Origin of the sequence: Martinezella lusitana, from assembly GCF_900094565.1 — a bacterium.
Taxonomy (GTDB): Bacteria; Pseudomonadota; Alphaproteobacteria; order Rhizobiales; family Rhizobiaceae; genus Rhizobium; species Rhizobium lusitanum.
The window spans coordinates 232,164-289,834 of record NZ_FMAF01000006.1 but is presented as its reverse complement, the minus strand read 5'-3'; the positions used below and the strand labels follow the sequence as shown (position 1 = coordinate 289,834).

Genomic DNA, 57,671 nt, shown 5'->3' with positions numbered 1-57,671 from the left:
GCGCCGCCGGCCGATCACTCTTCTATCTTTCAGGCGGTTTAATTATGAGCACTAGCTATACGTTCGACGACCTCAAAAAGGATGTGGCCGAAGGGCGCATCGACACCGTTCTGGCATGCCAGGTGGACATGCAGGGCCGCCTGATGGGGAAGCGCTTCCAGGCCGAATTCTTCGTCGAGAGCGCCTGGAAGGAAACGCATAGCTGCAATTATCTTCAGGCGACCGATATCGAGATGGAGACCGTCTCCGGCTACAAGTCGACGAGCTGGGAGAAGGGCTATGGCGACTATACGATGAAGCCCGATCTGGCGACGTTGCGCCGGATCCCGTGGCTGGAAGGCACCGCGCTCGTCCTCTGCGACGTGCTCGACCATCATACGCATGAGGAAGTGGCTCATTCTCCGCGCGCCATTCTGAAGAAGCAGATCAAGCGCCTCGAGGCGATGGGCATGAAGGCCTACATGGCCTCGGAACTCGAATTCTTCCTGTTCGATCAAACTTACGATAGTGCCCGCGAGTCCGGATATCGCAACCTCAATCTCGTCAGCGGCTACAATGAGGACTACCACATCTTCCAGACCACGAAGGAAGAGGATGTGATGCGGGCGATCCGCAAGGGCCTGCAGGGCGCCGATATCCCGGTCGAAAACTCCAAGGGCGAAGCCTCGGCCGGCCAGGAGGAAATCAACGTCCGCTACGCCGATGCACTTGATATGGCCGACCGTCATGCGATCATCAAGAACGGCTGCAAGGAGATCGCCTGGTCGAAGGGCAAGGCCATCACCTTCCTGGCGAAATGGAACTACAGCGCCGCCGGCAGCTCCTCGCATATTCATCAGTCGCTCTGGAGCACCGACGGCAAGACGCCGCTGTTCTTCGACAAGGAAGAAGAACACGGCATGACGCCGCTGATGAAGCATTATGTCGCCGGTCTTTTGACGCATGCCAGCGAAATTACCTATTTCCTGGCGCCCTATATCAACTCTTACAAGCGCTTCGTCGCCGGCACCTTCGCCCCGACGAAGGCGATCTGGAGCACCGACAACCGCACGGCCGGTTATCGCCTGTGCGGCGCCGAGACCAAGAGCATCCGCATCGAATGCCGCGTCGGCGGCTCCGACCTCAATCCCTATCTCGCCTTTGCTGCGCTCATTGCCGCCGGCATCGACGGCATCGAGAACAAGCTGGAGCTGGAAGCGCCTTTTGTGGGAGACGCCTATGGTGCCCGCGAGGTTCGTGAAATTCCGCGTACCTTGCGCGATGCCGCCGTGGCGCTGACGAATTCGAAGATGTTGCGCGCAGCCTTCGGTGACGATGTGATCGATCACTACACCCGCGCAGCCGAATGGGAGCAGGAAGAGTACGATCGTCGCATCACGGATTGGGAAGTGGCGCGCGGATTCGAAAGGGCGTAAGGCTCTTTCGACCTGACTCCAACCCGATTTTCATTTTATAGTCGGGCAGGGCGCTGGGATGATCTGCGCACCCGCTTCTTCGCCTTTGAGCGATGGTGCGGGAGGCAGGTTGCGGAACATCCGGCAATCAAATTATTGATGATGAAAACAGGAATTCGATCATGACCATGATCACATGCGTCTCTCCGGTGAATGGAGAGGTTTATGCCGAGCGTCCGGCCTTGTCGCTGGATGCCGCCAAGGAAGCAGTGGCCCGCGCCCGCAAGGCGCAGAAGGAATGGGCCCGTCGCCCGCTGGAGGATCGTGTCCAGCTCGTGCTGAAGGGTGCCGCCCGGCTCAATGAGATGGCCGATGTGGTCGTGCCCGAGCTTGCCTGGCAGATGGGCCGACCGATCAAGTATGGTGGTGAGTATCGCGGTTTCAACGAGCGCTCCAACTATGTCGCGTCGATCGCCGCCGATGCGCTTGCGCCGCTGGTGGTCGAGGACAGCGCGAATTTCGCGCGGCGCATCGAACGCGAGCCGCAGGGCGTCGTCTTCGTCATCGCCCCCTGGAACTATCCTTATATGACGGCGATCAATACGATCGCGCCGGCGCTGATGGCTGGCAATACCGTCATTCTGAAGCACGCCAGCCAGACGCTGTTGGTCGGTGAGCGGTTGGTGCAGGCCTTCGTTGAGGCCGGCGTTCCCGCCGATGTTTTCCAAAACGTGTTCCTCGACCATGAAACGACCTCGGCGCTGATTGCCGCCGGCAGCTTCAATTTCGTCAATTTCACCGGCTCCGTCGAAGGCGGACGATCCATCGAACGCGCCGCCGCCGGCACCTTCACCAGCCTTGGCCTTGAGCTTGGCGGCAAGGATCCGGGCTATGTCATGGAGGACGCCGATCTCGACGCCGCCGTGGATACGCTGATGGACGGCGCCACCTACAATTCCGGTCAATGCTGCTGCGGTATCGAGCGCATCTATGTGCATGAATCGCTCTACGACGCCTTTGTCGAAAAGTCGGTTGCCTGGGTTTCGAACTACAAGCTCGGCAATCCCCTCGATCCGGAAACCTCGCTCGGACCGATGGCGCACAAGCGCTTCGCCAAGGTGGTGCGCGAGCAGATCGCCGATGCGGTCGCCAAGGGTGCCAAGGCGCTGGTCGATCCCAAGCTGTTCCCGGCCGATGACGGTGGCGCCTATCTCGCGCCGCAGATCCTCGTCAATGTCGATCATTCGATGGCCTTCATGCGCGAAGAGACCTTCGGTCCGGCCGTCGGCATCATGAAGGTGAAGAGCGATGCCGAGGCGCTGGAGTTGATGAACGACAGCCCCTATGGCCTGACCGCCTCGCTCTGGACCAAGGATGTCGAGCGCGCATCGCGCATCGGCCACGATATCGAGACCGGCACCGTCTTCATGAATCGCGCCGACTATCTCGATCCGGCACTTTGCTGGACCGGAGTGAAGGAAACCGGCCGCGGCGGCTCGCTGTCGATCATCGGCTTCCACAATCTGACGCGTCCTAAATCCTATCACCTGAAGAAAGTAACAGCATGAGCACTATCTCAGCCAATTGGAGCTATCCGAACGCCTTCAAGCTCGGCCGCGGCCGGATCAAGGAGCTGGCGGACGCCTGCAAGAGCCTGGGCATGAAGAAGCCGCTCCTGGTCACCGATCGAGGACTTGCTTCCATGGCGATCACCAAGACGGCGCTGGACATCATGGAAGACGCGGGTCTCGGCCGCGCGATTTTCTCCGATGTCGATCCGAACCCGAACGAGAAGAATCTCGAAGCCGGCGTGAAGGCATTCAAGGATGGCGGTCATGACGGCGTCGTCGCCTTCGGCGGCGGTTCCGGTCTCGACCTCGGCAAGTGCGTCGCCTTCATGGCCGGTCAGACGCGGCCGGTATGGGATTTCGAAGATATCGGCGACTGGTGGACCCGCGCCAGCCTCGAGGGCATTGCCCCGATCGTGGCTGTACCGACCACGGCAGGCACGGGTTCGGAAGTCGGCCGCGCCAGCGTCATCACCAACTCCGCGACGCATGTGAAGAAGATCATCTTCCATCCGAAATTCCTGCCGGGCGTCGTCATCGCCGATCCGGAATTGACTGTGGGCATGCCGAAAGTCATCACCGCCGGCACCGGCATGGATGCGTTTGCTCATTGCCTGGAAGCCTATTCCTCGCCTTTCTATCACCCGATGTCGGCCGGCATCGCGCTGGAAGGCATGCGGCTGGTCAAGGAATTCCTGCCGCGCGCCTACAGGGAGGGAACAGACCTCGAAGCTCGCGCCAATATGATGAGCGCCGCCGCGATGGGCGCTGTCGCCTTCCAGAAGGGGCTCGGCGCCATTCATGCGCTGTCGCATCCCATCGGTGCCGTCTACAACACGCATCACGGCATGACCAATGCCGTCGTTATGCCGGCGGTCCTGCGCTTCAACCGGAAAACCATTGAAGACAAGATTGCGCGTGCCGCGGCCTACCTCGGCATTTCCGGTGGTTTTGACGGCTTCTACGACTACGTGCTGCAATTGCGCGCCGAACTTGGCGTCCCCGAAAGCCTTTCGGCTATGGGCATCGCGCCGGATCGGATCGATGAACTCTCGGCAATGGCGATTGAAGATCCAAGCGCCGGCGGCAATCCGGTGCCGATGACGCTGGAAAACACCAAGGCACTTTTCCGCGATTGCTTCTAGAACACCATCGACGCGCCGGAAGGGATCGCGACGCGTCGACCATTTTGTAGCTATAAAAAAGGCCGCCGGAAGATCGCCCGGCGGCCTTTTTGTTTGTTCTACCTGCGATCAATCGACGAATTCGACAACCACGCCGGGCTTGACCATCTTGGCGAGCTCGGTTGCGTCCCAATTGGTGAGACGAACGCAGCCGTGGCTCTGCGACTTGCCAATCTTCGAGGGTTCAGGCGTGCCATGGATGCCGTAGGTTGGCTTCGACAGGGCCATCCAGACGGTGCCGACCGGGCCGTTCGGACCAGGCGGAATGTCGAGGATCTTGTCGTTCGCGCCCTGCTTGAAGTTGATCTTCGGGTTGTATGTATAGCCGGGATTGAAGGCGACGCGCTCGACTGTGACCGTGCCGGAGGGCGATGGTGTGTCGGTCGAGCCGATGCTGGCCGGATAGGCCGCGATCAGCGTTCCGTTGGCATCATAGGCGAAAACCTGCTTGCGGCCCTTATCCGCAAGGATTTTTGCGACCGTACCGGTCTTGGCGGGGCCGGTATTGACGACCTTGATCGTGTTGCCCGGAACGGTGAAATCGACGCCTGGATTGAGCTCTTTCAGATAGCCTTCATCCATATGAAAGCGTTCCGCCAGCATTTCCGTCGTCGATGTATAGCCAAGCGACGGCATTTGAGCCTTTGCGGCATAGTCCTCGGGGATGGACGCGACATAGGGGCCAGCCGCGTCGGCAGCGGTAATCGTGTAGTTGATAATCGGCATGCCGCCGGACATGCGCAGCTGCTCTAGTATCCCGTCGGTGTTGTTCGGATCCAGCGTCTGGCCGGTCATCTGTTGATAGGCATAAACAGCCTTGGTGACGTTCGCGCCCATGCGGCCGTCGATCGCGCCCGGCGAGATGCCCTGGCGTGCGAGAAAGACCTCGAGCGCCGTGATCTCCGCCTTCGATTTGCCCTTGAGGGTAATGACCGGATCGGCCGGAGGCTTGCGGACGATATCCGGTGTCCCCTGCTGCGGGTCTATCGCTGCGTAGTCGTTGTCGCTCGGGTTGGTCTGACCTTGCTGGGTCTGCGCCTTCGTGCCCGGCAGCGGTTGGTTGTCGAGCGGCTCGCGCTGGATGTCGCCGTCGCGCGGAATGCCGCCGGTCACGACGTTGCGGTCCTGCTGATCAGAGCCATTGTAATTTCCGTAGCCATCGCTGCGATATTGACGATAGTCGCGATAGCCATCACCGTTGGAAGAAAGTTGCGTGTCGCCGTAACGGTTGCCGGCGCCATATCCGTTATCGCCATAGGCGTCACGAGCCGGCGCGCGCGGATAATAGGTGCTGGCCCGCATCTCCGTGGCAACCACGTTGCCATAGCTGTCGATGAGAACCCGCCTGCCGCGTCCATCGCGCGCCATGACGTAGCCGCCTGCGCCTTGATCTGGGTACTGATCCAGAATCCGGCCATCCGGGGTCACGAGAACGGTATTGTTGTTTCCGCTGCGATAGTATTGTGCCTGCGCGTCGGTGAGCGCAAGCATGGACACCGTGGCAGTCATTGCCAGGGAAAGGCTGAATTTCACGAACCCGTTCACGTCTGTCGAATCCTCGGATGTAGTTCGGCTGACACACACATGGCAATTTTGACGCCAGTATGGAGATTTAGTTTATCATGCTGAATAAAATATAAAAAATTGCGTGATCAAGGCTTCAAGTTAACATTCGGTAAGACAACTCACCGCTTATTCTCGCTGCGCTCCATCATGGGACGATGCTTGCGGGAGCGCCGATCAGGGAGGATTTTAGAAAATGATGGATTTTTCCGCGGCCAAGGGGCCAAAACTGACGTTGGACGAAAGCTCCGTGCTGGATATCGGCGCCTGCATCGTGGAGGGCAACAATCTTGCGCCCGGACGCGCCATTCCCGATGACGGCGATCCGCGCATCGATCATTCCCTGGAGGGCTTCCTCTTCACCTGCGGGCCGGATCACATTCGCCATCCAGAGTTGATGCCTGATAGTTTTGAGGGAAGACGTTATCCGCTGCATGGTTCGCTCTCTTCTCATCCGGCCAGGATTCTCTCGACCAAATTCGAGAACGGCAATGCCGAATGCCGCGCGGACATCGACGTCGTCACCGCTGAAGGCCGCACGGCAAGGCTGGAACGTCATTGGCGGATCGACGGTGCCACCGGCGAGGTTTCGCTTGCCGATCGTCTCGTCAATACGAGTACCGAGGCGATGCCCGTCTTCCTCATGTATCATATGAACATCGGTGGCAAATGGTTCGACGCCGGCACGCGCCTGTCGGGCCAGATGCTGGAGAATGGTGGCTTTCCTTGGACATTCGGCGAAGAACCCGGCGACATTTTCTGTGTGCCGGCGCTGGAGAAAGGCGAGGACTGGGCGGAGATCAGCCTCGGTCCGATCGCGGCGATCGGCGGCAAGACATTGAGGGTGCGCTTTGGCACCGACACGCTGCCTTTCCTGCAGGTTTGGCGCAATCAGCGTGCGCCGGCGCATGTTCTCGGCATCGAGCCGGTTTCGCATCGCTGGGTCTCGCGCGCGGAGCTGGAAGAGGCTGGTGAATTCAATATTCTTGAGCCCGACGAAGCCCGCAATTTCATGCTCAACTTTGCCTTTGTTTGAGGGTGTCGAGCGGTTGACGCTCGCCGTGGGGCGGCGTAGATCAAAGCCCTCGGTTTTAGAGAGGACATGAACCATGGATATCCGCCCGATCGATGATGAATACTCGGTGTCCGGCCAGATCACCGTAGAGGATCTCGACCAGATCAAGGCCATGGGTTTCAAGTCGATCGTCTGCCATCGCCCGGACGATGAAAGCCCGGACCAGACGCCGTTCTCAGCCATTGAAGCTCGCGCCAAGGAACTTGGCCTCGAGATCACCCATGTGCCTGTCGGCCCCATGGGCGTTACCGAAGAAGCCGTGCAGGGTATGGTCGATGCGCTGGACGAGTTTCCGCGGCCAATGCTCGGCTATTGCCGTTCCGGCGCGCGCTCGACGGCGATCTATCAGAAGACGCATCATATTCGCGGCTGAACGGGCGCATTCCCAATCTTGAGATTAAAGGGCAGGCCACCGGCCGTGCCTTTCCGTTACCTGTCGAAGAACAACATCAGGAGAAAACCATGAGCATCAAGCGTATCGACGTTGGCACCCGCATGAGCGGCGCTGTCATCCACGGCAACACCGTCTACCTCGCCGGCCAGGTTGGTGAAGGCGAAAGCGTCACCGATCAGTGCAAGTCGGCGTTGGCCGAAGTCGACCGCCTGCTCGCAGCAGCCGGCTCCAGCAAGTCGAAGATTCTGCAGACGCTCATCTACCTCTCCGATATTTCCTATTTCGCAGAAATGAATGCCGCCTGGGAAGCCTGGGTCGATCCGGCCAACACGCCGGCTCGCGCGACCAGCGAAGCCAAGCTCGCTGCACCGAAGTACAAGGTCGAATTCATCGTGACGGCCGCGCTCTAAGTCGACGCGGCGTGGTTTGGAAGGCCGGTGGGCTCGCGCTCACCGGCCTTTCGTTTGAGCGATTTCCGTCAGGGTGCGCGAGGGCGTGATCGCTTCCGGATCGAGCGCAATCTCGATGATCGCCGGTTTGCCGCTGGCACGGGCCCGCTCGAATGCCGGGCCGAATTCCTCCGTCGTCATCACCGTCTCGCCGTGGCCGCCATAGGCGCGGGCGAGGGCGGCAAAATCAGGGTTATTCAGTGCTGTGGCGCTGACACGGCCGGGATATTCCCGCTCCTGATGCATGCGGATGGTGCCGTACATGCCATTGTTGATGACCAGCGCGATCAGCGGCAAATCATATTGAACGGCAGTCGCGAATTCCTGGCCGTGCATCATGAAACAGCCGTCGCCGGCAAAGCAGATCACCTCGCGGTTCGGAAACAGCTGCTTGGCGGCGACCGCTGCCGGCAAGCCGTAGCCCATTGATCCCGAGGTGGGGGCCGCCTGGGTGTTGAAACGGCGGAAGCGATGGAAGCGATGCAGCCAGGTCGCATAGTTGCCAGCGCCGTTGGTGAAGATCGCATCATCAGCGGTATTGGCTTCGATCCAGTCCATGATGCGGCCCATGTGAACCGCACCGGGGCTTCTCTCCGGCGTCTTCGACCAGGCAAGATAAGCGGCATGCATGCGTTCGGTGCGTTCGCCCCAAGGTGTTTCGCTCGGTGCATCCAGATCGGCCAGCGCCGCGACGAAATCAGTGGGACTCGCACAGATCGCCAGATCTGGGCGGTAGACGCGGCCAAGCTCTGACGGGTCGGGATGGACGTGGACCAACTGCTGGCGCGGGTAGGGGATATCCACCAGCGTATAGCCGGAGGACGGCATCTCGGAGAGGCGCCCACCCAGAAGAATGAGCAGATCCGCCTCCTTGATTTCTTTGGCGAGCGCCGGATTGATGCCGATCCCAACATCGCCGACATAGTTCGGATGCAGATGATCGAACAGCATCTGGCGACGGAAGGAACAGCCGACCGGCAGGCTGAAACGCTCCGCGAATTGCCGGATGCCGGCAACCGCCTCCTCATTCCAACGTGTGCCGCCGAGAATGACCATCGGGCGTTCCGCCGCTATGAGGCGCCGATGAAGATCGGCGAGCTGACTGCGGGCGGGATATGCGGCGACAGGCATATATGGCTTGGCTTCCGGCGCTTCGACCTCGTCGCGGAGCATGTCCTCGGGCAGGGTCAGTACGACGGGGCCGGGACGCCCCGACGTCGCGACCGCGAAGGCACGGGTGACGAATTCCGGGATGCGGGCAGCATCGTCGATCTCGCCGACCCATTTCGCGAATTCGGTGAAGGCGCGGCGGAATTCCACTTCCTGGAAGGCCTCGCGCTCGCGGGCGTCGCGCTGAACCTGACCGATGAAGAGGATCATCGGGATCGAATCCTGCCGGGCGATATGCAGGCCTGCGGAGGCATTGGTTGCGCCAGGGCCGCGGGTGACCATGCAGATGCCCGGCTCTCCCGTCAGCCGGCCCCAGGCATCCGCCATCATCGCCGCACCACCCTCCTGACGGCAGACAAGCACCTTGATGTCGCTGTCATGCAGCGCATCAAGCACGGCAAGAAAGCTCTCGCCCGGCACGCAGGAAATACGCTCTACGCCATTGGCCTTCAAAGCTTCGACAATGAGTTGGCCGCCCGTTCGCTTCATATCTTCGCCTTTCCCTCCAGTTCGGCCAATTCGGCCAGAACCTCCTCCTGATGTTCGCCGAGGCGCGGGCTCGGCCGTGTATAGGTCAAGGGCGTCTCCGACAGAACGATCGGCGTCCGCACGCTTGGGATCATGGTGCCGACGCTGTCCTCGAGATCGATCCGCAAACCGCGCGACTTGATCTGCGGATCGGCGAACATGTCCTCGATCGTATTGATGGCGCCGGCCGGTACGGCATTGTCCTCGCAGGCCTTCAGCAGATCCGCCTTGTTCCAGGTCAGCGTCCTCACCGATATAAATGCCCGGACTTCGTTGCGGTGGGCGACGCGGGCCTTGTTGGTCGCATAGCGCTCGTCGTCGGCGTGGGCATCGATGCCGAGAATTGCGCACAGGCGGCGGAACTGCCCATCATTGCCCACAGCCAGAATGAGATAGCCGTCGGCGGTGGGAACGACCTCATAGGGCGAGATATTGGGATGGGCATTGCCGAGGCGCACGGGCGGTTTGCCCGATATCAGATAGTTCATGTTCTGATTGGCGAGCACGGCCGACTGCACGTCGAGAAGCGCCATATCGACGAGCTGGCCTTCACCGGTCTTGAGCGCATGGATCAGGGCGGCCTCGATTGCCGAGACCGCATAGATACCGGTGAAGATATCGGCAATCGCAACGCCTGCCTTCATCGGTTGGCCGTCGGGCTCGCCGGTGATCGACATGAAGCCGGATATGCCCTGGACGATGTAGTCATAGCCTGCCAGGCCGGCATAAGGCCCTGTCTGTCCGAAGCCCGTGATAGAGCAATAGACGATCCTCGGATTGATCCTTTTCAGGCTTTCGTAGTCCAGGCCGTATTTGACCAGGCCGCCGAGCTTGAAATTCTCGATCACGACGTCGGCCGTCTTCACCAGCCGGCGCACGAGCTCCTGACCCTCTGCGTTCTTGAGGTCGGCGACGATGGAACGCTTGCCGCGATTGGCCGAATGATAATAGGCGGCCGAGAGATTTTCGCCATCCTTGCCCTCGACAAAGGGCGGGCCCCATTGGCGCGTGTCGTCGCCGCCGTCGGGATTTTCCACCTTGATGACGTCGGCGCCGAGATCGGCCAGCATCTGCCCCGCCCAGGGGCCGGCGAGCACACGAGCAAGCTCGATGACTCGAATACCGGACAGCGGAGGTTTCTTGGTTTTCTGGTCTGTCATGTCGACCCGCTCTCTCGCTTAAGGCGTGAATGCTGTTGCAGATGTATCGGATACCGGCTTGGAAGCAAAGCGCCGCTCGCGCCAGAGAATGTAGAGCCCGGAGCCGATGATGATGAATATTCCGAGCCACTTGATCGCATCCGGAAAGTTGCCGAAGACCAGCCAGCCGAAGATCGTCGCCGAGACGATCTCGAAATATTGCAGGGGCGCAAGCGTCGAGGCTGGCACGGCACGATAGGCGTGTACGGTGAGGATGCCGGCGGCGGCGGCGCTGGCGCCGACGCCGAGCAGATAAAGCATGGCAATCAGGTCCGGCAGGACGGGGTCGAGGATGGCAGAACCAGTCGCACGGCCAATCGCAAGCAGGATCAGGCTGAAGCCGACGCCCCATATGCCCGTTTGAAACTGCATCGACCATGCATCCTCGCTATGGGAGACGACGCGCGTGATCATCACGTAGACGGCGATGCAGAGCGCGGTGACGACGGGCAAAAGCGCCACGAAACCGACCTCTTCGAAGCTCGGCTGGATGATCAGCATCGCGCCGAAAAAACCGACGGCGCAGGCCGTGTAGCGCCGCCAGCCGATGGTTTCCTTGAGGAAAATGCTGCTGAGAATGGTCAGCATCATCGGCTCGACGAAAAAGATGGCGATGGCATCGGCGACTTCCATGACCTGCAGCGTCGTCACGAACGAAACCATGGACAGCGTGAGCACGCCGGCGCGGATGGCATGCACGCCGCTGCGACGCCATGTCCATACGCCCCATTGTCCAAGCATGGCCATCATCGGCAGCGCAAAGAGCGATTGGAGGATGAAACGCGCGGCGGTGACTTCAGCCGGCGGAATGGTGGCTGCCGCGAGCTTGGAGAATATGTCGATGATCGGCGAGAGGACGACGGAGAGGAACATCATCAACAGGCCGAAGGTCAGCTCCGACTGCGGCAATCGAAGCGAGGTGCCGCTGCTGGCATTCATTGTAGAATTCCTTTGAGAATCAGTTCCTTGCCGTCACCTTCTCACACCAGTCGGCAAAGTCGGAAATGGCTTGGGCGGCGCCGATTTCGTTCAGCGTCTCGTGCCGCATGTCCGGATGGATCGCGGTTGTAATATGAGAGAAGCCGGCATTTTTCAAATGGTTTGACAGCCAGGAAATCGCTTTTCCGTTGTCGGTCGCGGGATCCTTGCCGCCTCCCGTCAGATGAATCGGCATGTCACGCCGCAGCCGGTCGAGATAGGTTTTCTGCGGGGCGCGAAAGCTGAGCTCGAATATGTCAAGCCAGAGCGAGACAGATGCATTGAAGCCGCAGAGCGGATCGGCGATGTACTTGTCCACCTGCTCGGGAACGCGCGAAAGCCAGTCGAACTCGGTGCGGCGGTTCGGGATGGATTTGCCCCAGGTAGCGAAGGTCAGTTTCGGCAACGGCCCGCTGGGGACGTCCGATCCTTTGAACATGCGCTCCGTCTTCAGGATGAGCTGGGCGGCGCGGCCGGCGAGGCCGGGATTGAAGTTGGAGTTCCAGACCGCGACGGCATCGAATTTGTCCGGATGCGTGACGACCGTGTTGAGGCTGATCAATCCTCCCATGGAGTGACCGAAGAGAATGATGGGCAGGCCGGGATGGGCCGTCGCGGCAAGCTCGCGCATGGCCAGCACATCAGAGATGACCTGCCCGACGCCGTTTCTTCGCGCGAAACGGCCGATTGGAGCGTCGGCAGCAATAGTCTCGCCATGGCCGCGATGATCATGGGCATAGACATGAAAGCCGCGCGCGGCCATGGCTTCAGCAAAAGCTGCGTAGCGGCGTGAATGTTCGGCAAGGCCATGAGATATCAGGAGGATGCCGCGTGCATCGCCTTTAGCCGGCGAATGATGATAGGCAATCGTCGCGCCCGTCGGGCTTTCCAGGCGTTGCGTCTCGGCGAACATGCATGGTTCCTCCCCATTTGGACGAAAGGTCATCATTCGGTTGATTGCAACGGATAACGATCGAAGCCCACAGAAATAAATCTTCGCAAACCATGTGATTCAGGGTTGCATCTACTCAATCAAACTGCTTATTTGTTCCTATAATGTTCTAATTGGAGGCATGAAATGAAGCATTTGCTTCGGATATTTGCGGTTGTGCTCCTTTCGGCCGGAACGATCGCCAGCGCGGCGGCGCAGGAGCAGAGCAGAGGGCGGACGCGCTTTATACTGGCGGCGAGCTGGGAGCCGGCGTTTTGTGCGACGAACCAGAAGAAGGCGGAATGCCGGAACCAATCGTCGAACAACTATGACGCCACAAATTTCTCGCTGCACGGCCTCTGGCCGATGCGGCAGGAATATTGCGACGTTTCGGACGATTTGAAACAGGCCGACCGCAGCAGCGATTGGAAGGATCTACCGGCGGTTCAGCTGTCGCAGGAAGTCAAGGCAAAGCTCGACAAGGTCATGCCGGGCACCCAGTCCGGCCTCGAACGCCATGAATGGATCAAGCACGGCACATGCACGAAGCTCAGCGCCGATCAGTTTTTCTCGACCGCTGCCGGTTTGATCGCCGAACTCAATGCATCGGCCGTGCGCGATCTTTTCGCTGAGAATATCGGCAAGGAGCTGGATGCCGAAACCATCAAGGCCGCCTTCGACCAGAGCTTCGGCGAGGGTGCCAATGCGCGCATCAAGATGAGCTGCCGCCGGGTCGGCAATACCAGGATGATTTCGGAATTGACGATCGGCCTCTCCGAAGATGCGATCGATCCGCAGCAGGGTGGCGAGCCACGGCTTGGCAAACTGATCCAGGGTGCCGGCAGCACGTCGTTCGGGTGCGATCGCGGCGTGGTGGATGCGGCCGGTTTCTGAGGAAATACGGGCTTTATGACTCGGATAATGCCCTCGGACAAGGTTTCGCCGTTGCCCGAGGGCGGGGTTTCGCCTACATAGCGGCACAATTCACAATGTTGTTCGCCCGTGGAGTAACCCAAGCTATGGCACGTCAGTTCATTTATCATATGGCCGGTCTGAATAAGGCCTATGGCGCCAAGAAAATTCTCGAGAATATCCATCTCTCCTTCTACCCCGATGCCAAGATCGGTATTCTCGGTCCGAACGGTGCAGGTAAGTCGACTGTGCTGCGGATCATGGCCGGTCTCGATAAGGAGTATACCGGCGAGGCCTGGCTGGCCGAGGGTGCCACCATCGGCTATTTGGCGCAGGAGCCGCAGCTCGATCCGGCGAAGACGGCGCTCGAAAACGTCATGGAAGGCGTTGCGGCGAAGACTGACGTCCTCAATCGTTACAACGAACTGATGATGAACTATTCCGACGAGACGGCGGAAGAGGGCGCTAAGCTCCAGGACATCATCGACAGCCAGAATCTCTGGGACCTGGAAAGCCAGGTTGAGATGGCAATGGATGCGTTGCGCTGCCCGCCTGGCGATGCCGACGTCACCAAACTCTCCGGCGGCGAACGCCGTCGTGTGGCGTTGTGCAAGCTGCTGCTGTCGCAGCCGGACGTGCTGCTGCTCGACGAACCGACTAACCATCTCGACGCCGAAACCATCGCCTGGTTGGAAAAGCATCTGCGTGCCTATCCGGGCGCCGTGCTGATGATTACCCACGATCGCTACTTCCTGGATAACGTCACCGGCTGGATCCTCGAACTCGACCGCGGTCGCGGCATTCCCTACGAAGGCAACTACTCCTCCTACTTGCTGGCGAAGGCGAAGCGCATGCAGCAGGAAGGTCGCGAAGAGGCCGGTCGCCAGAAGGCGATCGCTCGCGAACAGGAGTGGATCGCTTCCAGCCCGAAAGCCCGCCAGTCGAAGTCCAAGGCCCGTATCCGCGCTTATGACGAGTTGGTCGATGCCGCCGAGAACCAGCGTCCCGGCGATGCGCAGATCATCATTCCGGTCGGTGAGCGTCTCGGACAGGTGGTCATCGAGATGGAAGGCATCAACAAGGGTTATGGCGACCGGATGTTGATCGAAGGTCTGTCGCTGAAGCTGCCGCCGGGCGGTATCGTCGGCGTTATCGGTCCGAACGGCGCCGGCAAGACGACGCTTTTCCGCATGATCACCGGCCAGGAAAAGCCGGATAGCGGCAGCATCCGCATCGGCGACAGCGTTCATCTCGGCTATGTCGACCAGAGCCGTGACGCACTCGATGGCGGCAAGACCGTCTGGGAAGAGATCTCCGGCGGCGCCGAAGTCATCAAGCTCGGCAAGTATGAAATGAATTCGCGCGCTTATTGCGCGACCTTCAATTTCAAGGGCGGCGACCAGCAACAGAAGGTCGGCAACCTCTCGGGCGGCCAGCGCAACCGCGTGCATCTTGCCAAGATGCTGAAGGCCGGCGGCAACGTTCTGCTGCTCGACGAACCGACCAACGACCTTGATACGGAAACGCTTGGCGCTCTCGAGATCGCGCTTGAAAACTTTGCCGGTTGCGCCGTCATCATCAGCCACGATCGCATGTTCCTTGATCGTCTGGCCACGCATATCCTCGCTTTCGAAGGCGATAGCCATGTCGAATGGTTCGAAGGTAACTTCGAGGATTACGAACAGGACAAGATGCGCCGTCTCGGCGTTGACAGCATCAATCCGAGCCGCGTCACCTATAAGCGCCTGACGCGATAAGCTTCTGCTTTTGCTCTTCGAAAACCCCGGCTTGACCGGGGTTTTTGTTTATCTCGCGCCGGCATTCGGTGTTCCGTTTTCGGCAGAAACTAACAGATTTCCGACGTCAAACCGCGTCGGCGATCGTTTGGCTCTTGCAGAACGCGCCCAAATCACATAAAGATATCTTTATATCTTGATTGGGTGTGGAATGACTGATGTTGTGAAGCTCGGCTTGGATGAGGTTGTGGACGTGCTGAAAGCCGTCGGCGAGCCCACGCGGCTGCGGCTGCTGGCACTCCTTGCCGCCGGCGATCTGACAGTCACCGATCTTACCGAAATTCTCGGCCAATCACAGCCCCGCATTTCGCGGCATCTGAAACTGCTTGGAGAAGCGGGCCTGATCGACCGCTATCAGGAGGGCGCCTGGGCCTATTTCCGCCTGAAGCAGGACGGCAAGGCGGTGATGATGGCACGAACGCTTCTGCGCCATACGGCGGAGAAGGATTCCGTGCTGTTGCGCGACGGGGAGCGACTTGCTTCCGTGAAGCGCATTCGCGCCGAGCGCGCGCAAGCCTATTTCAGCCGGAATGCTGCCGAGTGGGATGAGCTGCGCCGTCTGCATGTCGCCGATGAGGATGTCGACAAGGCGCTGATCGAATTGATAGGCCCGCAGCCGATCGATTCCTTTCTCGATCTCGGTACCGGCACGGGCCGGATGTTGCAGCTGTTGGCAGGTCACTATCGCCGCGCCATCGGCATCGATGCCAGCCGCGACATGCTGGCCGTAGCCCGCGCCAATCTCGACCGTTCCAACATCATGGCCGCGTCGGTGCGTCAGGGCGATATTTTCAACCTGCCGCTCGAGCAGCAGGATTTCGATCTGATCACCATTCACCAGGTACTGCATTTCCTTGATCAGCCGCAGATCGCGGTTGCGGAAGCGGCGCGAATGCTGCGGCCCGGCGGTCGGCTTGCCATCATCGATCTCGCGCCGCACGGGCTGGAATATCTGCGCGATGAGCATGCGCATCTGCGTCTCGGTTTCTCGCATCAGACCATATCCGATTGGCTGAAATTGGCCGGGCTCGATGTCGAGCAGGTACAGGACCTTCATTCGGGGAGGGAAAGCGGTCAGGCGTTGACAGTCACGATCTGGCTGGCGCGCGACCCGCGGTTGCTGATGGCAGCCGAGCAGGACCGCCAATCGTCCCCCATTCTTGCCGGGAGAGTTTGACATGTCTTCTAAATCCGAAAATGGCCAGGGCGGTATCCGCATTTCCTTCGAGTTCTTCCCGCCAAAGTCGGAAGAAGCCGAGCAGCAGCTATGGAATACGGTTTCGGAATTGAGCGAATGGGAGCCGGAATTCGTTTCTGTGACATATGGAGCGGGCGGATCGACCAAGGCGCCGACGCTCTCGGCCGTTCGAAAGATGATCCATGAGACGCCGTTCACGACTGCTTCGCATCTGACTTGCGTCGGTGCGACGCGCGAGGATACGCATCGGGTGATCGACGAATTTCTCGCCACCGGCGTCCGCCGTTTCGTCGCCCTGCGCGGCGACCCGCCGGGCGGTGTCGGTTCCGCCTACCAGCCGCATCCGGGCGGCTATGCCAATGCCGCCGAACTGGTGACCGCGCTGCGTGAGCGGGGGGATTTCGATATTTCCGTATCGGCCTATCCGGAAAAGCATCCGGAGAGCCGCGATACCGTAGCCGACATCGATATGCTGAAGCGCAAGGCTGACAACGGCGCAGACCGCGCCCTGACGCAGTTCTTCTTCGATAATGATGCCTTCGAGCGCTATCATGATCGCGTTCGCGCAACCGGCATCAAGATCCCGGTCGTGCCGGGCATCATGCCGATCCAGAACCTGACGCAACTGAAGCGCTTTGCCGGTGCCTGCGGTACCAGCATTCCGTCCTGGCTCGATGAACGTTTCGATGGTCTCGACGAAAATACCGATGAGCGCGCCAAGGTCGCGGCCGATGTCGCCGCCGAACAGATCCAGGATCTGATGCGTCGCGGCATTCACGAGTTTCATCTCTATACGATGAACCGCTCGCCTCTCGTTTCTGCCGTCCTCGAGCGGCTGGGCCTCCAGCGCAAGGTGGATGCTCGGGCGGGCGCTGCCGCCTAAGGTTGCCACACAACACATGAAAAAGCGCATGTCCCTCCCGGGCATGCGCTTTTTTAATGGAATAGTCGTTTTGTTAGCTTTTCGGAGTTCGGTCGCCTGCGGTGATCGTCATGCCGTTAGATGAAAAGCATCGTTACGACGAAAATGAAGGCCGCACCAACCACTAGGACGTTGATGGATCGCGTCAATCCCATGTCTTCCTCCTCAGTCAGCCGTTAAATTTTATGTCGATAATGTGTCGCTTGGAAAGAGAATTCGATGCTGCGGCGCGGTATCCGGTTGGCGTTTTGATTCATGGTTTCGCCTTAGCGAATTGATTTCATTAAATAAATCTCCCTTGTTTGCCGCCTGGCCCGCTGTGAATAAGTGTTAACGCATACCTATTCCCAACGCCGTGTATGACTTATTTCGGGTGGAGGGGTGCGGATTATGCCGCGCCGGCGCGCATGCCATGCCTTATCCATGCGTAGGTGCGGCCATCAAGGATGAGCAAGCCCAGCGCGATGAGCATCATGCCGGCGATCTCGGTGAAGCCGAGCCGTTCACCCAGGAAAAGAAAGCCGAGCAGCATAGCGCTTGGCGGCACCAGGAGGGTGACAAGCGAGGCGTTCGTCGCGCCGGCAAGCGCCATGATGCGAAAATAGAGGATGTAGGCGAAAGCGGTCGATAGCAGGGCTAGCCCTAGAATGGCTGCTATCGCGGCGGCCGGCGGTGTCGCCAGCGTCCAAGGCTGGTCTATGACCAGGGCGACCGGCAACATGATGAGCGAGGAGCCGGTCAGCTGGCCCGCCGCGACGACGGTCGGCGCGATGCCTTTGAAGCGCTTGGCGTAAATCGCCGCAAAGCCATAGGAAATTGCCGCGATGATCGGCAGCAGCAGCGCCCAGAAGGGCACAGAAGCGCTGTTGGTCACGCTTGGCGCGAGCAGGATGACCGTGCCGACGAGCCCGGCGAGGCAGCCGGCCAGCTTGGCCGATGTCAGCCGCTCGTCCGTCGTCAACTGATTGCCGATCAGGACCGTCCAGATCGGTGTGGTTGCGTTGAGGATAGAGGCAAGTCCCGCTCCCATCTCTGTCTGGCCGAAGAAGATCAATGTGTGCGGTACCGCATTGTTGATGAGGCCGAGCATCAAGAATTGCCGCCAATGGCTCCGCAGCGCCTGATAGATCCCGAAACGGCCAGCGAGATAGACATGCAATGCCGCCGCTGCCAGCGACAATCGCAGAAGGACGAGTGTGAAGGGTGGGACATGGTGAACGGCAATACGGGCAAAGAAGAACGACCCGCCCCAGATCAGCCCGAGCAATAGCAGCAGGCCCCAGGTGAGTGCACTCATTCGGTTTTCGCTGTCCATCGCCGTTCCTCCCATTTCGGCTCATGTAAACCGGGAGAGAGCGGGGTCCCACCCGTTTCCTGCGACACCGGGCAGAATGGGTTTCTCTGAGCGTTCGGGGAGAGAGGAGCTCAATTAAAAAGGCGGCTTGCGGCCGCCTTTTTGATAGGGAAGCAGGAAAACTCAGAGTGCGCCGAGAAGCGCCGAAGTCGCCCAGCCATCGGCCGGCATGCCGAGGCGGAACTGTTCCTTCTGAATGGCGATGCGCGTGCCGGAGCCGAGAATGCCGTCGATCTTGCCGACATCGTAGCCGCGCGCCACAAGCTTGGTCTGAAGCGTTTTCATATCGACATCGTTCAGGCCCGGTTCCGGCGTGCCCTTGTTATAAGGCGGAGCACCGGCGAAACGGGTGGCGAAATAGGCGGCGGAGGTCGTGTAGATGAACGACTGGTTCCATCCGAGATAGGCGTTGTAGTTCGGATAGGTCAGGAAAGCCGGACCCTTGCGGCCCTGCGGCAGGATGAGGGCGGCCGGCAGCGAGCCGAAACTTGTGTTGCCGTCGCGCGGCTTGACGCCGAGCTGGAACCAGTCGGCGGCGGTGAGCGTGCCGCCGATGCCGGATTTCTCCCAGGGCAGATTATCCGGCACGGTTACTTCCTGCAGCCAGGGCTGACCGCGCTGGAAGCCGAGATGCTGGAGGAATCTTGCCGTCGTTAGAATGACGTCGGGCGCGCTTGTCTTCAAGTTGACGTGGCCATCGCCATCGCCATCGGTGCCGTACGCGATGATATCAGGCGGCAGCATCTGCGTCTGGCCGATTTCGCCGGCCCATGCACCTGTCGTGGTCTCCGGGTCGACATCGCCGCGCTGCACCAATTCGATCAGCGCGATCAGACGCGGACGGAAGAAGTCCGGCCGACGGCAGTCATGCGCGAGGGTGACAAGCGCGTTGCGGGTGTTGAAGTTGCCCTGAACGGCGCCGAAGTCGGTTTCCATCGCCCAGAAGGCTGTGATGACGCCGGGGGCGACGCCGTAGTCTTTTTCAGCCTTTGCAAAGACGTCGGCATACTGCTTCATCTTCTGGCGACCGATATCCAGGCGCCCCTGGCTGACGGTGCGCTGCGAGAATTCGAGGAAGGTCTGGCGGAATACGCCCTGACCACGGTCCATGGAGAGAACCTTGGGATCGATTTGCGCGCCAGCCAAGGTCCTGTCGGCCGCCGCGGCATCGGCGCCAGCCGCAATTGCTTCAGCCTTCACACCAGCCAGGAAGGGTGCAAGATCACCGCCGCAAGCCACCTTGGGAGCGCTGACGCCATCCGTGCTCGGTGCGGCGGCTGGGGCCGCGCTCTGAGCCATCGCCGCGCCGGTTATGGCTGAGGCGAAGATCAACGCGAGTGCGTTGCGTCGAATGGTGTAACGGTCCATGGGCGATCCTCTCTAGTGATAGAATAGGGTCGCTTTCACAGAAGATTGTGACATAAGCAAGAGAGAAATAGCGTCAAACTCAAGAATTTCCTTGCTTCTGTACTGCCGCCACCCAGCTGTGCCAATTTTGCTCGGAACCGGCGAAGACATTGATATCCATCGGCCCTTTGATACCGGGGATAAGGCCGGTGGATGTATACTGCCAGAAGGCCCAGTCACGATTCGCGTAAATCTCCTTGGGATGCTTCGCGACCGAGCGGACCCAGAAGTGGTAATCCTTGAAATAACCAGCGAGATTTTCGCGGTGGAAGTCGACCGAGGTGTAGATGATCGGGCGCTTGCCGTAATAGGCTTCGAGGCGATCCATGAAGCGCTTCATTTCCGTCCGCACCGTTTCAGGGGCCGGTCTCGTGCGGCAGGTCGGCGAGCTGGGGTTCCATTCGACGTCGATGACCGGCGGAAGCATTGTGGCGTCCTTCGGTACGTTGCGGATGAACCAGTCCGCCTGATCGTCGGCAGTCGAGCAGAAATAATAGAAATGATAGGCTGTGTGAAGAAGTCCCGCAGCGGCAGCTTCGCGCCAATATTCGGTAAAGCGCGGATCGATGCGGTCCTTGCCTTCCGTCGCCTTGATAAAGGCAAAGGCCACGCCGGAAGACTTGACGGCCTGCCAATCGATATCGCCCTGGTACTTGGAAATATCGATGCCGTGGATGGGATGGCGGTCAGGATGGTCGCGGCCGAAATCCTGCGGCTTTGTATCGCTGAACCTGGTCTTGGGAAGCGACGCCGTCGAAAAAGCGTCGTAGCCCATCGTGCAGCCATTCAAAAAAAGGGCAAGCGGCATTAAGCACAACAGAAGCCGGCGCATGAGTATCCCGTTATGACGCGAGTGATCTGGCTGCCCCAAGACTTGGCTTCCGTATTGTGGTCCCCGAAAATCCAAAAGAGCGGCAGGCCAAGCTGCTGTCAGCCGGCCTTGCCACTTTATTCACCATATCAACGTAAAAAATGCGTTATCTTCAAGCAAATTCTTATGCTTGAAGCACGATGGCACCGTATTTCTCGCCGAATTCCGCCGCCGCTTATGCGGCTTGCTTGGCGACGACGGCTCTCCAGGCGTAGCCACGACCGATCTTTTCGGTCTTGAGCGTCATGCCGCGCGCCTTTGCCTTCTCTTCCAGTACCGTCAGAAGATCGGCGCGGGGGGTGACGTGGAATTTCTTCAACCATCCTTTAAGAAGGGTCCGGAACCAGCCCGGCAGACCTTCTTGCTGGCCAAAATCGACGACGTGCAGTTCGCCACCGGGGGCGACGGCACCAAGCGATGCATCGATTGCGCTCGTCCAATCCGGGATCATCGACAACGCGTAGGAAACCATCACGCGGTCGAATCCATCAGTGCCGAAATCGGTGGGTGAAAACGTGGTGGCGTCTGCAACGCGAAAATCCGGCATCTGCTTCAGGCCGCGAAAATTGTTGCGCGCCGAAATCAGCATCTCCTGCGAGATATCAAGGCCATAAAGCTTCGCGGAAGGGAAATGCCGGTAGGCCAGCAGCATGTTACGGCCCGTACCGCAGCCCACTTCCAGCAATGAGCCACCCGGGGGCACGTTAAGCTGCTCAATCGTGCGGTCGCGTCCGAAGAGGTAGTATTTGCGGGTCAGATCGTAGATATGCCGCTGATAACGGTACATGCCGTCCATCAGCTTTGCATGATTGTTCGAGCCGGTTTCCGTGCCCGTATCCGCCTGGCTCACGCTTTTTTCCCGTAAATGTGGAAGCCGCCATAGATCGCCGAACGATCCTGGGCATTGAGCTCCTGCGAACGCTCCTCGAAATAGACCCACTGGTCGCGGATGGCCGGTGACAGGCGGCCCTCGATGATGCTCTTTTCCGCAGCCGTGCGGAAAATGACGCGAGCGCCTTCGCGCGCCGTGCGGGTGATTTCCGCCCAAAGGCCGTTGAGCTGCTCATCGGTCATCCAATCCTGCGCGTCGAGCAAGACGTAACGATCGCGGGAGGCTGCCGGCTTGGAGGCCAGGAGTTCGGTGAAGTTGGCGTGATGGACATCGACGCGGTCGGCATTGGCGCGGATTGCGGCATAATGCTCCGGCTTAAGGTAGGTGGGCAGGGGACCCTGATGCTGGCCGGCGTAGCGGCGCGCGAAGGCTTGCCACGCAAAATAGTTATCCCGCATCGGGAAGTGGCATGCCAGCTTTTCCAATCGATGCTTCAATACGGCAGAAATCGAATCATCGCCGGCAAGGCTTGCAAGCTCATCATATTGCTGTGGCGGAATGCCGAGACCGAAGAGCGAGCTCTTGCGACCGAGCAACCAGCGAACCGCCGGCCTGTCGAAGATCGGGGCGATCTCGTTTTCGAAGAACTGGCGCTGCTCGCGGAGAGTGCGGGCTTCCGTCATCCCGGCGAGGCGCACGCCGTGCAGGCGCGCCAGCACATGCGCGGCACCGATGAAGCGGCCGAGGAGACCGGTCTTGTAAATGTTACGATTGAAGACCGTGACGCGGCGACGACCATACATGTCGCGGCCACCCCAATAGGAAGCGGTAGCTTCGTCCAGCCGCGGCGCGATAAACTGGTCGTAGGCCTGGCTGTTGGCGGCAACGCCTGGCGTGCCGAAGAAACGCACCAGATCCGCATGGCCGGGCAGCAGCCGGAAAGCTGCCAGCTTCAGCTTGTTCAAAGCAATGTGGTGGCGGTTGAGATCGACCACATCGATCGAGGAAGGGTTCTGCGAAAGGTAGGCGAGCATATTGCAGCCGCCAGAGCCGATGGTAACGATGCGGTGATGTGGCTGGAGTTCCATCGCCTCCATGTCGACATCAGGATCCTCCCAGATTTGCGGATAGACAAGACCGGAAAACAGCATGCCGAAGAGGCGCTCCGAAAGGCCGGCCTTGGACAGCGCCTTATGTTGCAGCAGAGCGTCCTTGAGTTTCCGGTTCTTTTGGAGACCGGCGTCTGGGGCGAATTCCGTCATCTGAGTCTTGTCACCAATTTGTCAGGGTTCAGCGCGTTTAACCCGGCAATGCTACAGTCTGATGACGCGGGCTGTTGGCAGATTCGGTCGAGATATGGCCCTGCACATATTTGAGTGGCGGCAGCGACGATAGCTCTTTCATCTTGCTGCGTTTCCTGCTTGTCTCCGCCTACCTTTTGGAGGGTATGTGACATGCGTTTGATATCGAGAGTGATCGGAGCATTTGTTGTTTTGCTGCTGGTCATTGTCGCAGGCGGAGCCGTCTGGCTCTCTGTTTACCCGCCGGAATTGCTCAGGGTCGGCGATGGCTATGCCGCCAAGATGGTGTGTTCCAACACGTTTGTCGCCAAACGGGACCCGGATCAGGTGCTGGCGGATGACGTGCAGGCACCGGGCAATCCGGCGTTGAAGCTTATCCATGTTTCGGTCGATCGCGACGAAGGCGTCGTCAGAGCGCGCTTCCTTGGAATGTTTGCGCCTAATTATGCGCTCTATCGCGGTGCGCTCGGCTGCACGACGGTGCCCGATGGCGATCTCCAGGCAGCACGCGGCGCGGTCTTCCTGAACAAGCTGAAGACGCCGAAGAGCGATGCGTTCTGGCCTGATGGCAATACGGTCACGCTCGGTTCGGGTGAGCAAGACGCCAAGTTTGCTAAGCTGGTGGCAAACCCGGATCTTGCCGGGCCAGCGATGCGCGCCGTTGTCGTCGTCAAAGACGGGCATATCGTAGCCGAGGCCTATGGCGACGGTTTCAACGAGGGAACGCCCCTGATTGGCTGGTCTATGACAAAGACAGTCAACGCCGCCATCATCGGCCGCCTCATGTTGGCCGGCCGCATGTCTTTCGACGACCAAAATCTCCTGCCGCAATGGAGTGGCGATGCGCGCAAGAATATCAAGCTCAGCGACCTTCTCGCCATGGAAAGCGGTCTTGCCTTCAACGAGGCCTATGGCGACGTATCGGACGTGACCCGCATGCTTTATCTCGAGCCGGACACGACCAGCATCGTGGCCAATGCGCGCCAGGTGGCCGCGCCTGGAGAACGCTTCAACTATTCCAGCGGTACGGCAACGCTACTCTCAAGGCTCTGGATGAACCGGCTGCCGAACCTGAGTGCGGCCATATCCTATCCGCGCGAGGCGCTTTTCGGGCCGCTTGGCATGCACAGTGCGGTGCTCGAGGCAGATGAGCGCGGCACCTATGTCGGCAGTTCCTATCTCTACGCCACCGCTCGCGATTGGGCGCGTTTCGGGCAATTCCTGCTCCAGGATGGCGTCTGGAAAGGACAGCGCTTGTTGCCGGAGGGCTTTGTGGGGGCCATGCGCACGCCGACGACGGCTTCGGAAGGGGTGTATTCGCAAGTTCAGGCCTGGCTCGCCGGTCCCGGCGGTTCGAACGCGCAATTCGGCTTGCCCCCTGATACTTTCTGGATGAGTGGTCACGATGGCCAGACTGTTGCCATCGTTCCTTCGGCCAATCTTGTTGTGGTGCGGATGGGATTGACGCCGGCCTGGGCGGATTACAGGCCGCAAATTCTGCTCAAGCGGATCCTGGATGCAACAAAGCCGGCCACAAACTAGGCCGGCTTTCCAAAGCTTCCTTGAGAAATCAATAGTCGCCGTTGGCGACGCTGGACAGGCCCTTGCGCTTGGCATCGTAGTAATAGCCGCGGGCATAGAGCTGCACGGCATTCGTTTCTTTGTTTTCGGCCTTGCTGTCTGCTGTCATCCACGCACCACGCAGATATTTGGCGGCGTATTTGATATTGGTCTCGGCATCGAGCAGGCCTGAGGGAGGGCCTTCATAGCCCATCGACTTGGCCGTGTTGTATTTGATCTGCATGAGACCGAAATATCCGGCCCGATTATAGGCTTTCGGATTGTAACGGCTCTCGCGGTGGACAACGCGATGGATCAGCGATTCCGGGATCTCGTAGATCTTGGCGTACTTCTGAATGAGCCTCGAAACGTAGCTTTTTTCAGCGGCGGGAACATCGGAATCATAACTCGGGCTGGTCAAGACAGCCGTAACGACCGTGGGGCCGGTGGTGTCGAAGTTGAAATCGTAATGCATGCGGTTATCCGCATAGCGCGGCAGGCCCATCTGCGCCGGCGAAACGAAGGCGACTTCCGTCGCGGGGCGGGAATCGGGGCGGGGCATCGGCACTGGGGCCTGGATGGCGGCGACGTCCGAGGTCATCGGAATGGTTGCCGCCGCATCAGCGACCGAACTCGAGACCGGCGTGAGTGCCGCGTCGCCGGGGCGCGCCGGATTGGGTATCGGGATTGCGACCACGGAGGGTATGAGCGGCACGTCCGATGCGGCATAGGCGGCTGCGGTCGAGGTGCCGCTTGCAGACATGCCTGTAGCCGCCGCAATGGCCACCGTTCCCTGGCTTGGTGCGTTCGCGGTTGTCGCCGGAGCACCGAAGCGAGCCTGAGCGGCGTCGATCTGCTGCTGGTTGACCGCACCCGCCGTTACACGGCCGGATTTTGCCAACGCTGCCTGCTGCGGTTCATTCGATACGGGAACCGTCGAAGATGCAGGAGCGGCTGAAGCCATCGCAACGCCGCCCGTGGACGAGGCAACGCCAGTTGCGGTCGGGGCCGTATTCGGATGCGGCACGTTGGTGTGTGCCGACGGGAGTTCTGCCTGAGACGCCTGCTGCTGAGTGCTTGCGCACCCTGCAAGAGCGCCGCACATCATTGCCGACAAGGCAACGCTGCGCTTCAGGCCGGGAAATCCGATCGCTACCATTCTGTCACTTTCGAAAAAACCAAACCTATTTGCGATGCAAATCGGCCACAGGACCGCACAATTCGGCCACAGGATCGATAAAATTATGAATCCCCATTAACCTATCCGTGATCGCGCCGCAACCCTGGACGGCGTCAAGCGGCCATCCGGCGGTATCCGGCGGTCACTGCACCCGCGGCAATCAACAGGGTTCCGCCTGTGCGGTTGACGGCGCGTTGCACGCTAGCCTTGCGGATAAACCCGCGCGCCATGTCGGCGACGAAGACGTAAAGCAGCGAATTCAATGCGGCGAGAGTGAGGAAAGTTGCCTCCAAAATAAGCGTTTGCTCAAGGAAGGGCTTCGACATGTCGAGAAACTGCGGCACGAAAGCGATGAAGAAAACGATGCTCTTCGGGTTGAGGGCAGTTACAACGTAAGCGTGCAACATGATCTTTAACGGCTTCTCCTCGGGGAGATTGTCGTTATCGCCCATCGGGCCGGTCACGATCGGGGCTCGCCAGAGCTTGATTCCGAGGAAGACGAGATAAGCCGCGCCGATCAGCTTAAGAATCGTGAACAGCGATGCGGATGCGGCGAGAATGGCGCCAAGGCCCGCGAGCGAGGCGGTCATTGCCGTGAAGTCGCCAAGCGTCACGCCCGTCACGGTCGCCAGCGCCGTTTTGCGACCGTGACCGAGAGCATAGGAGATGACAAGGAGAATGGTCGGCCCCGGTATGGCCAGCATGATGCAGGATGTGGCGGCGAAAGCGAGCCAGGTTTCGATGGACATGGAATCCTCCTCTATTCCTTTTTCGCCGCCAGCAAAGACATCGGATTTACGATCCGTCAATCCGCTTGATCATCGATCAGGCCGCTTGATCACCGATCGGGCCGCCTGATCGCCGATCAATCAGGCTTGCGTGTATTTCTGCCCGATGTGGTCCATCACGTCGGCGAACCACGGCTGCGAGAGATCGAATGCCTTGCCGCCCTTGATTCGCGGGAATTCGATGACGCGCAGCTTGCCGCCCTGGCCTTCGTCGTGGCCGGTGACGCCGGATACCTTGTTGAGTGCATTTTCCACCGCGAGATCGACCATGCCCTGGATAAGGCGAAGATCTTCGCCGTTTGCCGGCGCGGAGCGGGCGAAATAACCCGATTTCTGTACCATCGAGCGCTCGGCGCCGATGATCGAGGCAAACTGCTTCTGGAACCAGCCGCCGACATTGATGGTGTCGATCTTCACATGGCCGAAGGCGTCGCGCTTGATGCTTTCACCTGCGGCTTCGCGCTCGGCGACGATGGCGTCGAGGGCCGCACCTTCCGATACGAACAGCGTCACCTGGCCGGTCTTTTCCATGATGGAACGAAGGCGCTCGCCTTCGGCTTCGATGTCGAAGGCCATCTCAGGCAAATAGAGGCCGTCGATGCTCTTCATCTCGGCATTCATCATGAAGCCGTCGATATATTCGTTGGCAGCGGTCTTTTGAATATAGGCGCGGGCAGTGGCCGCCGTCAGCCAGCCACAGTGCCGTCCCATGACCTCGTGGATGACGAGGGTGCGCGGTGCGGCGGTCTGTTCGTTGCTGACATTGTCGAAGAAATGCGCCCCGACCTCGGCTGCCGTCCAGGCGCCGAGAGACTGGCGGATCGGCACGACGTCGTTGTCGACCGTTTTCGGCAGGCCGACGACGGTCAGGTCGTAGCCGTTGGCCCCGAGATAGGCGGCAAGATCGGCGGCCGTGGTGTTCGTATCGTCGCCGCCGATCGTGTGAAGAATGGTGACGCCATCGGAGGCGAGACGCTCGGCTGCGACGCGCAGCGGGTTTTCACCTTCCTTGACCAGGCCGCGCTTGACGCAGTCGGCGGCATTGGTGAGCTTTACGCGGCTGTTGCCGATCGGAGAGCCGCCGTAACGATGCAACAGGTGCGCACGCTCGCGCATGGCCGGCGTCACCCCGATGCTGTCAGCCAGCAGAACTCCCTGGTAGCCAGACCGATAGGCGATGATGTCGAGATCGGGCGCCACGTCGGTATAGCGCTGGATCAGCCCGCCAACGGCGGAAGAAAGACAGGGCGCCAATCCACCGGCAGTGAGCATTGCGACTTTCTGTTTGGCCATGGAGATCCTCCTTGCAGTCAAGCTGCTTCATTTCAATGGTTGCGGTGGGAATGGATGCGACAGGCGTGCATGGCTGTAAAGTAAAGAATTTAAGAAACGCGCGCTTTGTCTGCTCGCGAACGCGCGGTCGGATGCGGTTTGGAACACGCCATCATTACCAAATTGTGAAAAGTGTTTTCCGCCTTGCGACGAATGGACTGCTTGCAATGGCAGGCATTATTTGGTCAAGGTATTCTACTGTCTATGAGAGCCGTCGGGACCAATATGTCGTTTTGGGAAAAATTGCTGAATGCTATCGGTGGCACCGCTGGCAATGCCCTGTCGGCAGTAGTCGAGGCTATTCGAACCTTGTTCGAGGGCGATCCGGAAACCCGCCGCAAGGTGGCGTTTTCCGTCGCGATAATCGCCCTTTCCGCCAAGATGGCGAAGGCTGACGGCATTGTGACCGAAAACGAGGTCAACGCGTTCCGCGAGATATTCGAGTTTCCGCCGGATCAGGCCAAGAACGTCGCGCGTCTCTACAATCTGGCACGGCAGGATGTGGCGGGCTACGAAGCCTATGCGGAGCGGCTCTCGTCGCTTTGCGTGACCTGCACCAAGAATTGCCCTGTTTTGGAAGACGTGCTCGACGGCCTGTTTCACATTGCCAAGGCTGACGGGCTGATCCACGAAAAGGAAATGGCCTTCCTGCAACATGTGGCCGAGATATTCCATATGAGCGAAGAACGGTTCGATCAGATCATGGCGCGCCATGTGAGCGGTGGACGCGACCCCTACAAGATACTCGGCGTATCGCGCCATGATGATTTCCCGACGATCCGCCGCCGGTATCACGGCCTTGTCTATGAGAACCATCCTGACCGTCTCGTCTCGCGCGGTGTGCCGGAGGAGTTCCACCTCATCGCCAACGAGCGTATGGCCGCCCTGAACGCCGCTTACGCTGAAATCGAGAAAGAACGCCGCGCCGCATGAATGCCTTTCCGGCCGATTTCGCTCGCGCCATGGTGCAGCCTTCGCCGAATCACGGCGAGCGGCGAGATGGGCGCAAACCGGACATGATCCTTCTGCACTACACCGGCATGGGCACGGCCGAGGGCGCGCTGGACTGGCTCTGTCGCCCGGAGAGCCAGGTATCCAGCCATTATTTCGTCTTCGAGGACGGGCGGGTCATTCAACTCGTGCCGGAGGAGCGTCGTGCCTGGCATGCGGGGAAGAGCACCTGGCACAATGAGGCCGATATCAATTCACTGTCGATCGGTATTGAAATAGCCAATGCTGGCCATCCCGGCGGGCTGCCGGATTTCCCCGATGCGCAGATCGAAGCGGTCATCGAACTGTGTCGGGATTGCGGCCAACGCTGGGCAATCGCACCCGAGCGGGTGCTCGGACACTCCGATGTAGCCCCCGTGCGCAAGGTCGATCCGGGCGAGAAATTCCCCTGGGCCCGGCTCGCCGCTGAGGGCGTCGGGCACTGGGTTGAGCCGGCTGCGATTACCGGCGGTCGATTTTTCCAGAAGGGGGATGTGGGCCAGCCGATCGAAGCACTGCAATCCATGCTCTCGCTCTATGGCTATAAAACTGAAATCACTGGTGAATTCTCGGAAAGGCTGAAGGGAGACGTCGAGGCTTTCCAGCGCCATTTCCGCCCGCAGCGTGTGGATGGTATCGCCGATTTTTCCACGATCGATACGCTCCATCGTCTTCTGTCCGCGCTGCCTCGCTTTTCATAGAAAGGTGAGGGGTGCTGGCCATCTTTGTAGCCGGCTATCAGTGCGAAAAAGCGTAACCCCCTGCTGCGCCACATCATTTCCCTATTATCTCCGCATTGCACTGGTCTAACGACGCTCGCTGAACGGCGGTCGCGCAGTTTGGTTTTGTGTGTCGCGCGGCCGTAGACGACTAATGGGGACTGTGCACTCCGGCGGCTCTTTTTGCCTCCAGCCGGACATGACGGCTTGAGGCCGTCCGCGGTCCCGCGCCTGGAGACAAAAGACTACATGAAAAATTTAATTGTTGCGGCTGCAGCATGCGTGGGCGTGCTGCTGGCGGGGTATGATTGCGCCTTTGCGGGTCAGCGGGGCGAGAAAAGTCAAACGGTTCCTTTGAAGATCGCTTATCGTACCACCGGCTATCCGGTGCCGAACGTTCCCGCCGAATTACGTGACGCTGAAAATGCCTTTGTGCGGCAGAATCGCTATTCCGATCTCATTGCCAAATATGCAAAGCAGAACGGCGTGCCGGTGCAACTGGCAACTGCCGTCGTTCAGATCGAAAGCAATTTCAATCCGAAAACGCGGGGGAGTGCCGGGGAAATCGGCCTGATGCAGATCAAGCCGGCAACGGCCCGACTGATGGGGTACGCCGGCCGGGCCAAGGGGCTTTTCGATCCCGAAACGAACATCAAGTTCGGTATGAAATACCTTGCCATGGCTCAGGATCTCGGCGGCGGGCAGACCTGCAATACCATTCTCAAATACAATGCCGGCCATGGCGCGACGCGCATGAACCCGGTCTCGAAGCGCTATTGCGGCAAGGTGCTGGCGCTTTTGGACTGACAGCCGTCCACTGAGCAATTGCGGGTGGGGCTGAATCGCTTTCCATGCTATCGAATCCGCTGTTATTTGAGAGGGCGTAGCATGGCAGCGGATTTCAGGTTCATCGTCGTCGGCCGGGGAATGATGGGGGCGGCTGCCGCCCGTCATCTCGCTGGGCAAACGGATGGCATTGCCGTCATCGGGCCGGATGAACCCGAGGACCGCGCCAGCCATCAGGGTGTCTTCGGCAGTCACTACGACGAGGGCCGTATTACCCGTACGATCGACCCCGATACCGATTGGGCTCGCCTCGCCAACCGCTCGATCAGCCGCTACGCGGAAATCGAACGGGATAGCGGTATTCAGTTCTATGCACCTGTCGGCTGCCTGGTCTCAGGCCCGAAGCGCGGCGCCGATAACGGCTATGTCGGCGATGTGGTGGATGCGGCGGAGCGGCTGGGTGTTCAGGCCGACATTCTCGACGATGCCGGGCTCAAGACGAAGTTTCCGTTCTTCTCTTTCGCATCGGGAAGCGAAGGCGTCTACGAGGCGCGCGGGGCCGGCCATATCAGCCCACGGCGGCTGGTGAAAGCGCAGTCGTTGCTGGCGGAAAAGGCGGGAGCGCGGGTGATCAAGCAGACCGCCCTGTCGATCAGTGATGAGGGCGGCCTGGCAGTTGTCACGACCGCCGAAGGTGAGACGTTCAGCGCCGAGAAGATCCTGATGGCCGCAGGCGGATTCTCCATTGCCGAGAATCTGTTGCCGCGACCGGTTGAGATGAAGGTTTATGGCCGCACCGTGACCTTTTTCGAGGTTAGCGAGGCCGAAGCCGGGGTTCTTTCCGGCATGCCGTCACTGATATCTGTAGCGCTTGATGACGTGGACAGCATCTATATGCTGCCGCCGATCCGCTACCCGGACGGCAAATACTACATCAAGATCGGCGGCGATCCCGACGACCTTCAATTCGAGAGCGAACCGGAACTCCGGGCCTGGTTCCGCACCGCCGGCCGCGACAAGGCGCGCGAACATCTGGTGCGGAGATTCCACGATCTCGTTCCCAGCGTGGCCCGCCCGCCGGCCTTCACCAATTCCTGCGCCGTCTCCTATTCTCCATCAGGCTATCCGATGATCGGCTACACCTCTTCGCCGCGCGTCGCGGTACTGACCGGCGGCTGCGGCACGGCTGCCAAGAGCTCGGACGAGATCGGCCGGCTGGGAGCGGAACTGCTGCTCGCGGGTCGAATCAAGGATGAAGGCTACAGCACGGATTTCTCTGCGCATTTCCGCAGCTAGCATCGGACGGAAACCGGGCCGCATATTTAGGTGGCAATTGCCTGAAGTCTCAGTTAATGAGCCAGTGCCAGTTGGCTGGGCAGCCGCGCTTCATCAATGCCGAAAGGCGATGAGGTGAGGAAAGTCCGGGCTCCACGGAAACACGGTGCCGGATAACGTCCGGCGAGGGCAACCTCAGGGAAAGTGCCACAGAAAGCAAACCGCCCGGTCTCAGGATCGGGTAAGGGTGAAAGGGTGGGGTAAGAGCCCACCGCGTCTCTGGAAACAGCGACGGCACGGAAAACCCCACCGGGAGCAAAACCGAATAGGGATGACGCGGAGCGCGCGAGCGCTCCAGCCTGTTTCCGGGCCGGTCATCCGGGTGGGTTGCAAGAGGCGTCGCGCAAGCGCCGTCCCAGATGAATGGCTGCCACGTTCCGGCCTCGGCCGGAGCCATACAGAACCCGGCTTACAGGCCAACTGGCAAATCATCGCCCCTTTTTTCGGATGGGCCTTTTCGCTCTCCGCAAATAATTTCGAGGGCCGCCGGACGCCCCGGTTTCCCGGGGTTTCCGGTGATCGCGGGCGAGGGTTTTCGCTTGTGAAAACAATCCGTTTCGGAGCGCCCGCTGAAGGCGATCCTAACCTTTCGTTAAACTTAACGGCTTATGAATATTCAGGGTGTGGCCGCGCCCGATGCGGCTTCATCCCATTGACGCCCATATGGTCCCATGGTATCCCAAAACAACACTGCAAACGGGCAAATCAGAGCCCAATCATCGCAAAGCCGTGATTGCCCTCACCAGGGGGGTGTCGAAGGGGCGTCGGCTCTTTCGGCTTGCGAAGCTGTGTCCGATTTTGGCTGTGTCCGTGAGTGCGTGATTGCTTGCGGATCATGGGGGACGGGTGTTTCGCGTCATGAACCGCTTCCTGTCGAATGCGACCAACCGGATCGATGTCAAGGGGCGGGTTTCCGTGCCGGCGGCATTCCGTTCCGTGCTGGCCGAGCGCAATATCCAGGAGCTGTATTGCTTCCAGGATTTTGTGTTTCCGGCGATCAGCGTCGGCGGCCTCGATCTGCTCGATCGATTCGAGCGGCAGATTGCGGCGGACGATCCTTTTTCGCCGGCGGCGAACCAGATGTCGCTCCTGATTCACGGGGGCGGGGTCTTTATGAAGCTCGATGCCGAGGGGCGGCTGATGATCACGGATTTCATCCGCGACTTCACCGGCATTACTGGCGAAGTGACTTTCGTCGGGCGGGCGGATCATTTTCAATTGTGGCGACCGGAGGCTTTTCAGGCCTTGCAGGCGCAGGCACGAGAGGAGCGCAGGCTGGCGGGCAGGCGCTCGGAATAGAGCGGGGAAACGGAATGGTGGCGAATTCAGGCGGAGGTTTGACTGATGCCGGTGGCGGACCAGTTCGTCACATTCCGGTTCTCCTTTCCGAAGTGCTCGAGGCGCTGGCGCCTGCGCCCGGCAAAGTTATCCTCGATGGAACGTTCGGGGCTGGCGGTTACACCTCGGCCATGCTTGCAGCCGGTGCCGATGTGATCGCGCTCGATCGTGATCCGACGGCGATTGCGGCGGGGCAGGCGATCGTTGAAGCCCATGCGGGGCACCTCAAGCTCATTCAATCGCAATTCTCCCAGCTTGCCGACCATGCGCCTGAGGGCGGCCTTGACGGGATCGTGCTCGATATCGGCGTATCCTCCATGCAGATCGACGAGGCCGAGCGCGGCTTTTCCTTCAATAAGAGTGGCCCGCTCGACATGCGCATGTCGGCAAGCGGCGTATCGGCGGCCGACGTCGTCAATCGCGCCAAGCTGGCGGACCTCATTCGCATCTTCGTCTTTCTGGGTGAGGAAAAACAGGCGCCACGCATCGCGCATGCGATTGAGAAGCGGCGTGCCGAAGCTCCCTTCGTGACCACCCGCGATCTGGCCGGCCTGATCGAGATCGTGACGCCGCGAAAGGCCAAGGACAAGATTCATCCCGCTACCCGCGTTTTCCAGGCGCTTCGCATCTTCGTCAACGACGAGCTTGGCGAGTTGGCTCAGGCGCTGTTCGCCGCCGAACGCGCGCTCAAGCCGGGTGGTCGGCTTGTCGTCGTGACCTTCCATTCCCTGGAAGACCGGATCGTCAAGAAATTCTTCGCCGATCGGTCCGGTCGTGCCGTGGGATCGCGCCACATGCCGATCGTGCATGAGCGGCCAGCAACCTTCGAGCCCATCGGCAAATCGATGGTGTCCGCCAGCGATGCGGAGGCGGAGGCCAATCCACGGGCCCGCTCGGCCAAGCTGCGCGCCGGTGTTCGCACCTCTGCACCCGCCGAGGCCGCCGATCTTTCGATCTTCGATCTGCCCAATCTCGCCAGTCTCGGAAAGCTCGGAGGTTGATATGCTGAAGACTTTTGACATCGTGCTGATCGGAGTCATGACGGCTATGGCCAGCGTGACCTATACGATCAAGCACCGAGCCGAGCTGAAGCTGGAAGAGGTTCACCGTCTCGAGTCCGAGATCAAGCTCGAGAAGGATACGATCGAGCTCCTCAAGGCGGACTGGGCACTGGTCTCGCAGCCGAATCGTCTCGAGCGTCTCGTCAACAACTACAGCAACGAGCTTCAGCTGCAGCCGACCCTCTCCACGGCCATCGTTCAGCCGAACGAGTTGCCGATGCTGCGCTCGCAGGTCCCGCCGCCGATAGTTGCGGATGCGAAAGACAGCACGAAGAGCGGCAAGGGAACCGGCTCCAAGGGCAATGTCGCTTCGGCCTCGAAGAACGGCGATACGACCGATGCCGAGATCAGGAAGGCCATCGCCGATGTGGCGGCCGCTCCGGCGCCACGGCCCAAGTCGCCGGCTTTGGCCAAGCGCAAAAAACCTGAAGTCGACAACATCGCAACGGGATCGGTGGACGAATAATGTCTTTTCTTTCTCGCATCATGATCTTGAAGAGCAAGGCGCACTTCTCCACCGACGGGAACAACCGCCCGAGCGACAGCTTCTCCCGTTCGACCTTCGAAGGGGCTCGCAAGCGTAAATCCAATCAAGCCAAAAGCCGCGTCGTTCTGCTGGTGACGAGCTTCATTGCCGTCTATTGCGTGATCGGCGGCCGTCTTGCCCAGTTCGCCATGACGCCGCCGGACACCACGTCGAGCATCCTGCCGCCGGATCGCCTGATGGCCTCGCGCCCGGATATCGTCGACCGCAACGGCGCCCTGCTTGCCACCGACATCCGTACCGTCTCGCTGTTTGCCGAGCCGAACAAGATCATCGATCCCGATGAGGCCGTCGAAGAATTGCGCACGGTCCTGCCGGATCTGGATACCAAGGGTACATACAAGAAGCTCGCCGCCAAGACCTCGCATTTTGCGTGGCTGCGCCGCCAGCTCACGCCAAAGCAACAGAGTCAGATTCTGGCGCTAGGCATTCCCGGCATCGGCTTCCGCCCCGAGAAGCGCCGCTTCTATCCGGGCGGCTCGACCGCCGCCCATATCCTCGGCTACGTCAATATCGACAACCGCGGCGTTGCCGGCATGGAGAAATATATCGACGATCAGGGTCTTGCCGACCTTGCCGCCGCCGGCATGACCAACGACCAGCCTCTGCAGCCGGTGAAGCTTTCGATCGACCTGCGTGTGCAGGGCATCGTCCGTGATGCGGTCGTCAACGCGGTCAAGAATTTTCAGGCGAAGGGCGCGGGCGCTGCCGTGATCGACATCCACACGGGCGAAGTGCTGGGCATGGCCTCGGCTCCCGACTTCGATCCGAACTATCCGAACGAAGGCGCGACCGAAGGATGGCTCAATCGCATGACGAACGGCACGTTCGAAATGGGATCGACCTTCAAGACCTTCACCATGGCGATGGCGCTCGATTCCGGCAAGGTGACGTTGCGTGATGCCTTCGACGCCACCAATCCGATCCGGATCGGCGGTTTCATCATCCACGACTTCCATGGTCAGCATCGCGTACTGACCGTTCCGGAAATTTTCCAGTATTCCTCGAACATTGGTACTGCGAAGATCGCCGATCTTGTCGGCATCGACCCGCACAAGGAATTCCTGACCCGCTTGGGTCTGCTCAACAAGATGGACACCGAACTGCCGGAAGTGAAGGCGCCGAGCCAGCCTCGCGTCTGGAAGAAGATCAACTCGATCACCATTTCCTTCGGCCACGGTGTCTCGACCACGCCGTTGCAGACAGCGGTTGCCGCATCAGCCCTCGTCAACGGTGGCAAGCTGATCGAGCCGACCTTCCTGCCGCGCACGCGTGACCAGGCCGATGCCATTGCCAAGATGGTCGTCAAGAAGAGCACCAGCGACGACATCCGTTTCCTGCTTGAATTCAACGGCACCAGGGGCTCCGGTCGCAACGCTCGCGTTCCCGGTTATAACGTCGGCAGCAAGACCGGCACAGCCGACAAGGTTGTTAACGGCCGCTATTCGAATACGTTGAATTTCAACAGCTTCCTGGCGGCGTTCCCGATCGATAATCCGCAATACATGGTCATGACCTTCATCGATGAGCCGAAGAGCGGTGAGCGAGGCGGCGGCACGATCTCGGCCTTTACGGCATTGCCGATCGCTCGCGACATCATCGCCAGGGCGGCGCCTATCCTTGGGGTGCAACCCAGCTTCGGAAAAGATAACTCGGCCTTGCTGGCGTCTTATTAAGCGTGAAAGAATACACGGGTCGATTCGCGAGAGGGCGGACCGATCAAAAATGAAAAGTATATTCGATGAACTTGCGAGATATCGCCGGAAATGCGTTTCCGGAACTCAACGGACAAATCGGCGGGACACTTGGCGATCTTGAGATAACAGGCCTTTCCGCCGATAGCCGTAAGGTCGTACCAGGCACGGTTTTCGTAGCTGTCGCCGGCACAAAGGCGGATGGAACAAGTTTCATCGCCGATGCCGTTTCGCGTGGCGCGTCCGTCGTTGTCGCAGGCCATGGCGACGCCGTCGCCGGCGTGCCGCTGCTGACCGTTTCCGAACCTCGCCGCTTTCTTTCCGTCGCCGCTTCACGTTTTTACGGCAAACAGCCTGAGACGATGGTCGCCGTGACAGGTACCGCCGGCAAGACATCGGTTGCCTCCTTCACGCGCCAGATCTGGGCTCATGCCGGCCATCCGGCAGCCATGATCGGCACCACTGGCGTGATATCGCCGACGCGCAACGACTACGGCTCGCTGACGACACCGGACCCGGTGTCATTGCACCATTTGCTCACAGAGCTTGCCGACGAGGGGGTAACGCATGCGGCCATGGAGGCTTCCAGCCATGGCCTCGATCAGTTCCGTCTCGACGGCGTCAGGCTTGCCGCCGCCGCCTTCACCAATCTCGGTCGCGATCACATGGATTACCATCCGACGGTCGAAGACTATATGGCCGCCAAGATGCGGCTGTTCAGGGACCTGCTTCCGAAGGGTTCGCCGGCCGTGATCTTTTCGGACGATGCATGGTCGGCCCAGGCAATATCCGCCGCACGCGATGCCGGGCAGGATGTGCGCACGGTCGGGCGCAAGGGTGATTTCCTGGTGTTGAAGCGCGTCGAGCATTTCCGTCACAAGCAGACCGCCGAAGTTCATTTCGGCGACGATATTTTCGAGATTCATATTCCGCTGGCCGGTGATTTCCAGGTCGCCAATGCGTTGGTGGCTGCCGGCCTTGCCATCTCCACCGGCGTCGCCGCTCCCGTCGCCATGGCGGCGCTGGAGAAGCTCGTCGGCGCATCGGGCCGTCTGGAACTCGTCGGCCATACGGGTGACGGCGCGCTCGCTTATGTCGATTACGCTCACAAGCCGGATGCGTTGGAAAACGTCCTCAATTCGGTGCGCCCGTTCACGACAGGCCGCGTCATCGTCGTCTTCGGTTGTGGCGGCGATCGTGATCGCGGCAAGCGGCCGATCATGGGCGAAATCGCCTGCCGTCTCGCCGATATCGTTATCGTCACTGACGACAATCCGCGTTCGGAAGACCCGGCGACCATTCGTGCAGAGATCATGGCGGCGGCTGGCTGCGCCAGCGAGATCGGTGATCGCGCCGAAGCCATCCGCAAGGCGGTCGGCATGCTGAAATCCGGTGACACGCTGATCGTTGCCGGCAAGGGGCATGAGGAAGGTCAGACGATCGGCAGCGTCACGCTGCCCTTTTCCGATCACGCCGAACTGCGAAAAGCACTGGAGGATTTGAAACCTTGAACTGGCTTTGGACAACTGAGGATATGATTGCCGCAATCTCTGGCCGCTTCGTCGGAGCGCTGCCCGAAGGCATTACGGGCATTTCCATCGACAGTCGTTCCATCAAGCCGGGCGAGGCTTTTTTCGCCATCAAGGGTGATCGCGTCGATGGTCATGACTTTGCCAACCAGGCCATGGCGAACGGTGCGGCATTCATCGTGATCAGCGAGGCACGGCTGCCGGCAATGGGCAGGCTGACCGTGCCGAAGGTCGTCGTGGATGACGTATTGGCAGCGCTCGCCCGCCTGGGTGTCGCCGCACGCCAGCGGACGCAGGCCAAGATCATTGCCGTTACCGGCTCGGTCGGCAAGACCACAACGAAGGAAATGCTGCGTCGCGCGCTCGCTCCATCGGGCAAGGTGCATGCTTCCGTCGCCTCCTTCAACAATCACTGGGGCGTACCGCTTACCTTGGCGCGCATGCCCGAAGACACCGATTTCGGCGTCTTTGAAATCGGCATGAACCATCCCGAGGAGATCAGGCCGCTCGTCAAGATGGTGCAGCCGGATGTCGCGATCATCACCACGATCGCACCGGCGCATCTCGGCAATTTCAACAGCATCACGGAAATAGCCGCCGCGAAGGCGGAGATTTTCGACGGTGTCGTGCCGGGCGGTCACGCCATCCTCAATCACGACAACGATCAGTTCGAGATGCTGGAACAGGCTGCTTTAGCAGCCGGTATCGAACATGTGCACAGCTTCGGCCAGCATGCCAAGGCCGACGTGCGTCTCGCCGAATTCAATGCCTCGGAAGAGAATTCGACGCTATGGCTGACGATCGGCGGTGAGACGATGGAAGTGGCGATCGGCGCGCCGGGCCGTCACATCGCGGAAAACGCGCTCGCCGTGCTCGGCGCCGTCATGCTCGTCGAGGCAGATCTCGACAAGGCTGTCGAAGCGCTGGCGGACTTGCGGCCGGAAAAGGGCAGGGGACAACGCCACAAGCGCGCGATCGGCAGCGGCTACTTCACGCTGATCGATGAAAGTTACAATGCCAATCCCGCATCCATGCGCGCGGCTATCGCGCTGCTGGCGACGACGTCGCCGAATGCGGGTGCCGGCAGTCGGACGGGCAGGCGAATCGCCGTCCTCGGCGATATGTTGGAAATGGGGGATTATGCCCAGCGAGTGCATGCAAACCTTGCCGGGCCGCTCTTGGCGGCCGGTATCGAGCATGTCTGGCTGGCGGGTCCGGAGATGGCGGCTTTGAGGGATGAGCTGCCGGAAAGTGTTCATGTCGAATATCGTGAGACGACGGAGGAACTCTCGGAATTCGCGCTCAATTCTGTCGCCCCCGGTGACGTCTTGATGGTGAAATCGTCGCTGGGTATGGGGTTTGGAAAGATCGTGGCAGGCTTGCTTGACAAGTTTCCCGCATTTTCCGACACGGGCACCCACGCCCATCAGGGGCTTTAGAAAGGGCTCTTATGCTGATCTGGCTAGCCGAACTGTCGGACCACGTTCATTTTTTTAGTACACATTTCAGATTTCTCAATCTGTTCAGATACATCACGTTCCGTACCGGTGGCGCCCTCTTTACGTCCGCGTTTATCGTTTTCCTTTTCGGGCCGCGAATCATCTCCTCCCTGCGCGTGCGTCAGGGCAAGGGGCAGCCGATTCGCGCCGATGGTCCTCAGACGCACTTCAAGAAGGCCGGCACGCCGACGATGGGCGGATTGATGATCCTTGCCGGTATTGTCGTATCGTCTCTGCTGTGGGCTGATCTTGCCAACGTCTATGTGGTCGCCACGCTGCTTGTCACGCTCGGGTTCGGCGCGATCGGCTTTTATGACGACTATCTCAAGGTGACGAAGCAGAGCGACAAGGGTTTCTCCGGTCGCGCTCGCCTGGGCATCGAATTCGTCATTGCAGGCATTGCCGTGTATTTCATGATGACCACGGCACTGTCCTCCGGTCCTGCCGGCTCGACCTTCGGTTCGTCGATCGCTTTCCCCTTCTTCAAGAGCTTGCTGCTCAATCTCGGCATGTTTTTTGTGTTTTTCGGGGCTTTCGTCATCGTTGCCGCCGGTAATGCCGTGAACCTGACCGACGGACTTGACGGGCTTGCAATCGTACCGGTCATGATCGCGGCGGCTTCCTTCGGTGTCATCGCCTATCTCGCCGGCAACTTCGTCTTTGCTGACTACCTCGCCATCAATTTCGTGCCGGGTACGGGCGAACTGGCGGTGGTTCTCGGCGCAGTCATCGGCGCCGGCCTTGGCTTTCTGTGGTTCAATGCGCCGCCGGCTGCCATCTTCATGGGCGATACCGGCTCGCTGGCGCTGGGCGGCATGATCGGTTCGGTTGCCGTCGCCACCAAGCACGAGATCGTCATGGCGATCATCGGCGGTCTTTTCGTCGTCGAGGCGCTTTCCGTCATCATCCAGGTCGGCTTCTTCAAGATGACCAAGCGCCGCGTCTTCCTGATGGCGCCGATCCACCATCACTTCGAAAAGAAGGGCTGGACGGAAAGCCAGGTGGTGGTTCGCTTCTGGATCGTCGCGGTCATTCTGGCGATGGTCGGCCTCTCCACCCTGAAGCTGCGGTGAGGCATCGATGATCCCTGTCACCACGCTGAAAGGAAAAAAGGTCGCCCTGTTCGGCCTCGGCGGCTCGGGCTTTGCGACGGCGCGTGCGCTTGTTGCCGGCGGTGCCGAGGTCACGGCCTGGGACGACAATCCGGACAGCGTGGCTACAGCGGCCGCGGGAGGAATAGCGGTCGCCGATCTCAGGACGATCGACTGGAACGGGCTATCGGTCTTCGTTCTGTCGCCCGGCGTGCCGCTGACACATCCCAAGCCGCACTGGACTGTCGATCTTGCGCATGCCGCAGGCGTTGAGATCATCGGCGATGTCGAGCTGTTCGTCCGCGAGCGCCGGGCGCACGCGCCGGATTGCCCGTTCATCGCCATCACCGGAACCAACGGCAAATCGACGACGACGGCGCTGATCGCCCATATCCTGCAGTCGAGCGGTCGCGACACGCAGCTTGGCGGCAACATCGGCACGGCCATCCTCACGCTCGATCCGCCGAAGGCCGGGCGCTATTACGTCGTCGAATGCTCGTCCTACCAGATCGATCTTGCACCGACGCTCAATCCCTCGGCCGGCATTCTGCTGAACCTGACGCCCGATCATCTCGATCGGCACGGCACGATGCAGCACTATGCCGATATCAAGGAGCGGCTCGTCGCCGGCAGCGGCGTGGCCGTCGTTGGCGTCGATGACAGTCATTCTTCATTGATCGCCGATCGTATCGAGCGGGCCGGCGGCAAGGTGACGCGGATTTCACGCCGGCACGTGCTTGCTGACGGCCTTTATGCCGAAGGCAGCCGCATCATGCAGGCATCTGTCGGGGCGACGAGCGAGATTGCCGATCTCGATGGAATCCAGACATTGCGTGGCGGCCATAACGCGCAGAATGCCGCTGCGGCGATTGCCGCATGCCTGGCGGTCGGCGTTTCTCCCGATGAGATCCGCGCCGGGCTGAAATCCTTTCCCGGCCTCAAGCATCGCATGCAGCCGGTCGGACGGCGCGGCCGGGTCGTGTTCGTCAACGACTCCAAGGCGACCAATGCGGATGCCGCGGCGCCGGCGCTTTCGAGCTATGAGAATATCTATTGGATCGCCGGCGGCCTGCCGAAAGAGGGCGGGATCACGACCCTGGCGCCGCTCTTTCCGCGTATTGCGAAAGCCTATCTGATCGGAGAGGCGGCGCCCGCCTTTGCGGCGACGCTCGGCGAACAGGTGCCCTACGAGATATCGGGCACGCTGGAACGCGCTGTCGCGCACGCGGCCGCCGATGCGGACAGGGACGAACATGAGTCCGCAGCGGTGATGCTTTCACCGGCCTGCGCAAGCTTCGATCAATACAAGAATTTCGAGGTCAGGGGTGACGCCTTCGTCAGTCATGTGGCTGCGATCGAGGGTGTCACCATGCTGATCGGTTCAGCAACAGGAGGCATATGATATGGTAAGCCGCGTTGAGCGTGGGGCCTTGGCCGAATGGTTCTGGACCATCGACCGTGTGTTCCTGGCATTATTCATCCTGCTGATCGGTATCGGCTTCATGCTTTCCTTCGCGGCCTCGCCAGCGGTGGCGGAGCGCATCGGGCTTGAACCCTTCCACTTCGTCAAACGCCACGCCTTGTTCCTCGTTCCGGCAATCGCGGCGATGATCGGCATTTCGTTTATGACGCCGCGGCAGGTGCGGCGCACGGCGGTCATCCTGCTGGTTGTCTCGCTGGCAATGATGCTTTTTGCCCTGTTCTTCGGCATCGAGGTCAAGGGGTCGCGACGCTGGGTCAACATCGCGGCGCTGTCGATCCAGCCGTCGGAATTCATGAAGCCTGCTTTCGTTGTCGTCTGCGCCTGGCTGTTTGCCGAGCATGCGCGCCAGCCGGAAATTCCGGGTAATCTCTTCGCCATCATTCTCTTCGGCATTGTCGCTGCGCTGCTTGTCGCGCAGCCGGACCTTGGTCAGACGATCCTGACGACAGCCGTCTGGGGCGGCATGTTCTTCATGGCCGGCATGCCCTGGCTCTGGATTTCGGTGCTCGGCGGGCTTGGCGCCGGCGGGTTCGTCGCCGCTTATTACGTCTTTCCCCACGTGGCGCTCCGCGTCGATAAATTCATGACCGGCGAGGGTGATACGTTCCAGGTCGATACCGCCAAGGAAGCGATCGTTCACGGCAACTGGTTCGGTGTCGGCCCGGGTGAAGGCATCGTCAAGCGCATCATCCCCGACGCCCACACCGACTTCATCTTCTCGGTGGCCGCCGAAGAGTTCGGTGTCATCTTCTGCATGGTGCTCGTCTGCATCTTCGCGTTCCTGGTACTGCGGGGTCTGTCCCATGCCTACAAGGAAAAGAACGACTTCAATCGCTTCGCCGTTGCCGGCCTGGTGCTGCAGATCGGTATCCAGTCGATCATCAATATCGGCGTCAACCTGCAGCTGCTGCCGGCCAAGGGCATGACCTTGCCGCTGATTTCCTATGGTGGTTCATCAATGACCGCGATCTGCGTGACCGCAGGCTTCATTCTGGCGCTGACGCGTCACCGCCCGGAAAAGCGGGCGCAGGATCGCAGCCAGTTCCGCGTGACGCATGGATTGCCTGCGGAGTGACTGTCTTGAACTTGCCTGTGCTCCAGCCCCGACATCTCTCTCTTGCTCATTCTCTGGTCGCTTTTCCAGAGGCGGCCGTCTATGAGGGAGGCTTGGCCCGCGTTGATGACGCGGTCGAGGCGGCTTCCTATATTAGGGATATGCCCCGAGTAGTGGGGTATTCGCGGGAGCGAAGATTATGAGTAAAGGTACTATCCTTCTTGCCGCCGGCGGAACCGGCGGTCACGTATTTCCGGCCGAGGCGCTGGCCTATAAGCTGAAGGAGCGCGGCTATTCCGTGCACCTCGTCACCGACAGCCGCGCCGAACGCTATGCCGGCAAGTTTCCTGCCGATGAGATCCATGTCGTGCCCTCGGCGACGATCGGCTCCAAGAATCCCTTGAAGGTCGCCGGCGCCTTATTGACGCTGTGGACGGGCATGCGCGCGGCGCGCAAGCTGATCAATAGAATCAAGCCGCTCTGCGTCGTCGGCTTCGGCGGCTACCCGACCGTTCCGCCGCTGTTGGCCGCCACCCGCATGGGTGTGCCGTCGATGATCCATGAACAGAATGCGGTCATGGGGCGTGCCAACAAGATGCTTGCGACGCGGGTACGCGCGATCGCGGGCGGTTTCCTGGTGGAAGATGGCGGCGCCTTTTCGGAAAAGACGGTGACGACCGGCAACCCGGTGCGCCCGGCCGTCATCGAGGCTGCCAAGCGGCCCTATGTGCCTTCTGTACCGGATGATCCTTTCAACCTGGTCGTCTTCGGCGGTAGTCAGGGTGCTCAGTATTTCTCAAAGGCGGTGCCAACGGCCATCAGCCTGCTGGAAGAGCCGCTGCGCAAGCGCCTGCGGATTACACAGCAGGTGCGACCCGAGGATATGGAGACGGTCAATAGCTGCACCAGAAGGCTGGAGATGGGCGCGGATATAGCGCCCTTCTTCACCGACATGGCCGAGCGTATCGGTGCGGCGCATCTGGTTCTGTGCCGTTCCGGGGCTTCGACGGTATCCGAGCTCGCCGTCATCGGCCGCCCGGCGATCCTCGTGCCCTATCCGCATGCGCTGGATCATGATCAGGCCGCCAATGCGGCAGCGCTTGCGGCAACCGGCGGCGTCAAGGTCATCGCGCAATCCGAGCTTACGCCGGAGAAGCTTTCGACCATTCTGCGCGGTTCGATGACGATGCCGGAAAAGCTCGCAAAGATGGCGGCTGCCGCCAAACAGGCAGGCAAGCCGGATGCGGCAAACTTGCTCGCCGACATGGTTGAGGCTATTGCCGGGGGACGTTCAATTCAGCAATTCAAGGGGGCAGGCGCATGAAGCTGCCGAAGGCAATCGGCCTTGTACATTTTATCGGGATCGGCGGTATCGGCATGAGCGGCATTGCCGAGGTGTTGCATAACCTCGGTCATCGCGTGCAGGGGTCCGATCAATCGGAAAGCGCCAACGTGCAGCGGCTGCGCGACAAGGGCATCCCGGTCCATATCGGTCACAAGGCGGAAAACCTCGGCGATGCCGAAGTCGTTGTTGTCTCCACTGCCATCAAGAAGAGCAATCCGGAACTCGTTGCCGCGCGCGAAAAGCTGTTGCCGGTGGTGCGCCGTGCCGAGATGCTTGCCGAGCTGATGCGTTTCCGCAATGCCATCGCCATCGGCGGCACGCATGGCAAGACCACGACCACGTCGCTGGTGGCAACGCTGCTCGAAGCCGGCGGGCTCGATCCGACCGTGATCAACGGCGGCATCATCAATGCCTACGGCACCAATGCGCGCATGGGCGAGGGCGAATGGATGGTGGTCGAAGCCGACGAATCGGACGGCACCTTCCTGAAGTTGCCGGCCGACGTCGCTGTGGTCACCAATATCGACCCGGAGCATCTTGATCACTATGGCAATTTCGATGCCGTCCGCGCCGCCTTCCGGCAGTTCGTCGAAAACGTGCCGTTCTACGGCTTCGGCGTCATGTGCATCGACCATCCGGAAGTCCAGTCCCTGGTCGGTCGCATCGAGGACCGCAAGATCATCACCTATGGCGAGAACCCGCAGGCTGATGTGCGCTTTGCAAATGTCCGCATCGACGGCACGCGGTCGCTGTTCGACGTCGAAATCCGCAGGCGCCGCACCGGCAAGGTGATCCACATCAAAGACCTCGTGATGCCGATGCCCGGTCGGCACAATATTTCCAATGCGACGGCGGCGGTTGCCGTTGCCAACCGGCTCGGCATCTCCAGCGAGGCGATCGCCAAGGGTCTGGCGTCTTTCGGCGGCGTCAAGCGCCGCTTCACGCTGACCGGCGAATGGAACGGGATCAAGGTCTTCGACGATTACGGCCATCACCCTGTCGAAATCAAGGCGGTGCTGAAGGCCGCGCGCGAAGCCTGCAATGGCCGTGTCATCGCTGTCCACCAGCCACACCGCTATACGCGTCTGTCGAGCCTCTTCGAGGAATTCGCCGCCTGCTTCAACGATGCCGACAGCATTTTCCTGGCACCCGTCTACGCCGCCGGCGAGGATCCGATCGAAGGCGTAGATTCGCAGACGCTGGTTTCGCGCATCAAGGCTGGTGGCCATCGCGACGCGCGCTATCTGCCATCGCAGGAAGATCTTGCCGCCATGGTTGCGGAGATTGCGCGACCGGGTGATTTTGTGGTTTTGTTGGGGGCTGGCAGCATTACGTATTGGGCAGCATCATTGCCAAAGGAATTGGAAGGCCTCTCGGGTAAGTCCGCATGAAACAGGTAAATGGGGAAAAGCTTCTGGCGTCGCTCGGCGACGGTGTAAAGGACATCAGGGGTCGGTTGACGCCGGATGCGCCGATGGATCGTGTGACGTGGTTCCGCGCCGGCGGGTTGGCGGAGCTGATGTTCCAGCCGCACGACACGGACGATCTCATTGCGTTCCTGAAGATCCTGCCGGAAGAAGTGCCGCTGACGGTGGTTGGCGTGGGTTCGAACATATTGGTGCGCGATGGCGGCATCCCGGGAATTGTCCTGCGGCTTTCGGCCAAGGGCTTCGGCTCTGTCGAGCTCCAGGGCGATAACCGCATCCTGGCGGGCGCCGCATGCCCGGACAAGCACGTCGCGGCCATGGCGATGGACAACAGCATTGGCGGTTTCCATTTCTACTACGGCATACCGGGCACTATCGGCGGCGCGGCGCGCATGAATGCCGGCGCTAACGGCGTCGAGACACGCGAACGCGTCGTCCAGGTGCACGCGGTCGACCGCAAGGGCGAGAAGCATGTGCTGACCAATGCCGAGATGGGCTATAGCTATCGACATTCCGACGCTTCGGAAGATCTGATCTTCACCCATGTTCTGTTCGAGGGCTATCCCGAGGACAAGGCCAAGATCCGCGCAGAGATGGATGCCGTGCGGGCGCATCGCGAAACCGTGCAGCCGATTCGGGAGAAGACCGGCGGGTCGACCTTCAAGAATCCGGATGGTTTTTCCGCCTGGAAATTGATTGATGAGGCCGGTTGCCGCGGTCTCGTCATCGGCGGCGCGCAAATGTCGTCGCTGCACTGCAATTTCATGATCAACATGGAGCAGGCAACCGGTTACGATCTCGAATATCTGGGCGAGCAGGTTCGCCGCGAGGTTTTCGAGAAGTCCGGCGTCAAGCTGGAATGGGAAATCAAGCGCCTCGGCAGCTTCATGCCCGGCAGGGAAGTTCGTCCGTTCCAGGGCGTCACGACGGAGTAGGGTATTCTGATCCGTCTGTAGCTCACAAATTGATTCAACTGAAAAGGCCGGGTTTTCACCCGGCCTTTTCAATTGGTTATCGCAATATCCTCAGATTTCGTCGTTGCCCGACAGGACGATGCCAATCAGCGAGAGCGCTGCCGCGGCCGTCAGGTAGTAGCCGACATAGACCAGGCCGTAGTTCGTTGCGAGCCAAGTGGCGATATAGGGCGCGAGCGATGCACCGACGATGCCGCCGAGATTGAAGGTCATCGAGGCGCCGGTATAGCGCACGGCGGTCGGGAAGGGTGCAGCCAATGCCGCTCCGATCGGACCGTAGGTGAAGCCCATCAGCGCCAGGCCGATGATCGAGCAGGCGAAGGCGCCCGCAAGGCCGGCAGTCAGCAGCGACGAGTAGAACAGGCCGAAGATCAAGATGCCAATGGTCGTGAGCACCAGAACCAGCCGGCGCGAATAGCGGTCCGAGAGCAGGCCGGAGATCGGAATCATCAGGCCGAAGAAGACGACGCCAACGAGCTGAACGACGAGGAACTGGCCTTGCGAATAGCCGAGACCTGCCGGCAGCGGCCCGGTGCCCGCCGGTCTGGTGCCCCAGCTCAAGGTAAATGCCGTCATCAGATAGAACAGCACGAAGGTCGCGACCGCGATGATCGTGCCGAGAAAGAGGCTGCGGAGGTGCGAGCGGAAGATGACAGCGATCGGAACGGAAACGCGCTCTTCTTTTTCGATGGCGCGGCGGAATTCCGGTGTTTCGGTGATTTTCAGTCGGACATAGAGGCCGACTGCGACCAATACGAGGCTGATCAGGAAGGGGATACGCCAGCCATGGCTCAGGAAGTCGGCATCCGTCATGCTTTCGCGCAGGGTCAGGAAGAGGCCTGCTGAAAGGATGAAACCGATGGGGGCGCCGAGCTGCGGGAACATGGCGTACCAGCTGCGCTTGCCTTCCGGCGCGTTCTCCGTGGCGAGCAACACCGCGCCGCCCCATTCGCCCCCGAGACCAAGGCCTTGGCCAAGACGGCAAAGTGCCAGCAGGAGCGGAGCCGCAACGCCGATTGATTCATAGGTCGGAAGCAGACCGATTACTACGGTCGAGAGGCCCATGGTCATCAATGCCGCGACGAGCGTCGCCTTTCGGCCGATTCGGTCACCAAAGTGGCCGAAGATCATCGCGCCGATCGGGCGCGCGAAGAAGGCGATGGAGAAGGTCGCGAAGGATTGCAGCGTCGCCGAGGTCGGATCGCTTGCAGGGAAAAACAGCTTCGGGAAGACGATAACCGCCGCCGTTGCATAGACGTAGAAATCGAAGAATTCGATCGTTGTGCCGATGAGGCTCGCGATCAGAACACGTGCCGGGGAATTCGCAACAGCATTGTTCGATGACGAGGGGGTCGGCGATAAAGGAGTTATCGCGTCAGTCATGGTCCCACCATTTTAGATGACGCTAAGGTTACCTTAGCGAGTAAAAGGTGTCCTTAGCGCAATTTTTATTCGACGCAAACGCTAAATGAACAAGAAATCACCGGTTGCATGCTATTGTTTAACCGTAATGGTTGATTCGCGAGCAACTGGGCGAATGTTTGCCAATGAGTGGGCGTGTCTTCGGCGAGTCCTTCCCGAGATCTTTTTCTAAAAATGGCTGACTTTCGCTTCGGTTGCGGGCACAGGAGAAGGGTTAATGCAGAAAAAACTCATTGCTGAGTTTCTTGGGACGTTCTGGCTCGTATTCGGCGGCTGCGGCAGTGCAATCTTCGCCGCGGCATTTCCGAGCCTCGGTATCGGTTTTCTAGGTGTTGCTTTTGCGTTTGGTTTGACGGTGCTTACCATGGCCTATGCGGTCGGCGGTATCTCGGGCGGCCATTTCAACCCAGCCGTTTCGGTTGGTCTGACGGTTGCCGGTCGTTTCCCCGCCGGGCAGCTCATTCCTTATATTGTCGCGCAGGTTGTCGGCGCGGTCGTGGCGGCGGCCGTGCTCTATCTGATCGCGAGCGGCAAGGCCGACTTCCAGCTCGGCGGCTTTGCGGCAAACGGCTACGGAGAACATTCGCCGGGTGGCTACCCCCTGCTATCGGCACTGGTCGCCGAGATCGTGTTGACCTTGTTCTTCCTGGTTGTGATTCTCGGTTCGACGAGCAGCAAGGTGCCGGCCGGCTTCGCGCCGATCGCGATCGGCCTTTCGCTGACGCTGATCCACCTCATTTCGATCCCGATCACCAATACCTCGGTCAACCCGGCCCGTTCGACAGGTCAGGCCCTGTTCGTCGGCGGTTGGGCGTTGCAGCAGCTTTGGCTGTTCTGGGTGGCGCCGATCGTGGGTGGCGCTTTAGGGGGACTCGTCTGGAAATTGGTCGACGACAGCGAATGAGATCAGCGTCGGTTTAAGATTTTCAGGCCCGCATCGGACCCCTCGATGCGGGCCTCTTTGTTTAAAAAAAACTAAATGTCGACATTCAAAAGTAGCAACTCTCTGATTCCAATGGCAGAATTCTTTAGACCGATTTGATTCGAGAAAACCGGCCATCGGCAGGGCGACCGAAAGTTAACGAAAGTAAACGCTTCATTAACCTTAATGTCGTTCTAATCGGACCATGGAAAGCGGGGCGAGAATCGCTGTAGGCGAGGTCGAGCGAACGCAGAGAAGAGACTGTAAACACTGGGGGTATTGATGGGTGGCAAGCATGTGGCTGTCCTTTTGGGCGGGTTTTCCTCGGAAAGGCCGGTCAGCCTTTCCTCGGGAAAGGCATGCGCTGATGCCCTCGAAGCCGAAGGATTTGAGGTTACCCGCATCGACGTGGATCGCGACGTCGCCAGCCGCCTGGCCGAAATGAAGCCCGACGTGGTCTTCAACGCGCTGCACGGCCCTTTCGGTGAGGACGGCACCATTCAGGGTATTCTGGAATATCTGCAGATCCCCTACACGCATTCCGGCGTGCTCGCCTCCGCTCTCGCGATGGACAAATCCCGCGCAAAGACGGTTGCCGCAGCGGCCGGCATTCCCGTTGCCAGTTCGATCGTCATGGATCGCTTCGGCATTGCCGGCGAGCATCCGATGAAGCCGCCCTATGTCGTCAAGCCTGTGCGCGAAGGGTCAAGCTTCGGCGTCGTCATCGTTAAGGAGGATCAGGCGCATCCGCCGCAGATCGTCACGTCTTCGGAGTGGCGCTATGGCGATGAAGTACTGGTCGAACGTTATATTCCGGGTCGCGAGCTGACGTGCGGGGTGATGGGCGACAAGGTTCTCGGCGTCACCGAGATCGTGCCGCTGGGCCACAGTTTCTATGATTATGACGCCAAGTACGCCCATGGTGGATCAAAACATGTGCTTCCGGCGGAAATTTCACCAAATCTTTACCAAAACATACAAACATTATCGTTAAGGGCGCATGAAGCTATCGGCTGCCGTGGCGTCAGTCGGTCTGACTTCCGTTTTGACGATCGCTTTTCCGAAGAGGGTGAACTTGTTTGGCTGGAGATCAATACTCAGCCGGGCATGACGCCTACCTCATTGGTGCCCGAAATGGCCGCTCACGCCGGCTACGCTTTTGGTGAATTTCTCCGGTGGATGGTGGAGGACGCGTCTTGTTTGCGCTGACGGTCAAAAATATGAGGCGGTCCCGTCATCGCGTCCCGCTCGCCATCGACGATGTCGAGGATACGTTCGTGCTGCCGCGCCCGATGCGCCGCACGGTACGCTTCCTGGTCAGTCTCGGCTCGGGCCGCGTTAACATTCCAGCACATACGGGCACGGTTTCCACCCTTGTACTCCTTGCTGTGACGGGTCTTTACGGCATGTCGATCGGCGGGCACAGCCAGGCTGTCGCCGAGGCGACAACGTCGGCTGCCGGTTTCGCCATCGAGGACGTGAAGGTTTCGGGCAACGACGAAACGTCGGAAATCGAGATCCTGCAGCTGCTCGGTCTCGATGGTACGACGTCGCTGGTCGCTCTCAATGCGGATGCGGCTCGCCAGAAGATCGCCAATCTGCCGTGGGTGCAGAGCGTCGAGGTCCGCAAGGTCTATCCCAGAACTGTCGAAGTGAAGCTGACGGAGCGCAAGGCCTATGCCATCTGGCAGCATGGCTCCGAGCTTTCGCTGATCCAGAAGGACGGCAGCGTGATCGCGCCACTGCGCGACAACAAGTTCGCAAAGCTGCCGCTCTTCGTCGGCCGCGATGCTGAAACGGCAGCCGCTTCCATCGATGATGAATTCGCCAAGTGGCAGGATATTCGCGACCATGTGAGGGCGTTTGTGCGCGTCGCCGGTCGCCGGTGGGATCTCTATCTCGACAACGGCGTGATCATCAAATTGCCGGAAGACAATATCGATGGCGCGCTCGCCCGGCTGACCAAGCTCGACAAGGATCAGAACCTTCTGCAGCGCGACATCGCCGCCGTTGATCTTCGTCTCGGCGATCGTACCGCCATTGAATTGACCCCAGACGCAGCGGTTCGCCGTGAAGCTGCTGTCGACGCCAGAAACAAGGCTTTGAAGAAAGCAGGGCAGGATACATGAGCTTGTTCGGTTCGTCCCATTTTGGCCTGCCTCGGTTGAAGCCGCTGTCCTCGAAGCGGTCGCATATCGTATCTGTCCTCGACATCGGCTCGACGAAGGTCGTCTGCATGATCGGCCGGCTGACACCGCGTGAGGAGAGCCAGGTTCTCCCGAACCGCACGCATAATATCGAGATCATCGGCATCGGCCATCAGCGCTCTCGCGGCATTAAGACCGGCGTGATCGCAGATCTCGATGCGCTGGAAAGCGTCGTCCGGCTCTCCGTCGATGCGGCTGAGCGCATGGCGGGCCTTACCGTCGATAGCCTGATCGTCAATGTTTCCGCCGGACGCCTCGGCAGCGATATCTATACCGCGACGATCGATCTGGGCGGTCAGGAAGTCGAAAGCAACGATCTCAAGAAAGTGTTGGCCGCGGCCTGCCAGCAGTCGATCCGCCAGGAGCGTGCCGTCCTGCATTCGCTGGCGACCGGCTATTCCCTCGATGGCGAGCGCGGCATTCGCGATCCGCTGGCGATGTTCGGCGATGTGCTGGGCGTCGACATGCATGTCGTGACGGCGGAGCGTGCGGCGCTCCGCAATCTCGAGCTCTGCATCAATCGTGCGCATCTGTCGGTCGAGGGCATGGTGGCAACTCCTTATGCCAGCGGCCTTGCTGCTCTCGTCGATGACGAAGTCGAGCTTGGTTGCGCCGCAATCGATATGGGTGGCGGCACGACGACGATCTCGGTCTTTGCCGAAGGCAAGCTGGTGCATACCGATGCCGTCAGCCTTGGCGGCCATCATGTGACCACAGATCTTGCCCGCGGCCTTTCGACCCGCATCGAGGATGCCGAGCGGCTGAAGGTGGTGCATGCCTCCGCGCTGGCGAACTCCTCGGATGAGCGCGAGCTGATTTCCATTCCGCCGATTGGCGAGGATGAGCGCGATCAGCCGACACAGGTGCCGAAGGCTCTGGTGTCGCGCATCGTCAAGGCCCGCATCGAGGAAACCCTCGAATTGATCCGCGATCGCATTCAGCGCTCGGGCTTCAGCCCGATCGTCGGCAAGCGCGTCGTCCTGACCGGTGGTGCCAGCCAGTTGACCGGCCTGCCGGATGTGGCGCGCCGCGTTCTTGCCCGCAATGTCCGCATCGGCCGCCCCATGGGCGTGTCCGGCCTGCCGACCGCGGCCAAGGGGCCGGCTTTTTCGACGGCGGTGGGCCTGATGATCTATCCGCAGGTTGCGGACATGGAGACACATGCGCCGAGCAGCGGCTTGCTCTCGTCGCTTGGAGGTAACAACAGCCGGATCGGCCGTGTCGGCCAATGGCTGAAAGAGAGTTTTTGAATGCCTGATCCCGGCAAATCTTTCCGGGGTAGGCGTCAGGCAAGTGAAATCGAGTGAATTGGCCGGCGTGGCGATGCGGCCATAGAGAGAAGGAACGGGTACAATGACTATCAAGCTGCATAAGCCAGACATCACCGAGCTTAAGCCGCGTATCACCGTGTTCGGTGTCGGTGGCGGCGGCGGCAATGCTGTCAACAACATGATCACGGCAGGCTTGCAGGGCGTCGATTTCGTCGTCGCCAACACCGACGCGCAGGCGCTGACGATGACGAAGGCCGAGCGAATCATCCAGCTCGGCGTCAACGTCACGGAAGGTCTCGGCGCCGGTTCGCAGCCGGAAGTCGGCCGCGCAGCTGCCGAGGAATGCATCGATGAGATCATCGATCATCTCAACGGCACGCACATGTGCTTCGTCACCGCCGGCATGGGCGGCGGCACGGGCACGGGTGCAGCGCCTGTTGTCGCGCAGGCCGCCCGCAACAAGGGCATCCTGACCGTCGGCGTCGTCACCAAGCCGTTCCACTTCGAAGGCGGCCGTCGCATGCGGCTTGCTGAAATGGGTATCCAGGAACTGCAGAAGTCGGTCGACACGCTGATCGTCATTCCGAACCAGAATCTGTTCCGCATCGCCAACGACAAGACGACTTTCGCCGACGCGTTCTCGATGGCCGACCAGGTTCTTTATTCGGGCGTTGCCTGCATCACCGATCTGATGGTGAAGGAAGGTCTCATCAACCTCGATTTCGCCGACGTCCGCTCGGTCATGCGCGAAATGGGCCGCGCCATGATGGGTACCGGCGAGGCTTCCGGCCAGGGCCGCGCGATGCAGGCTGCAGAAGCCGCCATCGCCAACCCGCTGCTCGACGAAACCTCGATGAAGGGCGCACAGGGCCTGCTGATCTCGATCACCGGTGGTCGCGACCTCACCTTGTTTGAAGTCGATGAGGCTGCGACCCGCATCCGCGAAGAGGTCGATCCGGACGCCAACATCATCCTCGGCGCCACCTTTGACGAATCGCTCGAAGGCATCATCCGCGTCTCCGTCGTTGCAACGGGTATCGACCGTGCGATGAACGAAGCGGCGGACAGGGGCATGGAATTCCGCCCGGTCGCGAAGCCGGCTATCCGTCCTTCCGCGGCCGCCGCCCCGGCAGCGGCCGCAGCTCAGCCTGCCCATGTCGCGCAGGCCCACACCGCTCCGGCTCCTCGCACCATCGATCCGGTCGCCCAGACCATTCGTGCTGCCGAAGCCGACCTGGAACGCGAGCTTGAAATCCAGATGGGTCGTCAGCCTCAAGTTCAGCAGCAGCCGGTCATGCCGCAGGCTTCAGCGCCTGAGGAGAACTTCCGTCCGCAGAGCCGCATCTTTGCGGCAGCGCCGGAAGCTCAGCCCGTCCGTCAGGCTCCGGTTCAGCCGCAGCCGGCGCCGGTCATGCAGCAGCAGCCGATCATCCGTCAGGCTCCCGAGCAGGTCCGCATGCCGAAGGTGGAAGACTTCCCGCCGGTGGTTAAGGCCGAGATGGAACATCGCGCCCAGCCGGTCGCCGCTCAGGCTGCCGAAGAGCGCGGTCCCATGGGCCTCCTCAAGCGAATCACCAATTCGCTTGGTCGTCGCGACGAAGATCCTGCTTTCGACGATATGATGGCTCCGGCCGCTGCCGCTCCTCAGCAGCGTCGTGCGCCGTCGCCGGAAGCGAGCCTCTACGCACCGCGTCGCGGCCAGCTCGACGATCAGGGCCGCCAGGTTCCGGCGGCACGCATGACGAGCCATGAAGACGATCAGCTCGAAATTCCGGCCTTCCTGCGTCGTCAGTCGAACTGAGCCAATATTGGGCGGCCTTTTAATAGGTTGCTAACCATCTTTGAGAAAACCGGGGTCGAAAGATCCCGGTTTTCCATATTTCAGACTCGTTGTCGTATCTGAAATTATCCTGCAAATTCAAGCAACTGCTTTCGTAACAAAGCGAAAGAAACAGTGATTTGGAATGCGATGCCTCGGCGCGTATGTAGTTACCAAGCAAGCCTGCGGAATCACATTCAATGATGAACGTATGTGGCGCCCGCAGCATGATTAACAGACTGAACCGGCAATAAGGTAAGCGTCCGAAGATGACCGCCCGGCCTGGATCAGATAGACGAAGGCAGAACTTATATGGCAATCGGATTGCTGGGTTTTCAGACCACCATTGCAAACCCCGTGACACTTTCGGGTATAGGCGTTCATTCGGGCGCCGATGTGTCGATCACTTTCTATCCAGCCGAGGCTGGTAGCGGCATTGTTTTCCAGCGTCTGCATGACAATGGCGGCGTGACGGAACTGCGCGCCGTTTCCTCGCAGGTTGGCAATACGGATCTCTGCACCGTTCTCGGCTTCTCGCCGTCGCGCTCCGTCGCGACTGTGGAGCATGTCATGGCGGCTATCTACGCTATTGGTCTCGACAACGTCGCCATCGAAGTTACGGGCGCTGAAATGCCGATCATGGACGGCAGTTCCTTTCCGTTCATCGAGGCCATCGAGCAGGTCGGTATCGTTTCGCTTGGCGTCAAGCGCCGTTACATCCGGGTTACCAAGCCGGTGCGTATCGAGGCTGGCGGTTCCTGGTGCGAATTCCGTCCCTATGACGGCACGCGGTTCGAGGTTGAGATCGATTTCGAATGCCCGCTGATCGGCCGGCAGAAATGGGAAGGCGACCTGACCGCCGAGACCTTCAAGACCGAACTGTCGCGCGCTCGCACCTTCGGTTTCATGCGCGATGTCGAACGCCTCTGGGCTTCGGGTCACGCGCTGGGTTCGTCGTTGGAAAATTCCGTTGTCATCTCCGACGACGATACGGTCATCAACGTTGAGGGTCTGCGTTACGCCAAGGACGAATTCGTTCGCCACAAGACGTTGGATGCCGTTGGCGATCTGGCGATGGCAGGTGCGCAGTTCATCGGTCATTACCGTTCCTATCGCGGCGGTCATCGTATGAATGCGAATGCTCTGAAGGCATTGCTCAGCGATCCCAGCGCCTACGATGTCGTCGAAACATCGGCGCCGCGTCAGCGTGCTCACAGCCGCGATTTCGTTCCGGTCAACGCGCCGGAATTCGCGCCCTGGTCGGCGTGATTTTCAGACCTTAGACAGGAAACGACGCCGCTCCGATGAGGAGCGGCTCTTTTTTTGGCGGGAGATTCGCGAGGTTTGCCTTCAGTCGGTGCAGGACATGGAAGTCAGGGAGACCGGCGAAAGAATTCCCAGTCAAAACAGTGATTAAGCCCGCTGATATGCGGTCTTCGCCACAAAAATGCGTTAATGCATCATCATTGCGTTGCCCTGATGGTGTTTTTGCGGCTAGAAACGCCAGCGAGAGAATGCCGTCTCCGCAACGACGGCTAGTGGGACAGTGATCCGATGGGTTTTGCAAGGTCTGAAAGCATGAAGATTACAACACGGGCTTTGCTCGTATCGCTTCTCCTCGCTGGTACCGGTGCGGTGGTGACGGGTTGTAATACGAAAAAGGATATCGACATCACCAAGCTCGGTGTCGAGACCGATCCGCCGGAACTGCTCTACAATCAGGGCCTTGCCAACATCAAGGCAGGCAATATGACGGAGGCCGGTAAAAAGTTCGATGCCATCAACCAGCAGCAGCCATTCTCGGAATGGGCGCGCAAGGCGCTGGTGATGAGCACTTTCGTGAAGTACCGCACAGGTCGCTATGATGATGCCGTGCAGACAGGCAATAGCTATCTCAAGCAATATCCCGGCTCCGAGGATGCTGACTACGTCCAGTACCTCGTCGGTTCGTCCTACGCCAAGCAGATTGTCAACGTGACCCAGGATCAGCGCGCCGCGCAGCAGACGATGGAGGCGATGACCAAGCTCGTCAACAACTATCCGAAATCGCAGTATGTCAGCGACGCGCAGGAGAAGATTCGCTTTGCCCGCGACCAGCTCGCCGGCAAGGAAATGCAGATCGGGCGCTACTATCTCGAGCGCAAGGATTATCTTGCCGCGATCGCTCGCTTCCGCGTGGTCATCGAGCAGTATCCAACCACGAATCAGATCGAGGAAGCTCTGGCGCGCTTGGTCGAAGCCTATTACGCCATGGGCATCGTTCCGGAGGCGCAGACGGCAGCAGCTGTTCTCGGCCACAATTATCCGGATAGCCGCTGGTATGCCGACTCATATAAGCTGCTGAAGAGCGGCGGCGTCGAGCCGAGCGAAAACACTGGTTCCTGGATTTCCAGAGCGGGCAAGAAACTTATACTTGGGACGTGAGATTGAGCGCAGATGCTGATCCAGCTTTCGATCCGCGATATCGTCCTGATCGAGCGGCTGGATCTTGCCTTCGAGTCCGGGCTCTCGGTTTTGACAGGCGAAACGGGCGCGGGCAAATCCATCCTGCTTGACAGCCTGTCGCTGGCCCTAGGTGGGCGCGGCGATGGCGGTCTCGTGCGTCATGGAGAGGATCGTGGCCAGGTGACCGCGGTCTTCGATGTCGGTACGCAGCACGCGGCCCGCAAGTTGCTGCGCGACAATGGTATCGACGACGACGGCGACCTGATCTTTCGCCGTATCCAGTCCGCAGACGGCCGCACCAAGGCCTTCGTCAATGATCAGGCGCTCAGCGTTCAGCTCATGCGCCAGGTGGGTCAGCTTCTCGTCGAAATTCATGGGCAGCACGACGACCGTGCGCTTGTCGATACGGATGCGCATCGCATGCTGCTTGACGCCTTTGCCGGTCTTGCCGAGGAAGCGCAAGGGGTCGGCAGGCTTCATAAGGTCTGGCGCGATACCGACCGGACATTGCGAAAGCACAGGGAACAGGTAGAGAGCGCCGCGCGTGAGGCGGACTATCTGCGCGCTTCCGTCGAAGAGCTGGAGAAGCTATCGCCGCAGGATGGCGAGGAGGATGATCTGGCCGAGCGCCGCTCGCGGATGATGAAGGCCGAACGCATCGCCGGCGACATCGCTGAAGCCTCCGAATTCCTCAACGGCAATGCTTCTCCCGTGCCGCACATTGCCTCGCTGGTGCGCCGGCTGGAGCGCAAGAGCCACGAGGCGCCAGGCTTGCTGGAAGACACCGTAGCGCTGCTCGATGCGGCGCTGGACCAGCTCTCCAACGCGCA

The 57,671-nt window shown here is 60.1% G+C and carries 49 protein-coding genes and 1 other RNA gene (1 of these 50 only partly in view); 36 read left to right on the top strand and 14 right to left on the bottom strand.

Annotated elements, in window-relative coordinates:
• Positions 1-44 precede the first annotated feature (44 nt).
• From GA0061101_RS16450 to GA0061101_RS16440, 3 genes are all read left to right on the top strand, one after another.
• The gene (locus GA0061101_RS16450; RefSeq protein ID WP_047558113.1) at positions 45-1,415 is read left to right on the top strand and encodes a glutamine synthetase family protein; all 1,371 of its coding nucleotides are present in this window, start codon (positions 45-47) and stop codon (positions 1,413-1,415) included.
• 161 nt (positions 1,416-1,576) lie between these two features.
• Positions 1,577-2,962, top strand: coding sequence for an aldehyde dehydrogenase family protein (locus GA0061101_RS16445; RefSeq protein WP_037202882.1), 1,386 nt, complete (start codon positions 1,577-1,579; stop codon positions 2,960-2,962).
• Positions 2,959-4,107 carry an iron-containing alcohol dehydrogenase gene (locus GA0061101_RS16440; RefSeq protein WP_092574186.1) on the top strand — a complete coding sequence of 383 codons (1,149 nt, stop codon included), beginning with the start codon at positions 2,959-2,961 and terminating at the stop codon, positions 4,105-4,107. Before GA0061101_RS16445 ends, GA0061101_RS16440 begins: the two co-directional genes overlap by 4 nt.
• Before the next feature lie 108 nt (positions 4,108-4,215).
• Here GA0061101_RS16440 and GA0061101_RS16435 read toward each other — a convergent pair whose 3' ends face one another.
• Positions 4,216-5,691 (bottom strand): L,D-transpeptidase family protein, encoded by a 1,476-nt coding sequence (locus GA0061101_RS16435; RefSeq protein WP_047639897.1) that lies wholly within the window; start codon positions 5,689-5,691, stop codon positions 4,216-4,218.
• A 214-nt stretch (positions 5,692-5,905) separates the two neighbouring features.
• Between GA0061101_RS16435 and GA0061101_RS16430 the strand changes: the two genes are divergently transcribed.
• The 3 genes from GA0061101_RS16430 to GA0061101_RS16420 all read left to right on the top strand — a co-directional run bounded on the left by GA0061101_RS16430 (position 5,906) and on the right by GA0061101_RS16420 (position 7,588).
• The gene (locus tag GA0061101_RS16430; RefSeq protein WP_037202783.1) at positions 5,906-6,745 is read left to right on the top strand and encodes a DUF4432 family protein; all 840 of its coding nucleotides are present in this window, start codon (positions 5,906-5,908) and stop codon (positions 6,743-6,745) included.
• A 73-nt stretch (positions 6,746-6,818) separates the two neighbouring features.
• Positions 6,819-7,157 (top strand): protein tyrosine phosphatase family protein, encoded by a 339-nt coding sequence (locus GA0061101_RS16425; RefSeq protein WP_037202781.1) that lies wholly within the window; start codon positions 6,819-6,821, stop codon positions 7,155-7,157.
• 89 nt (positions 7,158-7,246) lie between these two features.
• Positions 7,247-7,588, top strand: a complete 342-nt coding sequence (locus tag GA0061101_RS16420) for a RidA family protein (protein WP_092574184.1) — start codon at positions 7,247-7,249, stop codon at positions 7,586-7,588.
• A 39-nt stretch (positions 7,589-7,627) separates the two neighbouring features.
• Here the strand turns inward: GA0061101_RS16420 and GA0061101_RS16415 are convergent, their stop codons facing one another.
• Genes GA0061101_RS16415 through GA0061101_RS16400 form a run of 4 tightly spaced genes read right to left on the bottom strand, consistent with a single transcriptional unit; the run spans position 7,628 to position 12,415 of the window.
• Positions 7,628-9,286, bottom strand: coding sequence for a thiamine pyrophosphate-binding protein (locus GA0061101_RS16415; RefSeq protein WP_092574183.1), 1,659 nt, complete (start codon positions 9,284-9,286; stop codon positions 7,628-7,630).
• Positions 9,283-10,485 (bottom strand): succinate--glutarate CoA-transferase, encoded by a 1,203-nt coding sequence (gene caiB / locus GA0061101_RS16410; RefSeq protein ID WP_092574181.1) that lies wholly within the window; start codon positions 10,483-10,485, stop codon positions 9,283-9,285. Before caiB ends, GA0061101_RS16415 begins: the two co-directional genes overlap by 4 nt.
• Positions 10,486-10,503: 18 nt before the next feature.
• Entirely contained in the window at positions 10,504-11,463 is a 960-nt protein-coding gene (locus GA0061101_RS16405) for a DMT family transporter (protein ID WP_092574179.1), read from the bottom strand.
• Between the two features lie 19 nt (positions 11,464-11,482).
• The gene (locus GA0061101_RS16400) at positions 11,483-12,415 is read right to left on the bottom strand and encodes an alpha/beta fold hydrolase (protein ID WP_047558107.1); all 933 of its coding nucleotides are present in this window, start codon (positions 12,413-12,415) and stop codon (positions 11,483-11,485) included.
• Between the two features lie 165 nt (positions 12,416-12,580).
• Between GA0061101_RS16400 and GA0061101_RS16395 the strand changes: the two genes are divergently transcribed.
• The 4 genes from GA0061101_RS16395 (at position 12,581) to metF (ending at position 17,222) form a co-directional block, all read left to right on the top strand.
• Entirely contained in the window at positions 12,581-13,327 is a 747-nt protein-coding gene (locus GA0061101_RS16395) for a ribonuclease T2 family protein (protein WP_037202771.1), read from the top strand.
• A gap of 125 nt (positions 13,328-13,452) precedes the next feature.
• Entirely contained in the window at positions 13,453-15,102 is a 1,650-nt protein-coding gene (ettA, locus tag GA0061101_RS16390; protein WP_037202770.1) for an energy-dependent translational throttle protein EttA, read from the top strand.
• Positions 15,103-15,292: 190 nt separating this feature from the next.
• Positions 15,293-16,318, top strand: coding sequence for an ArsR/SmtB family transcription factor (locus GA0061101_RS16385; RefSeq protein ID WP_047558106.1), 1,026 nt, complete (start codon positions 15,293-15,295; stop codon positions 16,316-16,318).
• Between the two features lies 1 nt (position 16,319).
• Positions 16,320-17,222 carry a methylenetetrahydrofolate reductase [NAD(P)H] gene (gene metF, locus GA0061101_RS16380; protein WP_037202766.1) on the top strand — a complete coding sequence of 301 codons (903 nt, stop codon included), beginning with the start codon at positions 16,320-16,322 and terminating at the stop codon, positions 17,220-17,222.
• Between the two features lie 427 nt (positions 17,223-17,649).
• On the opposite strand, the gene GA0061101_RS16375 is transcribed toward metF, so the two are convergent.
• From GA0061101_RS16375 to GA0061101_RS16355, 5 genes are all read right to left on the bottom strand, one after another.
• The gene (locus GA0061101_RS16375; RefSeq protein WP_092574177.1) at positions 17,650-18,576 is read right to left on the bottom strand and encodes a DMT family transporter; all 927 of its coding nucleotides are present in this window, start codon (positions 18,574-18,576) and stop codon (positions 17,650-17,652) included.
• A 162-nt stretch (positions 18,577-18,738) separates the two neighbouring features.
• Positions 18,739-19,983 (bottom strand): lytic murein transglycosylase, encoded by a 1,245-nt coding sequence (locus GA0061101_RS16370; protein WP_037202763.1) that lies wholly within the window; start codon positions 19,981-19,983, stop codon positions 18,739-18,741.
• Between the two features lie 79 nt (positions 19,984-20,062).
• The gene (locus GA0061101_RS16365) at positions 20,063-20,854 is read right to left on the bottom strand and encodes a glycoside hydrolase family 25 protein (RefSeq protein ID WP_037202761.1); all 792 of its coding nucleotides are present in this window, start codon (positions 20,852-20,854) and stop codon (positions 20,063-20,065) included.
• A 214-nt stretch (positions 20,855-21,068) separates the two neighbouring features.
• Entirely contained in the window at positions 21,069-21,689 is a 621-nt protein-coding gene (locus GA0061101_RS16360) for a class I SAM-dependent methyltransferase (RefSeq protein WP_052212368.1), read from the bottom strand.
• A gap of 50 nt (positions 21,690-21,739) precedes the next feature.
• On the bottom strand, positions 21,740-22,987 hold the full coding sequence (locus GA0061101_RS16355) for a BtaA family protein (protein WP_037202756.1): 1,248 nt from the start codon (positions 22,985-22,987) through the stop codon (positions 21,740-21,742).
• Between the two features lie 192 nt (positions 22,988-23,179).
• Here GA0061101_RS16355 and GA0061101_RS16350 point away from each other — a divergent pair, with 192 nt between their 5' ends.
• Complete coding sequence (locus tag GA0061101_RS16350; RefSeq protein ID WP_092574173.1) at positions 23,180-24,568, top strand: serine hydrolase domain-containing protein; 1,389 nt, start codon at positions 23,180-23,182, stop codon at positions 24,566-24,568.
• 28 nt (positions 24,569-24,596) lie between these two features.
• Here GA0061101_RS16350 and GA0061101_RS16345 read toward each other — a convergent pair whose 3' ends face one another.
• The 3 genes from GA0061101_RS16345 to GA0061101_RS16335 form a co-directional block, all read right to left on the bottom strand.
• Positions 24,597-25,745, bottom strand: a complete 1,149-nt coding sequence (locus tag GA0061101_RS16345) for a lytic transglycosylase domain-containing protein (RefSeq protein WP_092574171.1) — start codon at positions 25,743-25,745, stop codon at positions 24,597-24,599.
• 134 nt (positions 25,746-25,879) lie between these two features.
• Positions 25,880-26,515, bottom strand: a complete 636-nt coding sequence (locus GA0061101_RS16340) for a LysE family translocator (protein WP_034504243.1) — start codon at positions 26,513-26,515, stop codon at positions 25,880-25,882.
• 120 nt (positions 26,516-26,635) lie between these two features.
• Positions 26,636-27,847: a pyrophosphate--fructose-6-phosphate 1-phosphotransferase gene (locus tag GA0061101_RS16335; protein ID WP_037202750.1), complete on the bottom strand. Its 1,212-nt coding sequence runs from the start codon at positions 27,845-27,847 to the stop codon at positions 26,636-26,638.
• Positions 27,848-28,111: 264 nt separating this feature from the next.
• Between GA0061101_RS16335 and GA0061101_RS16330 the strand changes: the two genes are divergently transcribed.
• From GA0061101_RS16330 to murB, 17 genes are all read left to right on the top strand, one after another.
• On the top strand, positions 28,112-28,819 hold the full coding sequence (locus GA0061101_RS16330; RefSeq protein ID WP_037202748.1) for a J domain-containing protein: 708 nt from the start codon (positions 28,112-28,114) through the stop codon (positions 28,817-28,819).
• Positions 28,816-29,577 (top strand): N-acetylmuramoyl-L-alanine amidase, encoded by a 762-nt coding sequence (locus GA0061101_RS16325; protein WP_092574169.1) that lies wholly within the window; start codon positions 28,816-28,818, stop codon positions 29,575-29,577. The genes GA0061101_RS16330 and GA0061101_RS16325 overlap by 4 nt, the downstream gene beginning before the upstream one ends.
• 267 nt (positions 29,578-29,844) lie before the next feature.
• Entirely contained in the window at positions 29,845-30,402 is a 558-nt protein-coding gene (locus GA0061101_RS16320) for a lytic transglycosylase domain-containing protein (RefSeq protein WP_037202746.1), read from the top strand.
• A gap of 81 nt (positions 30,403-30,483) precedes the next feature.
• Positions 30,484-31,677, top strand: coding sequence for an NAD(P)/FAD-dependent oxidoreductase (locus tag GA0061101_RS16315; protein WP_092574167.1), 1,194 nt, complete (start codon positions 30,484-30,486; stop codon positions 31,675-31,677).
• A 67-nt stretch (positions 31,678-31,744) separates the two neighbouring features.
• An RNA gene (gene rnpB, locus GA0061101_RS16310) (RNase P RNA component class A) lies at positions 31,745-32,144 on the top strand.
• A gap of 430 nt (positions 32,145-32,574) precedes the next feature.
• Entirely contained in the window at positions 32,575-33,015 is a 441-nt protein-coding gene (gene mraZ, locus GA0061101_RS16305) for a division/cell wall cluster transcriptional repressor MraZ (protein WP_037202743.1), read from the top strand.
• Positions 33,016-33,029: 14 nt separating this feature from the next.
• On the top strand, positions 33,030-34,055 hold the full coding sequence (gene rsmH / locus GA0061101_RS16300) for a 16S rRNA (cytosine(1402)-N(4))-methyltransferase RsmH (protein WP_037202742.1): 1,026 nt from the start codon (positions 33,030-33,032) through the stop codon (positions 34,053-34,055).
• 1 nt (position 34,056) lies between these two features.
• Positions 34,057-34,581, top strand: a complete 525-nt coding sequence (gene ftsL, locus GA0061101_RS16295) for a cell division protein FtsL (protein WP_037202741.1) — start codon at positions 34,057-34,059, stop codon at positions 34,579-34,581.
• On the top strand, positions 34,581-36,335 hold the full coding sequence (locus GA0061101_RS16290) for a peptidoglycan D,D-transpeptidase FtsI family protein (RefSeq protein ID WP_037202740.1): 1,755 nt from the start codon (positions 34,581-34,583) through the stop codon (positions 36,333-36,335). The genes ftsL and GA0061101_RS16290 overlap by 1 nt, the downstream gene beginning before the upstream one ends.
• A gap of 65 nt (positions 36,336-36,400) precedes the next feature.
• On the top strand, positions 36,401-37,864 hold the full coding sequence (locus GA0061101_RS16285; RefSeq protein ID WP_037202738.1) for a UDP-N-acetylmuramoyl-L-alanyl-D-glutamate--2,6-diaminopimelate ligase: 1,464 nt from the start codon (positions 36,401-36,403) through the stop codon (positions 37,862-37,864).
• Positions 37,861-39,321, top strand: coding sequence for a UDP-N-acetylmuramoylalanyl-D-glutamyl-2,6-diaminopimelate--D-alanyl-D-alanine ligase (locus GA0061101_RS16280; protein ID WP_037202736.1), 1,461 nt, complete (start codon positions 37,861-37,863; stop codon positions 39,319-39,321). Before GA0061101_RS16285 ends, GA0061101_RS16280 begins: the two co-directional genes overlap by 4 nt.
• An 11-nt stretch (positions 39,322-39,332) precedes the next feature.
• The gene (gene mraY / locus GA0061101_RS16275; RefSeq protein WP_037202734.1) at positions 39,333-40,454 is read left to right on the top strand and encodes a phospho-N-acetylmuramoyl-pentapeptide-transferase; all 1,122 of its coding nucleotides are present in this window, start codon (positions 39,333-39,335) and stop codon (positions 40,452-40,454) included.
• A gap of 7 nt (positions 40,455-40,461) precedes the next feature.
• Entirely contained in the window at positions 40,462-41,874 is a 1,413-nt protein-coding gene (gene murD / locus GA0061101_RS16270; RefSeq protein WP_092574165.1) for a UDP-N-acetylmuramoyl-L-alanine--D-glutamate ligase, read from the top strand.
• Between the two features lies 1 nt (position 41,875).
• The gene (gene ftsW / locus GA0061101_RS16265) at positions 41,876-43,030 is read left to right on the top strand and encodes a putative lipid II flippase FtsW (protein ID WP_037202730.1); all 1,155 of its coding nucleotides are present in this window, start codon (positions 41,876-41,878) and stop codon (positions 43,028-43,030) included.
• A 178-nt stretch (positions 43,031-43,208) separates the two neighbouring features.
• On the top strand, positions 43,209-44,333 hold the full coding sequence (gene murG, locus GA0061101_RS16260; protein ID WP_037202728.1) for an undecaprenyldiphospho-muramoylpentapeptide beta-N-acetylglucosaminyltransferase: 1,125 nt from the start codon (positions 43,209-43,211) through the stop codon (positions 44,331-44,333).
• Complete coding sequence (murC, locus tag GA0061101_RS16255; protein ID WP_037202727.1) at positions 44,330-45,745, top strand: UDP-N-acetylmuramate--L-alanine ligase; 1,416 nt, start codon at positions 44,330-44,332, stop codon at positions 45,743-45,745. Before murG ends, murC begins: the two co-directional genes overlap by 4 nt.
• Positions 45,742-46,716, top strand: a complete 975-nt coding sequence (gene murB, locus GA0061101_RS16250) for a UDP-N-acetylmuramate dehydrogenase (RefSeq protein WP_047639882.1) — start codon at positions 45,742-45,744, stop codon at positions 46,714-46,716. Before murC ends, murB begins: the two co-directional genes overlap by 4 nt.
• Before the next feature lie 90 nt (positions 46,717-46,806).
• On the opposite strand, the gene GA0061101_RS16245 is transcribed toward murB, so the two are convergent.
• A complete protein-coding gene (locus GA0061101_RS16245; protein ID WP_037202724.1) occupies positions 46,807-48,138 on the bottom strand; it encodes an MFS transporter in 1,332 nt (443 codons plus the stop codon).
• A 256-nt stretch (positions 48,139-48,394) separates the two neighbouring features.
• Here GA0061101_RS16245 and aqpZ point away from each other — a divergent pair, with 256 nt between their 5' ends.
• From aqpZ to recN, 8 genes are all read left to right on the top strand, one after another.
• Positions 48,395-49,081: an aquaporin Z gene (gene aqpZ / locus GA0061101_RS16240; protein ID WP_092574163.1), complete on the top strand. Its 687-nt coding sequence runs from the start codon at positions 48,395-48,397 to the stop codon at positions 49,079-49,081.
• Positions 49,082-49,381: 300 nt separating this feature from the next.
• A complete protein-coding gene (locus GA0061101_RS16235) occupies positions 49,382-50,308 on the top strand; it encodes a D-alanine--D-alanine ligase (RefSeq protein WP_092574161.1) in 927 nt (308 codons plus the stop codon).
• A complete protein-coding gene (locus GA0061101_RS16230) occupies positions 50,296-51,228 on the top strand; it encodes a cell division protein FtsQ/DivIB (protein WP_047558075.1) in 933 nt (310 codons plus the stop codon). The genes GA0061101_RS16235 and GA0061101_RS16230 overlap by 13 nt, the downstream gene beginning before the upstream one ends.
• Complete coding sequence (gene ftsA, locus GA0061101_RS16225) at positions 51,225-52,556, top strand: cell division protein FtsA (protein ID WP_037202716.1); 1,332 nt, start codon at positions 51,225-51,227, stop codon at positions 52,554-52,556. Before GA0061101_RS16230 ends, ftsA begins: the two co-directional genes overlap by 4 nt.
• A 103-nt stretch (positions 52,557-52,659) precedes the next feature.
• Positions 52,660-54,378: a cell division protein FtsZ gene (gene ftsZ, locus GA0061101_RS16220; protein WP_047558074.1), complete on the top strand. Its 1,719-nt coding sequence runs from the start codon at positions 52,660-52,662 to the stop codon at positions 54,376-54,378.
• 330 nt (positions 54,379-54,708) lie between these two features.
• Entirely contained in the window at positions 54,709-55,665 is a 957-nt protein-coding gene (gene lpxC, locus GA0061101_RS16215) for a UDP-3-O-acyl-N-acetylglucosamine deacetylase (RefSeq protein WP_092574159.1), read from the top strand.
• Positions 55,666-55,950: 285 nt separating this feature from the next.
• Positions 55,951-56,820, top strand: a complete 870-nt coding sequence (locus GA0061101_RS16210) for an outer membrane protein assembly factor BamD (protein ID WP_173410968.1) — start codon at positions 55,951-55,953, stop codon at positions 56,818-56,820.
• Between the two features lie 12 nt (positions 56,821-56,832).
• Positions 56,833-57,671: the 5' portion of a DNA repair protein RecN gene (recN, locus tag GA0061101_RS16205; protein WP_092574157.1), read on the top strand. 835 nt of this gene lie beyond the right edge of the window; only the first 839 of its 1,674 coding nucleotides appear in the window; the start codon lies at positions 56,833-56,835; its stop codon lies beyond the right edge, outside the window.

Coding starts and splice junctions, on each gene's coding strand:
- GA0061101_RS16450 (WP_047558113.1), top strand. CDS start 45: ATGAGCACTAGCTATACGTTCGACGACCTCAAAAAGGATGTGGCCGAA.
- GA0061101_RS16445 (WP_037202882.1), top strand. CDS start 1,577: ATGACCATGATCACATGCGTCTCTCCGGTGAATGGAGAGGTTTATGCC.
- GA0061101_RS16440 (WP_092574186.1), top strand. CDS start 2,959: ATGAGCACTATCTCAGCCAATTGGAGCTATCCGAACGCCTTCAAGCTC.
- GA0061101_RS16430 (WP_037202783.1), top strand. CDS start 5,906: ATGATGGATTTTTCCGCGGCCAAGGGGCCAAAACTGACGTTGGACGAA.
- GA0061101_RS16425 (WP_037202781.1), top strand. CDS start 6,819: ATGGATATCCGCCCGATCGATGATGAATACTCGGTGTCCGGCCAGATC.
- GA0061101_RS16420 (WP_092574184.1), top strand. CDS start 7,247: ATGAGCATCAAGCGTATCGACGTTGGCACCCGCATGAGCGGCGCTGTC.
- GA0061101_RS16415 (WP_092574183.1), bottom strand. CDS start 9,286: ATGAAGCGAACGGGCGGCCAACTCATTGTCGAAGCTTTGAAGGCCAAT.
- caiB (WP_092574181.1), bottom strand. CDS start 10,485: ATGACAGACCAGAAAACCAAGAAACCTCCGCTGTCCGGTATTCGAGTC.
- GA0061101_RS16405 (WP_092574179.1), bottom strand. CDS start 11,463: ATGAATGCCAGCAGCGGCACCTCGCTTCGATTGCCGCAGTCGGAGCTG.
- GA0061101_RS16400 (WP_047558107.1), bottom strand. CDS start 12,415: ATGTTCGCCGAGACGCAACGCCTGGAAAGCCCGACGGGCGCGACGATT.
- GA0061101_RS16395 (WP_037202771.1), top strand. CDS start 12,581: ATGAAGCATTTGCTTCGGATATTTGCGGTTGTGCTCCTTTCGGCCGGA.
- ettA (WP_037202770.1), top strand. CDS start 13,453: ATGGCACGTCAGTTCATTTATCATATGGCCGGTCTGAATAAGGCCTAT.
- GA0061101_RS16385 (WP_047558106.1), top strand. CDS start 15,293: ATGACTGATGTTGTGAAGCTCGGCTTGGATGAGGTTGTGGACGTGCTG.
- metF (WP_037202766.1), top strand. CDS start 16,320: ATGTCTTCTAAATCCGAAAATGGCCAGGGCGGTATCCGCATTTCCTTC.
- GA0061101_RS16375 (WP_092574177.1), bottom strand. CDS start 18,576: ATGGACAGCGAAAACCGAATGAGTGCACTCACCTGGGGCCTGCTGCTA.
- GA0061101_RS16370 (WP_037202763.1), bottom strand. CDS start 19,983: ATGGACCGTTACACCATTCGACGCAACGCACTCGCGTTGATCTTCGCC.
- GA0061101_RS16365 (WP_037202761.1), bottom strand. CDS start 20,854: ATGCGCCGGCTTCTGTTGTGCTTAATGCCGCTTGCCCTTTTTTTGAAT.
- GA0061101_RS16360 (WP_052212368.1), bottom strand. CDS start 21,689: ATGGACGGCATGTACCGTTATCAGCGGCATATCTACGATCTGACCCGC.
- GA0061101_RS16355 (WP_037202756.1), bottom strand. CDS start 22,987: ATGACGGAATTCGCCCCAGACGCCGGTCTCCAAAAGAACCGGAAACTC.
- GA0061101_RS16350 (WP_092574173.1), top strand. CDS start 23,180: ATGCGTTTGATATCGAGAGTGATCGGAGCATTTGTTGTTTTGCTGCTG.
- GA0061101_RS16345 (WP_092574171.1), bottom strand. CDS start 25,745: ATGGTAGCGATCGGATTTCCCGGCCTGAAGCGCAGCGTTGCCTTGTCG.
- GA0061101_RS16340 (WP_034504243.1), bottom strand. CDS start 26,515: ATGTCCATCGAAACCTGGCTCGCTTTCGCCGCCACATCCTGCATCATG.
- GA0061101_RS16335 (WP_037202750.1), bottom strand. CDS start 27,847: ATGGCCAAACAGAAAGTCGCAATGCTCACTGCCGGTGGATTGGCGCCC.
- GA0061101_RS16330 (WP_037202748.1), top strand. CDS start 28,112: ATGTCGTTTTGGGAAAAATTGCTGAATGCTATCGGTGGCACCGCTGGC.
- GA0061101_RS16325 (WP_092574169.1), top strand. CDS start 28,816: ATGAATGCCTTTCCGGCCGATTTCGCTCGCGCCATGGTGCAGCCTTCG.
- GA0061101_RS16320 (WP_037202746.1), top strand. CDS start 29,845: ATGAAAAATTTAATTGTTGCGGCTGCAGCATGCGTGGGCGTGCTGCTG.
- GA0061101_RS16315 (WP_092574167.1), top strand. CDS start 30,484: ATGGCAGCGGATTTCAGGTTCATCGTCGTCGGCCGGGGAATGATGGGG.
- mraZ (WP_037202743.1), top strand. CDS start 32,575: ATGAACCGCTTCCTGTCGAATGCGACCAACCGGATCGATGTCAAGGGG.
- rsmH (WP_037202742.1), top strand. CDS start 33,030: ATGGTGGCGAATTCAGGCGGAGGTTTGACTGATGCCGGTGGCGGACCA.
- ftsL (WP_037202741.1), top strand. CDS start 34,057: ATGCTGAAGACTTTTGACATCGTGCTGATCGGAGTCATGACGGCTATG.
- GA0061101_RS16290 (WP_037202740.1), top strand. CDS start 34,581: ATGTCTTTTCTTTCTCGCATCATGATCTTGAAGAGCAAGGCGCACTTC.
- GA0061101_RS16285 (WP_037202738.1), top strand. CDS start 36,401: ATGAACTTGCGAGATATCGCCGGAAATGCGTTTCCGGAACTCAACGGA.
- mraY (WP_037202734.1), top strand. CDS start 39,333: ATGCTGATCTGGCTAGCCGAACTGTCGGACCACGTTCATTTTTTTAGT.
- murD (WP_092574165.1), top strand. CDS start 40,462: ATGATCCCTGTCACCACGCTGAAAGGAAAAAAGGTCGCCCTGTTCGGC.
- ftsW (WP_037202730.1), top strand. CDS start 41,876: ATGGTAAGCCGCGTTGAGCGTGGGGCCTTGGCCGAATGGTTCTGGACC.
- murG (WP_037202728.1), top strand. CDS start 43,209: ATGAGTAAAGGTACTATCCTTCTTGCCGCCGGCGGAACCGGCGGTCAC.
- murC (WP_037202727.1), top strand. CDS start 44,330: ATGAAGCTGCCGAAGGCAATCGGCCTTGTACATTTTATCGGGATCGGC.
- murB (WP_047639882.1), top strand. CDS start 45,742: ATGAAACAGGTAAATGGGGAAAAGCTTCTGGCGTCGCTCGGCGACGGT.
- GA0061101_RS16245 (WP_037202724.1), bottom strand. CDS start 48,138: ATGACTGACGCGATAACTCCTTTATCGCCGACCCCCTCGTCATCGAAC.
- aqpZ (WP_092574163.1), top strand. CDS start 48,395: ATGCAGAAAAAACTCATTGCTGAGTTTCTTGGGACGTTCTGGCTCGTA.
- GA0061101_RS16235 (WP_092574161.1), top strand. CDS start 49,382: ATGGGTGGCAAGCATGTGGCTGTCCTTTTGGGCGGGTTTTCCTCGGAA.
- ftsA (WP_037202716.1), top strand. CDS start 51,225: ATGAGCTTGTTCGGTTCGTCCCATTTTGGCCTGCCTCGGTTGAAGCCG.
- ftsZ (WP_047558074.1), top strand. CDS start 52,660: ATGACTATCAAGCTGCATAAGCCAGACATCACCGAGCTTAAGCCGCGT.
- lpxC (WP_092574159.1), top strand. CDS start 54,709: ATGGCAATCGGATTGCTGGGTTTTCAGACCACCATTGCAAACCCCGTG.
- GA0061101_RS16210 (WP_173410968.1), top strand. CDS start 55,951: ATGGGTTTTGCAAGGTCTGAAAGCATGAAGATTACAACACGGGCTTTG.